Source organism: Kocuria sp. UBA5001 (assembly GCF_002398425.1).
Lineage (GTDB): Bacteria > Actinomycetota > Actinomycetes > Actinomycetales > Micrococcaceae > Kocuria > Kocuria salsicia.
On sequence record NZ_DGYR01000008.1, the window covers coordinates 1 to 50651 of the forward strand.

The 50651-nt window shown below is 70.4% G+C and carries 42 protein-coding genes, 2 pseudogenes and 1 other annotated feature; of the genes and pseudogenes, 16 read left to right on the forward strand and 28 right to left on the reverse strand.

Annotated elements, in window-relative coordinates:
• Positions 1 to 203 precede the first annotated feature (203 nt).
• Positions 204 to 334: a sequence feature (AL1L pseudoknot), on the forward strand.
• A 61-nt stretch (positions 335 to 395) separates the two neighbouring features.
• Positions 396 to 602: an IS3 family transposase gene (locus B3G12_RS12445; RefSeq protein WP_363785251.1), complete on the forward strand. Its 207-nt coding sequence runs from the start codon at positions 396 to 398 to the stop codon at positions 600 to 602.
• 97 nt (positions 603 to 699) lie between these two features.
• Positions 700 to 1551: a methyltransferase domain-containing protein gene (locus B3G12_RS03715; protein ID WP_290499177.1), complete on the forward strand. Its 852-nt coding sequence runs from the start codon at positions 700 to 702 to the stop codon at positions 1549 to 1551.
• Positions 1552 to 1665: 114 nt separating this feature from the next.
• Here B3G12_RS03715 and B3G12_RS03720 read toward each other — a convergent pair whose 3' ends face one another.
• Both B3G12_RS03720 and B3G12_RS03725 read right to left on the reverse strand, forming a co-directional pair.
• Positions 1666 to 1953, reverse strand: coding sequence for a hypothetical protein (locus tag B3G12_RS03720; RefSeq protein WP_244944836.1), 288 nt, complete (start codon positions 1951 to 1953; stop codon positions 1666 to 1668).
• A 479-nt stretch (positions 1954 to 2432) separates the two neighbouring features.
• Positions 2433 to 3520: pseudogene (locus tag B3G12_RS03725) on the reverse strand (hypothetical protein); the annotation flags it as partial.
• Between the two features lie 13 nt (positions 3521 to 3533).
• Between B3G12_RS03725 and B3G12_RS03730 the strand changes: the two are divergent.
• From B3G12_RS03730 to B3G12_RS03745, 4 genes are all read left to right on the forward strand, one after another.
• Positions 3534 to 4313, forward strand: coding sequence for a hypothetical protein (locus tag B3G12_RS03730; protein WP_144943262.1), 780 nt, complete (start codon positions 3534 to 3536; stop codon positions 4311 to 4313).
• A 567-nt stretch (positions 4314 to 4880) separates the two neighbouring features.
• A complete protein-coding gene (locus B3G12_RS03735; RefSeq protein WP_290499180.1) occupies positions 4881 to 5807 on the forward strand; it encodes a VOC family protein in 927 nt (308 codons plus the stop codon).
• A gap of 84 nt (positions 5808 to 5891) precedes the next feature.
• Entirely contained in the window at positions 5892 to 6854 is a 963-nt protein-coding gene (locus B3G12_RS03740) for an aldo/keto reductase (protein ID WP_290499186.1), read from the forward strand.
• Positions 6855 to 6998: 144 nt separating this feature from the next.
• Positions 6999 to 7553, forward strand: coding sequence for a type 1 glutamine amidotransferase domain-containing protein (locus B3G12_RS03745; RefSeq protein WP_012399062.1), 555 nt, complete (start codon positions 6999 to 7001; stop codon positions 7551 to 7553).
• 161 nt (positions 7554 to 7714) lie between these two features.
• Here B3G12_RS03745 and B3G12_RS03750 read toward each other — a convergent pair whose 3' ends face one another.
• The 6 genes from B3G12_RS03750 to B3G12_RS03775 all read right to left on the reverse strand — a co-directional run bounded on the left by B3G12_RS03750 (position 7715) and on the right by B3G12_RS03775 (position 14517).
• On the reverse strand, positions 7715 to 8809 hold the full coding sequence (locus B3G12_RS03750) for a pyridoxal-phosphate-dependent aminotransferase family protein (protein ID WP_144943264.1): 1095 nt from the start codon (positions 8807 to 8809) through the stop codon (positions 7715 to 7717).
• Between the two features lie 250 nt (positions 8810 to 9059).
• Positions 9060 to 10283, reverse strand: a complete 1224-nt coding sequence (locus tag B3G12_RS03755; protein ID WP_290499187.1) for an MFS transporter — start codon at positions 10281 to 10283, stop codon at positions 9060 to 9062.
• Between the two features lie 268 nt (positions 10284 to 10551).
• Positions 10552 to 11016 carry an SRPBCC domain-containing protein gene (locus B3G12_RS03760; protein ID WP_290499189.1) on the reverse strand — a complete coding sequence of 155 codons (465 nt, stop codon included), beginning with the start codon at positions 11014 to 11016 and terminating at the stop codon, positions 10552 to 10554.
• A 68-nt stretch (positions 11017 to 11084) separates the two neighbouring features.
• Positions 11085 to 12038 carry a glycosyltransferase gene (locus B3G12_RS03765; RefSeq protein WP_290499190.1) on the reverse strand — a complete coding sequence of 318 codons (954 nt, stop codon included), beginning with the start codon at positions 12036 to 12038 and terminating at the stop codon, positions 11085 to 11087.
• Entirely contained in the window at positions 12035 to 13369 is a 1335-nt protein-coding gene (locus B3G12_RS03770; RefSeq protein ID WP_145011157.1) for a PIG-L family deacetylase, read from the reverse strand. Before B3G12_RS03770 ends, B3G12_RS03765 begins: the two co-directional genes overlap by 4 nt.
• Positions 13366 to 14517 carry an acyl-CoA dehydrogenase family protein gene (locus tag B3G12_RS03775; RefSeq protein ID WP_290499191.1) on the reverse strand — a complete coding sequence of 384 codons (1152 nt, stop codon included), beginning with the start codon at positions 14515 to 14517 and terminating at the stop codon, positions 13366 to 13368. Before B3G12_RS03775 ends, B3G12_RS03770 begins: the two co-directional genes overlap by 4 nt.
• A gap of 103 nt (positions 14518 to 14620) precedes the next feature.
• Here B3G12_RS03775 and B3G12_RS03780 point away from each other — a divergent pair, with 103 nt between their 5' ends.
• Complete coding sequence (locus B3G12_RS03780; RefSeq protein WP_144943268.1) at positions 14621 to 14989, forward strand: GntR family transcriptional regulator; 369 nt, start codon at positions 14621 to 14623, stop codon at positions 14987 to 14989.
• 189 nt (positions 14990 to 15178) lie between these two features.
• Here the strand turns inward: B3G12_RS03780 and B3G12_RS03785 are convergent, their stop codons facing one another.
• The 5 genes from B3G12_RS03785 to B3G12_RS03805 are packed head-to-tail and all read right to left on the reverse strand — an operon-like array spanning position 15179 to position 23452.
• Positions 15179 to 16402: an MFS transporter gene (locus tag B3G12_RS03785; RefSeq protein ID WP_055083596.1), complete on the reverse strand. Its 1224-nt coding sequence runs from the start codon at positions 16400 to 16402 to the stop codon at positions 15179 to 15181.
• Positions 16403 to 16444: 42 nt separating this feature from the next.
• Positions 16445 to 17266, reverse strand: a complete 822-nt coding sequence (narI, locus tag B3G12_RS03790) for a respiratory nitrate reductase subunit gamma (RefSeq protein WP_144943269.1) — start codon at positions 17264 to 17266, stop codon at positions 16445 to 16447.
• A complete protein-coding gene (gene narJ / locus B3G12_RS03795; protein ID WP_144943270.1) occupies positions 17263 to 17958 on the reverse strand; it encodes a nitrate reductase molybdenum cofactor assembly chaperone in 696 nt (231 codons plus the stop codon). The genes narI and narJ overlap by 4 nt, the downstream gene beginning before the upstream one ends.
• A complete protein-coding gene (narH, locus tag B3G12_RS03800) occupies positions 17958 to 19718 on the reverse strand; it encodes a nitrate reductase subunit beta (RefSeq protein ID WP_290499193.1) in 1761 nt (586 codons plus the stop codon). Before narH ends, narJ begins: the two co-directional genes overlap by 1 nt.
• Positions 19718 to 23452, reverse strand: a complete 3735-nt coding sequence (locus tag B3G12_RS03805; protein WP_290499194.1) for a nitrate reductase subunit alpha — start codon at positions 23450 to 23452, stop codon at positions 19718 to 19720. Before B3G12_RS03805 ends, narH begins: the two co-directional genes overlap by 1 nt.
• Positions 23453 to 23683: 231 nt before the next feature.
• Between B3G12_RS03805 and B3G12_RS03810 the strand changes: the two genes are divergently transcribed.
• From B3G12_RS03810 to B3G12_RS03820, 3 genes are read left to right on the forward strand one after another with little or no spacing between them, the layout of a single operon-like run.
• Positions 23684 to 24079 carry a hypothetical protein gene (locus B3G12_RS03810; RefSeq protein WP_094393455.1) on the forward strand — a complete coding sequence of 132 codons (396 nt, stop codon included), beginning with the start codon at positions 23684 to 23686 and terminating at the stop codon, positions 24077 to 24079.
• Between the two features lie 3 nt (positions 24080 to 24082).
• Entirely contained in the window at positions 24083 to 24805 is a 723-nt protein-coding gene (gene mobA / locus B3G12_RS03815) for a molybdenum cofactor guanylyltransferase (protein WP_244944835.1), read from the forward strand.
• A 19-nt stretch (positions 24806 to 24824) separates the two neighbouring features.
• Entirely contained in the window at positions 24825 to 26219 is a 1395-nt protein-coding gene (locus B3G12_RS03820) for a molybdopterin molybdotransferase MoeA (protein WP_290499195.1), read from the forward strand.
• A 349-nt stretch (positions 26220 to 26568) separates the two neighbouring features.
• Here B3G12_RS03820 and B3G12_RS03825 read toward each other — a convergent pair whose 3' ends face one another.
• Positions 26569 to 27150: a TIGR00730 family Rossman fold protein gene (locus B3G12_RS03825; RefSeq protein ID WP_144943273.1), complete on the reverse strand. Its 582-nt coding sequence runs from the start codon at positions 27148 to 27150 to the stop codon at positions 26569 to 26571.
• Positions 27151 to 27342: 192 nt separating this feature from the next.
• Positions 27343 to 27846 (reverse strand): DUF456 domain-containing protein, encoded by a 504-nt coding sequence (locus tag B3G12_RS03830; protein ID WP_145011145.1) that lies wholly within the window; start codon positions 27844 to 27846, stop codon positions 27343 to 27345.
• Between the two features lie 193 nt (positions 27847 to 28039).
• Here B3G12_RS03830 and B3G12_RS03835 point away from each other — a divergent pair, with 193 nt between their 5' ends.
• Positions 28040 to 30964 carry a multicopper oxidase domain-containing protein gene (locus B3G12_RS03835; protein ID WP_290499196.1) on the forward strand — a complete coding sequence of 975 codons (2925 nt, stop codon included), beginning with the start codon at positions 28040 to 28042 and terminating at the stop codon, positions 30962 to 30964.
• Positions 30965 to 31043: 79 nt separating this feature from the next.
• On the opposite strand, the gene B3G12_RS03840 is transcribed toward B3G12_RS03835, so the two are convergent.
• The 4 genes from B3G12_RS03840 to B3G12_RS03855 all read right to left on the reverse strand — a co-directional run bounded on the left by B3G12_RS03840 (position 31044) and on the right by B3G12_RS03855 (position 38869).
• On the reverse strand, positions 31044 to 31787 hold the full coding sequence (locus B3G12_RS03840) for a LysM peptidoglycan-binding domain-containing protein (protein WP_145011142.1): 744 nt from the start codon (positions 31785 to 31787) through the stop codon (positions 31044 to 31046).
• A gap of 179 nt (positions 31788 to 31966) precedes the next feature.
• The gene (locus tag B3G12_RS03845; RefSeq protein WP_290499197.1) at positions 31967 to 37048 is read right to left on the reverse strand and encodes an NAD-glutamate dehydrogenase; all 5082 of its coding nucleotides are present in this window, start codon (positions 37046 to 37048) and stop codon (positions 31967 to 31969) included.
• 680 nt (positions 37049 to 37728) lie between these two features.
• Positions 37729 to 38292 (reverse strand): histidine phosphatase family protein, encoded by a 564-nt coding sequence (locus B3G12_RS03850; RefSeq protein WP_055084075.1) that lies wholly within the window; start codon positions 38290 to 38292, stop codon positions 37729 to 37731.
• Between the two features lie 130 nt (positions 38293 to 38422).
• Positions 38423 to 38869 (reverse strand): YsnF/AvaK domain-containing protein, encoded by a 447-nt coding sequence (locus B3G12_RS03855; protein ID WP_144943278.1) that lies wholly within the window; start codon positions 38867 to 38869, stop codon positions 38423 to 38425.
• Between the two features lie 113 nt (positions 38870 to 38982).
• On the opposite strand from B3G12_RS03855, the gene B3G12_RS03860 reads away from it, so the two are divergent.
• The 3 genes from B3G12_RS03860 (at position 38983) to B3G12_RS03870 (ending at position 41566) form a co-directional block, all read left to right on the forward strand.
• On the forward strand, positions 38983 to 39618 hold the full coding sequence (locus tag B3G12_RS03860; RefSeq protein ID WP_144943279.1) for a tetratricopeptide repeat protein: 636 nt from the start codon (positions 38983 to 38985) through the stop codon (positions 39616 to 39618).
• Positions 39615 to 40649: an aldo/keto reductase gene (locus B3G12_RS03865; RefSeq protein ID WP_144943280.1), complete on the forward strand. Its 1035-nt coding sequence runs from the start codon at positions 39615 to 39617 to the stop codon at positions 40647 to 40649. Before B3G12_RS03860 ends, B3G12_RS03865 begins: the two co-directional genes overlap by 4 nt.
• Before the next feature lie 206 nt (positions 40650 to 40855).
• Positions 40856 to 41566: an AAA family ATPase gene (locus B3G12_RS03870; RefSeq protein ID WP_144943281.1), complete on the forward strand. Its 711-nt coding sequence runs from the start codon at positions 40856 to 40858 to the stop codon at positions 41564 to 41566.
• Positions 41567 to 41629: 63 nt separating this feature from the next.
• Here B3G12_RS03870 and B3G12_RS03875 read toward each other — a convergent pair whose 3' ends face one another.
• Both B3G12_RS03875 and B3G12_RS03880 read right to left on the reverse strand, forming a co-directional pair.
• Positions 41630 to 42178: a GrpB family protein gene (locus tag B3G12_RS03875; RefSeq protein ID WP_144943282.1), complete on the reverse strand. Its 549-nt coding sequence runs from the start codon at positions 42176 to 42178 to the stop codon at positions 41630 to 41632.
• A 134-nt stretch (positions 42179 to 42312) separates the two neighbouring features.
• Positions 42313 to 42921, reverse strand: coding sequence for a TetR/AcrR family transcriptional regulator (locus tag B3G12_RS03880; RefSeq protein WP_144943283.1), 609 nt, complete (start codon positions 42919 to 42921; stop codon positions 42313 to 42315).
• 90 nt (positions 42922 to 43011) lie between these two features.
• Here B3G12_RS03880 and B3G12_RS03885 point away from each other — a divergent pair, with 90 nt between their 5' ends.
• Together B3G12_RS03885 and B3G12_RS03890 are read left to right on the forward strand one after the other, a co-directional pair.
• Positions 43012 to 43449 carry a DUF1772 domain-containing protein gene (locus tag B3G12_RS03885; protein WP_144943284.1) on the forward strand — a complete coding sequence of 146 codons (438 nt, stop codon included), beginning with the start codon at positions 43012 to 43014 and terminating at the stop codon, positions 43447 to 43449.
• Between the two features lie 71 nt (positions 43450 to 43520).
• Positions 43521 to 43967 carry a hypothetical protein gene (locus tag B3G12_RS03890; RefSeq protein WP_144943285.1) on the forward strand — a complete coding sequence of 149 codons (447 nt, stop codon included), beginning with the start codon at positions 43521 to 43523 and terminating at the stop codon, positions 43965 to 43967.
• Between the two features lie 343 nt (positions 43968 to 44310).
• Here the strand turns inward: B3G12_RS03890 and B3G12_RS03895 are convergent, their stop codons facing one another.
• The 7 genes and pseudogenes from B3G12_RS03895 to B3G12_RS03925 all read right to left on the reverse strand — a co-directional run bounded on the left by B3G12_RS03895 (position 44311) and on the right by B3G12_RS03925 (position 50634).
• Positions 44311 to 44913, reverse strand: a complete 603-nt coding sequence (locus tag B3G12_RS03895) for a cadmium resistance transporter (protein WP_144943286.1) — start codon at positions 44911 to 44913, stop codon at positions 44311 to 44313.
• Complete coding sequence (cmtR, locus tag B3G12_RS03900) at positions 44910 to 45269, reverse strand: Cd(II)/Pb(II)-sensing metalloregulatory transcriptional regulator CmtR (RefSeq protein ID WP_144943287.1); 360 nt, start codon at positions 45267 to 45269, stop codon at positions 44910 to 44912. Before cmtR ends, B3G12_RS03895 begins: the two co-directional genes overlap by 4 nt.
• A 186-nt stretch (positions 45270 to 45455) precedes the next feature.
• The gene (locus tag B3G12_RS03905; protein WP_290499198.1) at positions 45456 to 45830 is read right to left on the reverse strand and encodes a heavy metal-responsive transcriptional regulator; all 375 of its coding nucleotides are present in this window, start codon (positions 45828 to 45830) and stop codon (positions 45456 to 45458) included.
• Positions 45831 to 45921: 91 nt separating this feature from the next.
• Positions 45922 to 47310, reverse strand: coding sequence for an FAD-dependent oxidoreductase (locus B3G12_RS03910; protein WP_058857607.1), 1389 nt, complete (start codon positions 47308 to 47310; stop codon positions 45922 to 45924).
• A gap of 112 nt (positions 47311 to 47422) precedes the next feature.
• Positions 47423 to 48869 (reverse strand): annotated as a pseudogene (gene merA / locus B3G12_RS03915) (mercury(II) reductase).
• A 225-nt stretch (positions 48870 to 49094) separates the two neighbouring features.
• Positions 49095 to 50015: an AAA family ATPase gene (locus B3G12_RS03920; protein ID WP_083529208.1), complete on the reverse strand. Its 921-nt coding sequence runs from the start codon at positions 50013 to 50015 to the stop codon at positions 49095 to 49097.
• Positions 50002 to 50634 carry a Mu transposase C-terminal domain-containing protein gene (locus tag B3G12_RS03925; RefSeq protein ID WP_290499203.1) on the reverse strand — a complete coding sequence of 211 codons (633 nt, stop codon included), beginning with the start codon at positions 50632 to 50634 and terminating at the stop codon, positions 50002 to 50004. Before B3G12_RS03925 ends, B3G12_RS03920 begins: the two co-directional genes overlap by 14 nt.
• Positions 50635 to 50651 lie beyond the last annotated feature (17 nt).

Here is a 50651-nt window from a genome sequence, read left to right on the forward strand (position 1 = left end):
CACGATTCGGGGTCAAGGCCCAAGTTTGCTTCCCGGGCACCGAGCTTCATGGCAGCACCGAGGAAGTATCCCCGATGAACTTCGGGACAGTGCCACGAGGATGGCCATGGGCGCGCGACGGGATCCGGCGACGCCGATCGGCTGGCTGAGTTGGAGAAGGAAGTGCGTGAGCTTCGCCGGGCGAACGCGATCCTGCGATCGGCCGCGGTTTTTTCGCAGCGGAGCTCGACCGCCCACAGAGATGATCGTGACGTTCATCGACCAGCACAAGCACGAGTTCGGCGCCGAACCGGTCTGCCGCACGCTCACCGCAGCGGGCACCCAGATCGCGCCGAGCACCTACCCACGCGTTCACGTCCCGCCCGCCCTCGAAGCGGGCACTGCGCGACGAGGAACTGCTGGTCGATATCCGGCGCGTGCACGCGAAAAATTTTGGGGTCTACGGCGCGAAGAAGCTCCACGCCCAACTGCGCCGGGAAGGGGTCGGGGTGGCGCGTTGCACGGTCGATTCACGCCACACCTGTTACAGCGACGACGGCGTCTCGACCCATCAACGTCGCCGGTCAGTACATCTCGTGAGGCTCGTCCCACGCGCCAGGTGACACGCCCGGGTCTCTGAGGCGCCAGTGGTTGCGTCAGCTCGTCTCACCATGCGACCTCGCCTTTTTGCCACTCACGCATACGCCCTACCGTTCCCTCATGACCACCCCGCCCGATTCCGCCCCGCCTCTCCGCTACAGCCACGGCCACCAGCCAGCGGTCCTCGCCTCCCACGGAACGCGGACGGCCGCGACCAGCTGCGCCTACTTCCTCGACCGCCTGCGCCCCGGAATGCGAATTCTGGACCTGGGGTGCGGCCCCGGTTCAATCACCCTGGACCTGGCGGAGCTCGTGGGCCCCACCGGGCAGGTGGTCGGCGTCGACTTCTCCGAGGACGCCGTCACCGCGGCACGTGAGAACGCGCGGAGGCGGGCGGACACGACCACCACGTTCCTCGCCTCCGACCTTTTCACCGTGGACGTCGAGACCGGTTCCTTCGACGTGGTCCACGCCCACCAGGTGCTCCAGCACGTTCCCGACCCCGTGGCGGCGCTGCGCGCGATGGCTATGCACTGCGCCGAGGACGGAATCATCGCGTGCCGCGACGCCGACTACGGCGCCATGGTCTGGCACCCCGAGAGCGCGGGTCTCGACCGTTGGCGGGAGACGTACTGCGCGAGCGCCCGGGCTCTGGGCGGCGAACCGGATGCCGGGCGGCGGCTGCGGGCCTGGGCGCACGAGGCCGGGCTCGACGTCGAGACCGCCCAGTCCTCCACATGGACCTACGCGACCCCCGAGTCGACGCGCTGGTGGGGCGATTCCCAGGCCGAGCGCGTCCGCACCTCGGGTTTCGCCGACCGAGCGCGGGAAGAGGGCCTCTCCCCCGACGAGGTCGAGCAGATCGCCTTCGCCTGGCACGACTGGGGCCACTCCCCCGACGCCTGGTTCTGCATGCCCCACGGGGAGGTCATCGCCCGCCCCGACTTCGCAGCACGATGCACAAGGGTCTGACCACCCTCAGCGAGCCGCGGACAGCGGGGTTCTCATGGCTCCAGTCGTGGTGGGCACGTTGCGTGAGCGAAACACACTCTCGCGGCGGGGCCTGTCCAGGCGATTCAGGACCTGTCATTCGAGCTGCCGAACGATGGGCACGAGACAGTCGATCTCGCCCTCACGTCGGTAACTCTCAGTCGAGGGCCGGGTGGGGTCGTGCTCCGCCTGCCCAAAGAGGACGTCGAATGCTTCGCCGATCTGTCCGTAGACCTCTGGCACGTCGCCCCGCAGACGGAGCCTCAGGTAGGCACCACCCGGAATGGTTGTCTCGTCCAGGTCTAGAGGGTTGTCGACGTCACGCTCCACACGGACTGAGCACATTCGGTAGACATGCCGTCCGCCGTAGAGGAGTCCCAGCATGCGCCGCCCCTTGAGGGAGTCGAAACCGTGCTCAAATTCGGGTCATCCAGCCCGGATGTTTGAAAGGTTTAAGGGGACATCCCGACTCAGCGCCGGAAGATCTTCAAGGGTAACCACATCGATCCGGCCCAGGGCATGGCGAGGTAGACAGTTGCTCATGTGAGAGGTCTAGCCGAGATTTTGGCAAGTTTCCAAGCACTCCCGGCAGACGAGTGGCGTCAAGGGCAGTTTTTCCGAGCGGAACTGTCGGGGTGTCCCGCGGCCCGTTTCGATGGTGGCGATGCGAAGGGTGGCCACCGGGGTGTGGAGAGCGCCCCGGAGGCAATGGGATCGGCCAGCCGTTCTTCAACGAACCGCCCGGCATGACACCACTCCGCGCCTCACACAGGCCGGGCACGGCGCCGTCGGGAGACGCACACCCCCCGCCAAGGGTGGGCGCCTCGATCACGCACTGCCGGCACAGACCGGCGCGGGTGGTCCTACGACTCGCAGCCGCAGGACTGCTCCTGCTCCCCCGCGCAGCAGTTGCCCTTGGCGGGAGCGGGGACGCCCAGGACCGGCGAGCGGTCGAAGAAGCTCTCGGGGCGCAGCCTGTGCGCGACCGGGTGGCCCAGGCGATTGGTGTGCTCGACGCTGGAGACGACCCAGGTGCGGCCCACGGCCGCGTCGGCGTCCCGCACGGCCTCCCTCTCGGTGGCCAGCACGGTGCACTTGCGCGTGAACGCGTTGCCGCGCGGGCTCACGTCCGAGGACAGGGACACGCGCACGGCGTCTTCCTCCTCTTCCAGGCGGCAGGGGCCGCCGTCGAGCGCGACGTCCAGGCGCGCCGAGAACACGTGCTGGCGGAACGGCCCACCCAACCTCGGTGCGATCTCGCGCGGCTCACCGCGTCCCGTGACCACCACGGGCGAGAGGTGGGTGATCTCGCCGGCAGTCGCAGCCAAGCTCCAGCGAGTTGGCCCACTGGCCCACCAGGTACTCCCCGGTGTCGAAGTAGTTCTGCCAGGAGCGCACCTGGGATGGATCACCGTAGGGCACCATCATCTCCGCGATGGCCGCGCGGTCCAGGATGCGGCGCTTCTGCCCCTTGTCCTCGAACGCGATGCTGTGCAGCACCAGCCCCTCGCGCATGTCGAAGCCCACGTCCAGGCTCCACTTCTCCCACTCCATGTGGTTGCGGCCGGTCACCGTGAAGGACGGGCCCTCCGGCTGGATGATCTCGATGGGCTTCTGGGTGGTGCACGGGGCCCGATCAGCTCCGGGTCCGAGTATTCGCCGTGCTCCTCCGGGACGGGCACCAGCTCGGGGTCCAGCACCTGGTCCACCATGTGGCTGGTGACGTCCACGCGGGCTTGTGATCCTCCTTCTGCAGGAACGGGAGGCCGCGCAGCATGCGCCGCCCCTTCTCCTCCGGGTACTCGAACACGCCCGCGGACAGTGGTGCCACCCGGACCTTCTCCACAGGCAGGCCGCAGCGCTCCAGCGCGGCGAGCCAGCGCTTGTCGGTCGAGTGGGTCTGCTCGACCATCTCGAACTCCTCCTCCAGCACCGGTGGCGGGCCGGTCACGTAGCCTGCTGGGATGCGCTCGCTCCGCCCGCTTCCCGCCCGCCCCGACGACCACGACGACGGGCCACCGCCCGAGAGCCGCTACCAGCACCTGGACGACAAGGCCGTGCGCGCGTCCGCGGCCGCCCTGCAGCGCAGGATCTACTCCCGCTTCCCCCAGCGCAGCCTGTGGGAGGTCTGCGGTGAGCTGATCGCCCTGGTGGACGAGGTCACCGAGGGTGGCGGCATCAGCCGGCACCGGATCCGCACCGCCCGCGCCCTGTCCCGGCTGGGCGTCCTGGCGGTGCTGCTCGTCTTCGGCACCGCCATCACCCTGGCGGCGCTGAGCATCTGGGCGGACCCGGATGCCCTCGGCCCGGTGGACTGGCTACCCCTGCTGGAGACGGTGGTCAACGACCTCGTCTTCGCGGGCATCGCCATCTTCTTCCTGCTCGCGGTGCCGCAACGCCTGGAGCGCGCCCGCGTGCTGCGCGTGGTGCACCGGTTGCGCTCGCTCGCCCACGTGATCGACATGCACCAGCTCGTGAAGGTCCCGGAGCGCCTGCCCGCCGCCAGGGTCTACACCGAGGACGCGCGGGAGGACGAACCGGCACTGACGCGCGCACAGATGACCCAGTACCTGGACTACTGCACGGAGATGCTCTCGCTCGTGGGCAAGACCGCCGCACTGTTCGCAGAGGACACCACGGACGCAGACGTGCTGGACGCCGTGGAGGGCATCGAGGCCCTCACGTCGGACATGGCGCGGAAGGTGTGGCAGAAGATCGCGATCATCCAGGAGCAGGGCGGCTGACCACCCACCGCGCGGGGGTGCCCGCCCCGCCGTGAAGACCCGCAGAGCGGGGAGCACCGCACAGGCCACGAGGCCCGCGACCGAGGAGCGGACCCCGAAGCCCGGGACGCACGCCAGCAGCACCATCAGACCGATGGTGGGTGCCCCCTCTCCGATGCCCGCGGCCTCGAGCACGGGACGCCCGAATCGAGGCAGCGGGCCGCGGGTCAGTGCAAGGCCCAGGGAAAGGACGAGCACGAGGGCTCACCGTGGCCACCGCCGTGAGGCCCAGGTGCCGCCAGCAGGCGGCGAGGAACTGCTCGGGGCGCCGGTACAGAAACTCCTCCACGGGCCTGTCCCCTCTCTGCTCGACACATCCAGACCCGTGGACCAGGGCTCGGACGAGTGGTCAGGTTCGGTTGGCCGCCCGAGGGGCGACGTGGTGATTGCCCATCACAAGGTGGCTGCTTGTTGACGGTGCGTCCACATTTCTACCCGGATGTACTTGCGGCAGTAACTATTTCCCAGGTAATGTGTTGAGTATTCCGGCGGCCTCCCGGGCCGTCCCCCGACAAGGAAGCGGTTCCCGTGTCCCTGCTCATCCAGCGCCCCGATCCCCGCAGCCTGCGCCGCCGTCCGGCGGACGACCTGCTCTCCGACGGCACCACCATGGGTGCCGTGGAGCTGCTCGTGAAGGACCTGGACGGGATGATCGCCTACTACTCCACCGGCGTGACCCTGGACGTCCTGCAGCACTCCGGGGACACCGCCGTACTGGGCCACGACGGCCGCGTGGTCCTGCGCCTGCGCCGCGTCACGGACCTGCCATCCTGGCGCCCGAACCAGGCGGGCCTGTTCCACACCGCCGTGCTCTTCGACGACGACGCCGCCCTGGCCCGCGCGCTCGCCTCGACGGCCCGTTTCGCACCGGGCACCTTCACGGGCTCCGCGGACCACCTCTACAGCCAGGCGTTCTACTTCACGGACCCCGAGGGCAACGGCGTGGAGCTCTACGCGGACCGCCCCCGGGAGACCTGGCAGCGCGAGGCGAACGGCCTGCTCAGCCTGGCCTCCAACTATCTGGACCCGAACGAGTTCCTGCGCACGAATCTGTCCCGGGAGGCGCCACAGCCAACCACGGCACCGGCCTCCACGCTGGGTCACGTCCACCTGCAGGTGGGCGACATTCCCACCGGGCGCGAGTTCTACGTGGACACGCTCGGCTTCGAGGTGATGAGCGACGCCGGGTCCGCCCTGTTCATCTCCGCGGGCGGCTACCACCACCACATCGCTCTGAACACGTGGAACAGCGCGGGCGCCGGTCCGCGCGCCGCGTCCCTGGGCCTGGGCCAGGTCAACATCGACCTCCCCACCGGCGAGGACATCGCCGCGCTGGAGGAGCGCCTCACGGACCACCGGGTGACCACCCGCCACGATGGCGCCATGCTGCGCTTCGAGGACCCATGGGGCACTCTCATCCAGGTCGCGCAGGCCCCCGCGCCGGGCGTCGCCTGACACTGCCCGCCCCGTCATGTCGGCTTGCTACAGTCGCCAGGGAAGAGGCCGCGACCGGCCACCACACCACCGCAGGAGGTTCCCATGAGCCAGCACGCGCCCACCACCGCACGGATCGCCGGGATCGAGCAGGAGATCTTCCGGCTGAACCTGGGCGGGAATACGTTCGGGTGGACGAGCGACGAGCAGCAGTCCTTCGACGTCCTGGACACCTTCGTGGCCGCGGACGGAAACTTCGTGGACACCGCCGACATGTACTCCGTGTGGGCCGAGGGCCACGAGGGCGGGGAGTCCGAGACGGTCCTGGGGCGCTGGTTCGCGGCGCGCGGCAACCGTGACTCCGTGGTGCTCGCGACCAAGACCGGGGCGCACCCGCAGTTTCGCGGCCTGGCCCACGACACCGTGGTGGCTTCTCTCGAGGCGTCCCTCGATCGGTTGCAGACCGGCTACGTGGACCTCTACTACGCACACTATGACGACGCGGACACGCCCATCGAGCAGCAAGTGGAAACCTTTCACGAGCTCGTGGACTCCGGGCGCGTGCACGCAGTAGGGCTGTCCAACTACTCGCCGCAGCGCATGCGCGAGTTCTTCACGGTGGCCCGCGAGCGCGGCTTGGCGGTGCCCGCGGCCATCCAGCCGCAGTACAACTTGGTGCACCGCCGCGATTTCGAGCGGGACTACGCCGCGATCGCCCAGGAGTACGACGCTGCCGTGTTCCCCTACTTCGCCCTGGCCTCCGGCTTCCTCACGGGCAAGTACCGCACCACCGATGACCTCGAAGGAGCGGCCCGCGAGCAGATGGCCCGGGAGTACGTCTCCCCCGAGGGTTTCGCGGTTGTGGAGGAACTGGTCTCCGTGGCGGACAGGCACCGCGCCGAGCCGGCCACCGTGGCCCTCGCATGGCTGCTCGCCAAGGGCGTCACCGCACCCATTGCTTCCGCATCCTCCGCCGCGCAGCTGTCCTCGCTGGTGGCGGCGCCCGCACTGCACCTGGGCGCGGACGACATCGCCGCGCTGGACCGGGTGTCGCAGCCCTTCGCGTGAGGGGACGCTGGGTGCACGCAGCAGACGCTGCGCGGCGGCGTCATGATCGTGTCGCTGACAGCGGAACCGGCGGGGACACCCTTGCCAGGGAAAGTGCCGCGGTGCCACAGTGGAACCACCAACCGAGAGAAAGGATTCTCGACAATGGCTGAACTATCCGGCAAGAAGATTCTCGTTCTGGTGACCAACCAGGGCGTGGAGCAGGACGAGTTGAAGGTGCCCCTGGAGAAGTTGCGGGCTGACGGGGCGGAGGTTACGGTGGCCGCCCCCGAGACCGGCGAGGTGAAGTCCCTCGTGGGCGACTGGGACCGGGGGGAGACTTTCCCCGTGGACCAGACCATCTCCAGCGTCAACGAGTCCGAGTACGACCTGCTGCTGCTGCCCGGCGGGACCCTCAACGCAGACGCCCTGCGCTTGGACCAGGACGCACAGAAGACCGCCAAGGCCTTCGCGTCCTCCGGCCGCCCAGTGGCCGCCTTGTGCCACGGCCCGTGGCTGCTCGTGGAGACCGGCCTGGTGGACGGAAAGACCCTGACGTCCTACCCGTCGGTGAAGACGGACATCGTCAACGCCGGCGGCAACTGGGTGGACCAGGAGGTCAAGGTGTGCCCCGCGAAGGAGTGGACCCTGATCACCTCCCGCAACCCCGGTGACCTGGACGCGTTCGTGGGCGCCATCGAGGACCAGCTCACGGCCTGATCCCCACGCTCACACCGCACCACGTCGGCGGGCCCCACCACCCTGGTGGGGCCCGCCGTTCTCGTGTGTCAGCCTGCTGGTTCCTGCCGCCCGGCGTCGCCCAGCGGGGTGGCCGGCCGAGGGGCGCGCGACCGGCGCGGCCGCTCAGCAACCGTGGGCGGTCAGCGGCCCAGCACGTTCCTCAGCGCGCCGAGAATGAGCGTCACCGACTCGGGGCACGCGTTCGGACCCATGAGTCCGATGCGCCACACGGTGTTCGCGTACTCCTTCACCCCGGGGCCGATCTCGATGTTGTAGGTCTCCAGCAGCTCCCTGCGGACGGCTGCGGAGTCCACTGCCTCGGGAACCTTCACGGTGGTCAGCTCCGGCAGACGGTACCCCTCCCGGGCGAACAGCTCCAGGCCCATCTCCTGCAGACCGTCCTGCAGCGCACGGCCAGCGGCATCGTGACGGGCGCGGACGGCGTCGAGTCCCTCCGCCAGGACGCGGCGCAGACCAGCCTCCAGGGAGGCGACCATCGCCACCGGCGCGGTGTGGTGGTACGTGCGGGTGGCCCCGGAGGCCTCCCCCACGTAGCCGCCGAGCATACCCAGGTCCAGGTACCACGAGCGGGGCTTCTCCACACGGCGCTCCCAGGCGCGGTCCGACACGGTGAACGGAGCCAGACCGGGAGCCACGCCCAGGCACTTCTGGGTGCCGGCGTAGCCGATGTCGATCCCCCACTCGTCCGCCTTCAGCTCGATGCCGCCGATGGAGGTCACGGCATCCACGAGCAGCAGCGCATCCCCCTTGAGCGCGCCGAGAGCGGCGATGTCCGAGCGCACACCCGTGGAGGTCTCCGCGTGCACGGCGGCGATGATCTTGGGTGAGGGGTGCGCGGCGGCCACCTTCTGGGCGTCCACGGGCTCACCGAAGGGAAAGTCCACGCGGGTGACCTCGGCGCCGCAACGGGCAGCGACGTCGCACATGCGCTCCCCGAACAGGCCGTTGACCGCGATCACCACGGGATCCCCCGGGTTCACGAAGTTCACGAACGCCGCCTCCATACCAGCGGAACCGGTGGCCGAGAGCGGGAGCGTGCGGCGGTTCTCGGTGCCCCACACCGTCCGGAGACCGTCGCAGGCGCTGTCCATGACGGCGAGGAACTGGGGGTCCAGGTGGCCGAGCAGCGGACGGGCCAGCGCCTCGGTGGCCTCCGGGTACGGGTTGGTGGGGCCTGGGCCGAACAGGTGTCGGACGGTGAGGATGTCGCTCATGGAAGGGTCTCCTGACTGCGCCAGCCGAACTCGCGTCCTCGCGGGGCGGTGTCCGCGGGAGCACCGGCGGACGGCGGCGCGCTGTGGTGTGCGGGGCCGCCTCCAGCGTAGAGCCAGATCACACCCGGCGCGATCCCCGCGCGCGCAGATGCAGGCACTGCACGTCTGCCGTCATTCCAGGCTCACCCGCAGACCGGCAAGATGTTGCCTTTCTGGGCTCCGCGGCGTCGTCAAACGCGCCCGAGGTGGCCTATCGGCAGGATGCTGCCGCTCTGGGCAGGAAGGTCAGTGCGAGCACCACGGCCGCCACGATCAACCCCGCGATGCACAGCACCGCCCCGTTCCACCCCGCGGCGGTGAAAGGGACGCCCACCGCGTAGCCGAGCACCGACGATCCCCCGTAGTAGAGCAGCGTGTACAGCGATGAGGCCTGCGCCCGGCCCTCCGTGGCGAGGGCGGGAACCCACCCGTTGGCCACGGAGTGCGCCGCGAAGAACCCGGCCGTGAACACGAGCAGCCCCGCCACAATCACGGGCAGCCACGGCACGGCGGTGAGCAGCAGACCCGTGAGCATGACCAGTGCGGAGCCGAGCAGCACGGGGCGGCGTCCGAACCGCCCCGCGAGGCCGCCGGCCCGTGCAGAGGACCACGTGCCGGAGAGGTACGCCAGGAACAGCACGGACACCACACTCTGGGGCACGCCGAACGGCGCCTCGCCCAGGTGGAAGCCGATGTAGTTGTAGACGGCCACGAACCCGCCCATGAGCAGGAAGCCCTGCAGGTAGAGCGTGAGCAGCCGCCGGTCCCGGAGGTTGAGCCACAGGTGGGAGAGCAGTCCCTGCTCACCCGTGAGCCGCACCGGTTGGGGCGTGAACCCGCGCTGCCGTGGCGCGAGCACGATGAACACCACCGCAGCCGCAGCGGCGAGCAGGGCAACGACGGACGTGCCCACCCGCCAACCGAAGAAGTCCGCGAGGGGTGCGGCGACGATCCGCCCGAACAGTCCGCCCAGGCTGGTCCCGGAGATGTAGGTCCCGGCGGCCACTGCGCCGTAGCGGGGGCTGACTTCCTCCGCGAGATAGGCCATGGCCACCGCCGGGATGCCGCCCAGGGCCATGCCCTCCACAAACCGCAGGGCCACCAACGCCTCGAACGTGGGCATGAACCCCATGAGCACGCCCAGGCACGTGGCCGCCACGACGGCGATCACCATGGCCCGCAGCCGCCCCCACCGGTCCGAGACGAGCGACCACGGGATCACTCCCACCGCGAGCCCCAGCGTGGCCGCAGAGACGGCGAGCGCGGACTGGGCGGCGTCCACGTGCAGGTCCTCGGCCATGATGGGAAGCACGCCCTGCACCGAGTACAGCTGCGCGAACGTGGCCACGCCCGCGCACAGCAGCGCCACAAGGATGCGCCGATAGCCCGAGCTCCCCCTGTCGTAGCCCTCCCACGCCCTGCGTGACGATCCCATACCCGGATGCACCTCCTGCTGCGACTGCCCTGCCCGGGCAGCTGCGTCTTCCCGGGCCCGGCCGTACCATTCGTGCACGACCTCGGCCAGGGTACGCCCGGTGCGCGCCCGGGCCCGGGCCACTCCCACGCGAGGTTTCCGTGCGGCGCCGTGCAGGAGTCACGCGGAAGCGGCGGCACCGCCCCGGACACGACGACGCCCGCGTCCTCCCTGGGGAGGACGCGGGCGAACGGTCATTCTGGCGCGGGGCACACCGCTCCGCGCAGTGTCAGGAGCCGGCGACGGTGGAGGAAAGCCGCTCGAGGGACTCCTCCAGAACCTTCTCGCCGAAGAGCGGGAAGCTGATCTTCTTCGTCACCTTGGGGTTGGCGTGCTCCCACGAGTAGGTGAGGGTCACGGTGGTGGAGTCCGAGCCCTCGGGCTGCAGCTCGTACATCCACTCCCAGCCGTTGTCCTCCACGGTGGTGCCCTCGGGGCAGGGCTTCCACGCGATGAGCTTGTTGGGGTCAAGACCGGTGACGTGGTTCTCCGTCTTGTAGTCCCCACCCATCATCTCGGCGTGCATGTTCATCACGAAGACGTCGCCGACGTTCTGGATGCGCTGGTCCGTGCCGGAGACGACGGTTCCGGAGGCGTCCAGGCTGGGGTGCTTGGCGGGCAGTGTCAAGACCTCGAAGATCTCCTCCGCCGGGGCGTCGATGACACGGCTGACGGTAATGCTCTTCTCGCTCACGAGGTACCTCCTGTGGTGGTGACGTGTCTCTGTTCCGTTTCAGAGTAGCCAGGACCGGGGCTGGGTGTTCAAGTGTTTTTGCGGTGGGCGAAGAACCTCGCGCCGTTCGGGCGGCCTGCTGGCTCGGGCCGCGGTGGCTGCGCGGGCCCCGGCCGCGGCGCCTTCTCCGGCTGACCGGCCAGCTGTGCGAGGCCCAGCAGGTGGTGGGCGAACCCGAGCTCGGCGCGACCCTCGAACCGCGCGGAGGTGATGGCCCGGATCCGGTCCGTGGCCTCGATACGCGCTCCCGTCCGGTGCAGCGCGGCCACGAGTGCCTCATCCTCGCTGCACTCCAGTGGCGGAAAGCCCCCGGCGCGTTCGTAGCACGCCGCACGAACCCCCATGCTGGCGGCATGGATGTGCGGGTGGCCCTCCGCAAGCGTGTGCTCCCGCTGCCACAGGCGGTACACGGCCACCGGGCACTCCGAGGGGTCCGGTTCCACGGTGCCGAGGACCACGTCCACCCCGTGCGCCGCACGCTCCAGCTGGTGCGTCAGCCAGTGCGCGGGCACGGCGGTGTCCGCGTCCGTGGACGCGATCCACTCCGGCCGACTGTTCGCCAGGGCCCACGACGCCGCGGCCGCCCGGGCCCCGCCCGCGCTGCGCCACGTCCCCGTCACCACCTTTAGCCGCGCTACCTCTGCAGCCAGTCCCGACGCCGCCCACGCGGTCCTCGCGCGTTCCACCGTGCGATCGGTGCACGCGTCCGCGGCGAGCACCACCGTCACGTGGAGCGGCGTGGACACGACGGGTGCGGCGGGAGGCGACGGCTGGGCGCCGGCGAGCGGCGCGGCGGCGGCGTTGCCCGGTCCCGCAGGCTCCGGTGTCGCAGAGCTGGGCAGGGGTGTGGATCGCGACGGCGTCCCCGTCATGCCGGTCACGGCGCAGGCCGACGCGATGGCCGCGGCCACCGACGTGATGCACCGCCCCACGCGCTGCTCCTCGTTGCAGGCCGGGACGACCACGGCCACCCGGTGGATCACGGCTCGTCCCGAGGCACGAGGTCGAAGATCTCCAGTTCGAAGTCCCGCTCGCGATGGCTGACCACGCGCCTCAGCTCCGGGCGGCGGCGGGCCTCACGGTGCACGTCCGCACCGTCCAGCGGCCAGTCCGCGATGGGGTGGCGCCAGTGGCACAGCACCAGGTGCCCGTCCGGTCGCAGAGCGGCCACGCAACGCCCGAGCAGCTCGTGCCACTGCGCGGGAGAGCAGAAGTAGCCCATCTCGCTCACGACCACCAGATCCCGGCCGGTCCAGTCCTCACGCCAGTCCGCGGGCAGCACGGCGTGGACGAGCTCGACGTTCTCGAGGTCCTCCTCCGCGAGCCGGGCGCGGGCAGCGCGCAGGGCGACGTCGCTCGCGTCCACCGCGGTCACGGCACCCGCCCGCTGGGCGAGCTCCGCCGTGAGCGCGCCCGTGGAGCAGCCGATGTCGAGCACGCGGTCGTAGTGCTGCCAGGGCAGGCTCGCGAGCAGCACATCTCGCTTGCGCCGCTCGTACCAGGAGGTGTCCACGCCCCAGGGGTCCGCGGTGGCCGTGTGCACGCGGTCGAAGACCGCGCTCTGGTCCGGGGTCGCCACCACGAAGAACTCGGCCGGGCGCTCGAAGTGCGCCAGCACGTGCTCGCCCAGCAGCACTTCGTCCCCGGGACGGTCCGAGAGGGGGCGCACCTGGGTCACGTGGTGGTCGAGGGCGGCGCGCTTGGCGGCACGGTCGACGTCGCCGAGCGGCACCCGCACGAGGCCGCGCGGCAGACGCGTGGGCGAGCCCCAGTGCCACAGCCACACCGGGAACTGGACGCAGCGCACACCTCGCGCTCCGGCGGCGAGCGCCACGGTGCGGCCCAGGGTGTCGTGGTCCGTGTGGCCGTCCTGCTCCCACGTGGAGAGCACCAGGGGCTTCCGGCCCTGCTCCGCCCACGCGACGTGCTCCGCCACCGGGACGCGCAGCTGCTCCTCCGTGAGCGAGCCGTCCGAGAGGTCCAGGAAGTGGGGGGCGGCGTCCGGGCCCACGAGCGTGCGCAGGGCGGCCACCATCTCCTCGCGCCGGACCTCGGCCAGCTCGTGCGAGGCGTACGTGGTGGAGTCCGGGTGCGAGTTCTCCCCGAGCGTGGCCACCACCACGCGGACGTCCGCCCCGGCCCGCGCCAGCCGGTGGACGGTACCGCCCGCTCCGAGGGTCTCGTCGTCCGGGTGGGCGGCGAAGACGACGACGCGGTCCACCCCGGCCAGGTCCAGTTCCGGGGCGCGGTACAGGGCGCCGCAGCGGGCCCACTGCGCCTCCGGAGTGCCGGGATCCCGGTGGTCGAAGCTCACCACGGGGTGTCCTCCTCCCCCAGCTCGAGCAGTGTACGGCCGAGGGCGGCGGTGTCCCTCTCCGCGTGGTCCTGGCGGATGTAGACCTGCAGGGACTCCACACGCCGAATGTGCGCCGGGTCCCCGGTGAGCGGGCCCGGTCCCGTGGCGCGGGAGACCACGCGGATCACCGTCTCGGCGGCGTCGGCCACGGTGCGGCGCACGCGCAGGGCCCAGGCGGCACCGTTGTCCCCGGCGGCGTCGCCTGCGTCCACGGCCGCCGCGGCCTCCTCCAGGACCGCGCGAGCCGCCCCGAGCGTGAGGTCCAGCTGCCCGAGGGCGGTGTGGGCGGCGGCGTCCACGGGGCGGCGGGGGTGGCGCATCTGGCACCACAGCAGGTCCGCAACCGACTGCGCGCCCCCCAGCCAGATGGCGGCCACGCCCATGCCACCCCACGCGAAACCGGGGCGCGTGAGGTACCACTCGTCCACCCCGAGGGGCTCGGCGGGGACCTGCTCGAAGGTCACGGGAACGGTCACGACCTCCGCAAGGCCGTGCGAGGTCCACTGCGTCACCGGCGCGGGCCGGAAGCCCAGGTGGTCGGTGGCGACGACGTACGCGCGGCGGTGCCCGGTGGGCTCACCGTGCTCGTCGGTCACGTGGGCCGTGACGACGGCGCGGGTAACGGAGTCCGCGAGCGAGCACCATGGTTTCGAGCCGGTGAGGGTCCAGGTGGTGCCCGGCTCGTCGGTCGCGCCGGGTGACGACGTCCGCGCCGTTCCCCCACTCCCGTCGCCCCCCAGGACCGGCGCGCTGCTCTGCCCCGGGGCACTGCCGGAACCGGGCGGCGTCGGCGTGGCCAGCAGGGGTTCCCCCGGGCCCTCGGCAGCCCACACGGCCCAGGCGTCGTGGTCGCTGACGAGGTCCACGCGGCCAGCCTGCCGCAGGATCGCAACGGCGTCCAGGTGGGGCTCGATGATGCGCGCGCACGCCAGATCGGTGCGTCCGAGACCGCTCAGTGAGCGCCACAGCTCGGCCGTGCGCCCCTCCCCCGGGGCGGGCAGCCGACACCCGAGCTCGCGGGCCCGGTCCAGGGCGTGGTCGACGAAGGCACGCACGGCCTGCGGATCGGGGACCGCGGCGGGCGGAAATGGGAGTTCTGCATGCACGGACACAAACATCAGCCTACGTGCAGTGATGGGCGTCTCCACCGCACCCCGCCGGGGGTGGGACGGGTCCTACGATGAAGACACACGACGGAAAGGCGCACCCATGTTCACGCTCGACCCCCACACCACCACCCCGGTGTACGAGCAGCTCGTGGAGTGCGTGCTGCGGGACGTCTCCGCGGGAGAGCTCGCGGTGGGCGACAGGATCCCGCCGGTGCGCGCGCTCGCCGCTGAGCTGGGTCTCGCCGCGGGCACCGTGGCCAAGGCCTACCGCGAGATGGAGACGCGCGGGATCATCGAGACGCGCGGGCGCAAGGGCACCTTCATCGCGCAGGGCCGTGACGAGCGGAACGACGCCGCGGCGCGCGCCGTCGTCGACTACCTCACGGTGGTCGCGGACCGCCTGCACTACTCCCCGCAGGAGTGCGTGGCGCTCGTGGAGCGCGCGCTGGACCGCCGCGCCCAGGGCTGACCGCCCCTGTGGCCGCCCGGAGTACCCGGGGCCCGATGCCCCGAGCTGCCCCTGTGCGGGGCTGACTGCGCCAGGGACTGCACCGCGGCAGGTGCCCCGTGCCGCCCGTGGCCGGAACGACGTCGCCCTGCCATCCACCGGTCACGGTGTCCAGCAGGGCGAGGCGCGGTCTGCAGTCGTGCGGGTGGCTCAGTCCTCCCGGTCCCGCCCGCCGTGGCGCACCACGAGCGAGAGCAGCAGCGCCGCGAGGCAGAACACGGCCAGGAGCATGAGGCCTACGAAGTAGGAGTTGTTCTCCGGGTCGTAGGTGGCGCCCATGACCAGCGGCGGGAAGTAGCCGCCCAGACCACCGGCCGCGGCGATCACGCCGCCCACGGTGCCCACGTTCGCCGCCGGCGTCGCCCGGCCCACCCACGCGAACACGCCGCCGGTGCCGAGGCCCAGGAACAGTGCCATGAGCAGGAACAGCGGACCGTACACGTGCTCGCCGCTGGGCTGGAACGCCACGAGCACCGCGCACACGATGGTCCCGGCCAGGGACAGCAGCGTGATGACCTTGGGCCCGAGCTTGTCCGCGAGGGTGCCGCCCACGGGGCGGGCGATCACGGCCGCGACCGCGAAGCCCGCGGTGCGGGTGCCGGCGGCGGTGGGGTCGTACGAGTAGACGTTGGCGAGGTACGTGGGCAGGTAGTTGGAGAACGCCACGAACGCGCCGAAGACCACGGCGTAGAGGAAGCACAGCTGCCACGTGACCTTGAGCTTGAACGCCGCCTTCAGCTTCGGCACCACCGGCTCCACGGGGACGCCCGCGCGCGCCGGGGAGTCACGCAGCATGAGCCAGCACAGCACCGCGCTGACGGCCACGATCGCGGCGATGATCACGTGCGTCGTGAAGTACCCGGTGGCCGCCACGAGCCGCGGGGTGAAGAACGCGGAGACCGCGGTGCCCACCATGCCGGCACCGAACACGCCCGTGGCGAAGCCCTTGCGGTGGGACTCGTACCACGCGGAGCAGAACGGGATGCCGATCGCGAAGACCGTGCCCGCGATGCCCAGGAAGAACGCGACCACCACCAGCAGCGGGAAGTTGTGCATTCCCCCCACCACGCCGGTGAGCAGCACGAGCGGCGCGGTGACCCCCAGGATCACCGTGAACATCAGCCGCCCGCCGAACTTGTCCGTGAGCGCCCCCACGGGCACGCGGGCGATCGAGCCCACGAAGATGGGCATGGCCACCAGGATGGCCGTCTGCCCCGGGCTCAGGTGCATCTCCGTGGCGTAGCGCTTGGACAGCGGCCCGATCACGGTCCACGCCCAGAACCCCACGGTGGAGGCCAGGGTGGCCAGCACGAGGTTCCTGAGCTGGCCCTGCTTCAGGTTCGGTGTCGCCGCGGCGACGGGGGCGGTGGACATGGTTCTCCTCGGTGGGTGCGGTGGGACAGGGCGGGTGTGGTGCTACTTGGCGCGCGTGGAACCGGAGCCTGTGGAACCGGAGTGCTCGCGCGGAGGGCGCGTGCGGCGTCGTGTGCCCGCGCGGTCCTGGGTGCCGATGGGCTCCCAGCCGCGCCGGATGTCCACCGAGCCCGCGCGGGGCGAGTCCCCCCGGGAGCGGTAGACGATGTACGGGCGGAAGAGGTAGTGCAGGGGCGCGGTGAACGCGTGCACCAGGCGGGTGAAGGGCCACACGGCGAACAGCGCCATGCCCCACAGCACGTGCACGTGGAAGCTCGTGGACGCGGCGGCCATGGCGCCCACGTCCGGCTGCAGGATCCACAGCGAGCGGAACCACGGGGAGACCGTCTCGCGGTAGTCCACGGTGGAGGGGTCGAACACGGAGAGCACCGTGGTGGCGAGCCCTGCCAGCAGGGCGCCCACGAGCATCACGTACATGAACTTGTCGTTGTTGGTGGTGGCCATGAACACGGGACCGGTCAGACGGCGGCGCACGATCAGCAGCACCAGGCCCACCAGGGTGCCCACACCGGCCACCGAGCCGATGGACAGCGCCAGGAAGTGGTACGCGTGCTCGGACATGCCCACGGCCTCGGTCCAGGACTTGGGGATCACCAGGCCCATGATGTGTCCCGCCAGCACGGCCAGGATGCCGAAGTGGAACAGCGGGGACGCGATGCGCAGCAGACGGGACTCGTAGAGCTGCGAGGAGCGGGTGGTCCACCCGAACTGGTCGTACTTGTAGCGCCAGATCAGCCCGCCCACCAGGGTCAGCATGACCACGTACGGCAGGACTCCCCAGAGCAGGATGTCGATCACGTTCACGGGTTTCCTCCGGTCATGGGCAGCAGGCGGGGGTCGTAGGCGTCCAGGCCCACTTCCTCGGTGGGCGGGCCGTAGCCGGCCATCCGGGCCACGGCGGACTCGTCCTCGGGCGAGGGCCCGGGCAGGGTGGAGCAGATCAGCTCCACCGCGCAGGCCTGGGGCAGCTCGTCCCGGACCAGCGCCAGGCGCAGCAGCTCCAGGGACGGGCGGTAGCGCTGCAGCAGCTCGAAGCCGTCCTCCGCGGAGACGCGCGCGGCGAACTCGAGCACCACGGGGAGGTGGTCCGGCAGCTCCTCGTCGCCGAACTCGCAGCCGTGGGAGCGGTAGACCTGCTTGAACGCGGACAGCGCCTCGCCGCGGCGTCGGGTGTCCCCGTCCGTCCAGTAGGTCAGGTGCAGGCTGTGGCGGCGGGAGAGGTCGAACTCCTGGACGTACTCGCCCTGGATCTCCCGCAGGTCCGGCCCGCGCAGCCATGCGGTCAGCGGCGCGATCCGCTGCGGGTCCACGCCCACCTCTTCGAGCGCACTCTCCAGCAGCGGCAGCTGCGCCACGAGCTCCGGGCTCGGGTAGCTCAGCAGTAACCCGGCGCACTGGCGCACCACCGCGGAGCGCTGCGGCGTGCGGTCACGGTAGCCGGGGACCTCCACGGTGCCCTTGCCAGGCTTGCCCAGCAGGTTCGCGAGCAGGCCCATCACCGGCCCCCGTCCGCGCCGGCGGTCCCCTGGTCCGGGCGGGAGCCGGGGTTCGACGACGTCGCCGCGAGGCTCGCCGCGGCCTCCTCGGCTTCCGAACCCTGGCCGATCCGGGCGGGGAACAGTCCGGACGGTGTGCCGTTGCCGTCCCAGTTCAGCAGGTTCACGCGCCCGGACAGCTGGTCGTTGCCCGTGGGGTCCTCCCCGCGCTGACGCGCCTTGAGCGCCGCGAAGTTCTCCACCGCCACGGGGGCGGGGCGCCCGGAGGCCTCCCCGAACACACCGGTCTGACCCATTCCGGGCCCGCCGTCCACGTCCAGGGAGCAGCCGATCTCCTCCAGGTTGTGGGCGTCCTCCACGTGCGCGGCGGGGATCACGTAGCGCTCGTCGTACTTGGCGATCGCCATCAGCCGGTACATCTGCTTGATCTGCGCACCGGTCATGCCCACCGCCTCCGCGATGCTCTCGTCCGGCTCGTCCCCGAGCGTGATGTCCCGCATGTACGCCCGCATGGCCGCGAGCTTGCGCAGCACGTCCGTGATCAGCTCGGTGTCCCCCGCGGTGAACAGCTCCGCGAGGTACTCCACCGGGATCCGCAGGGACTCGATCGCCCCGAAGAGGTTCTCCGGGTCCTCGCCGTCGTGGCCCTGTTCCTTGAGGAGGTCCACGATGGGCGAGAGCGGCGGCACGTACCAAACCATGGGCATGGTGCGGTACTCCGGATGCAGCGGCAGCGCCACCCGCAGGGTCTTGGCGAGCGCGTACACCGGCGACTTGCGGGCGGCGTCCAGCCAGTCCTCGGGGATCCCGTCACGCCGGGCGGCCTCGATGACCTCGGGGTCGTTCGGGTCCAGCATGAGGTCCAGCTGCGCCTCGTACAGGTCCTGCTCGTTCGGGGTCGCGGCCGCCTGGGTGACCTTGTCGGCGTCGTACAGGAAGATGCCGATGTAGCGCATGCGGCCCACGCACGTCTCCGCGCACACGGTGGGGATGCCCACCTCGATGCGGGGGTAGCAGAACGTGCACTTCTCGGCCTTGCCGGACTTGTGGTTGTAGTAGATCTTCTTGTACGGGCAGCCGGTGATGCACTGGCGCCAGCCGCGGCAGCGGTCCTGGTCCACCAGCACGATCCCGTCCTCGGTGCGCTTGTAGATGGCACCGGAGGGGCACGAGGCCATGCAGGAGGGGTTGAGGCAGTGCTCGCACAGCCGCGGCAGGTAGAACATGAACGTCTGCTCGAACTCGAACTTGATGCGGTCGTTCGCGTCCTTGCGCAGCTTCTCCACCACGGGGTCCAGGTGACCCATCTCGGTGGCGCCGCCGAGGTCGTCGTCCCAGTTCGCGGACCACTCGATCTTGGTGTCCTTGCCCGTGATCAGGGACTTGGGGCGCGCCACGGGGAAGTCGTCGCTCGCCGGAGCGTTGACCAGGTTCTCGTAGTCGTACGTCCACGGCTCGTAGTAGTCCTTCAGCTCCGGCTGCACCGGGGACGCGAAGAGCTGGGCCAGCTTCTTGAGCCGCCCGCCGGACTTGAGCTTGAGATTGCCCCGCTTGTTGAGCTCCCAGCCGCCCTTCCATCGGTCCTGGTCCTCGTAGCGGCGCGGGTAGCCCTGCCCGGGGCGGGTCTCCACGTTGTTGAACCACACGTACTCGGTGCCCGCCCGGTTGGTCCACGCCTGCTTGCACGTGACGGAGCACGTGTGGCAGCCGATGCACTTGTCCAGGGTCATCACCATGGCAACTTGCGACATCACACGCATCAGTACTGAACCTCCTGGGAACGTTTGCGGACCACGGAGACGATGTCCCGCTGGTTTCCGGTGGGCCCCATGTAGTTGAAGGCCCAGGACAGGTGGGCGTAGCCACCGATCATGTGGGTGGGTTTCACGAGGATGCGCGTCACGGAGTTGTGGATGCCGCCGCGCTTGCCCGTGGTCTCGGACTTGGGGACGTCGATCGTGCGCTCCTGCGCGTGGTGGACGTAGACGACGCCGGGCGGCATGCGGTGGGAGACCACGGCGCGTCCCACGAACACACCGTTGGTGTTCACGCACTCCACCCACTCGTTGTCCGAGACCTCGATGGCCTGGGCGTCCTGCGGCGCCATCCACACCGTGGTGCCGCCGCGCGAGAGCGAGAGCATGAACAGGTTGTCCTGGTACTCGGAGTGGATGGACCACTTGTTGTGCGGGGTCAGGTACCGCACGGCGATGGATAGCTCCCCCTTGTCGCCGAGCTGCGGCTCGCCGAAGAGCCGGTGCATGTCCAGCGGCGGGCGGTAGACGGGGAGCATCTCTCCCATGTCCTTGAGCCAGTCGTGGTCCAGGAAGAAGTGCATCCGCCCGGTCAGGGTGTGGAACGGCTTGAGGCGCTCGATGTTCACGGTGAACGGCGCGTACCGGCGCCCACCGGTCTCGGAGCCGGACCACTCCGGGGAGGTGATCACGGGCACCGGTGCCTGCTGGGTCTCCTTGAAGGTGATGAGCTTCTCCTCGGAGCCGCGGGCGAGGTCCGCCAGCGGCTTGCCCACCCGCTTCTCGAGGGTCTCGAAGCCCTGCGTGGCCAGCGCGCCGTTGGTGGTGCCGGACAGGCTCAGGATGGCCTCGGCCATGCGGGCGTCCGAGTCCAGGGCGGGCCTGCCCTCCGCCGCACCGGAGTCGAAGACGCCGTGCTGGCGGCCCAGCCGGTCCACCGTGGCGGAGACGTCGAACGTCACGTTCTTGGTGGTCAGCCCGAGCTTGTCCGCGAGCGGGCCGAGGGCCACGAACTTGTCCCCGATCGCCGTGTAGTCCCGCTCCACGATCTTCATGGGCGGCAGGTTCTTGCCCGGCACCGCGGGGATGTCCGTGCCCTTCCAGTCAGGGACGTGACCGCCCGGCTGGGCGATCTCCCCGGGGGTGTCGTGCTGCAGCGCGGTGGCCACCACGTCCTTGCGGGTGTCCAGGTGGCCCACCGAGAGCCGGCTGACCTCGTCCGAGAGCAGCTGGAACAGCTTCCAGTCCGTCTTGGCCTCCCACGGCGGGGTGATCGCCGGGGTGAACGCGTGCACGTACGGGTGCATGTCCGTGGAGGAGAGGTCGTACTTCTCGTACCACGTGGCCGCGGGGAAGACGACGTCGCTGAGCAGCGTGGAGGACGTCATGCGGAAGTCCGCGGAGACCAGCAGGTCCAGCTTCCCCTCGGGGGCCTCCTCCCGCCAGCGCACGTCCTGCGGCTTGGCCTGCGCGTGGTCCTCGCCGCGCACGCTGTGGTGCGTGCCCAGCAGGTGCTTGAGGAAGTACTCCTCACCCTTCGCGGAGGAGCCGAAGAGGTTGGAGCGCCACAGCACGAGCGTGCGCGGCCAGTTCTCCGGGGCGTCCGGGTCCTCGACGGCGAAGTTCAGCTCCCCGCTCTTGAGCTTCTGTGCGATCCACTCGGGTTCCGACGCCGCCTCGCCGCGTTCCACACCGGCGATCGCCGCGTCCGCGACGTCCAGCGAGTTCTCGTGGAACTGCGGGTAGAACGGCATCCACCCCAGGCGGGTGGACTGTGCCACGACGTCCGCCGTGTGCATGTTCTTCAGGTGTCCCTCGGCCAGCGGGGACTGCAGCGAATCCGAGGAGTAGCCGTCCGAGCGCCACTGGTCCGTGTGCATGTACCAGAACGCGGTGCCGATCATGAACCGCGGCGGGCGCACCCAGTCGTTCGCAGAGGCCATCGCGGCCCAGCCCGTGATGGGGCGGGCCTTCTCCTGGCCCACGTAGTGCGCCCAGCCGCCGCCGTTGCGGCCCTGGCAGCCGCACAGCATGAGCATCGCGAGGATCGCCCGGTAGGTGGTGTCACCGTGGTACCACTGGCAGATGCCCGCGCCCAGGATGATCATGGACCGGCCGTGGGACTTCTCCGCGTTGGCAGCGAACTCCCGTGCCGTGCGGATCACGGCCTCCGCAGGGACGGAGGTGACCTCCTCCTGCCACGCGGGGGTGTAGGGGGTGGCGGCGTCGTCGAGGCCCGCGGACCACTCACCGGGCAGGCCGTCGCGGCCCACGCCGTACTGCGCGAGCATGATGTCGAAGACCGTGGTGACCGTGCGCCCGGCCACCGTGGTGGTGGGAACGCCGCGGTGGATCACGGAGCCCACACCCGTGGGGTCCGTGAACGCGGGCAGCTCCACGGTGCTGACCCCGCCCTCGTAGCCCGCGGAGTCCGCCACGGACAGCGCCGGCAGGGTGTCCCCCAGGTCCAGGTTCCAGCGGCCCTCGTCCTGCTCGTTGTAGCGGAAGCCCATCGAGCCGTTGGGCACCACCGGGCGGTGGGTGTGCCGGTCCAGCAGCACCGTCTTGAACGCGGGGTCGGCCTGCCCCGCGGCGTCGTCGTCCCCCGCGGCCGCGAGGTCCTCGGCCGTCACGAACTTGTCCGGGACCACCGTGCCGTCCGCCCGCTGGTCCAGCGAGACCAGGAACGGGAGGTCCGTGTACTGCAGGACGTACTCCTCGAAGAACCGCACCCGGCGGTCCACGAAGTTCTCCTTGAGGATCACGTGGCCCATGGCCATCGCGAGCGCGGCGTCCGTGCCGGCCTGCGCGGGCAGCCACTCGTCCGCGAACTTGGTGTTGTCCGCGTAGTCCGGGCTCACCGAGACCACCTTGGTGCCGCGGTAGCGGACCTCCGCGAGCCAGTGGGCGTCCGGGGTGCGGGTCACCGGGATGTTCGAGCCCCACATCATGAGGTAGGTGGCATCCCACCAGTCCCCGGACTCCGGGACGTCCGTCTGGTCCCCGAGGACCTGCGGGGAGGCCACGGGCAGGTCCGCGTACCAGTCGTAGAAGCTGTTCATCACCCCGCCGATGAGGTTGATGAACCGCGCACCCGCCGCGTGGGACACCATGGACATCGCGGGGATCGGCGAGAACCCCGTGCACCGGTCCGGGCCGTAGGTCTTGATGGTGTGCACGTGCGCGGCCGCGGTCATCTCCACGGCCTCCTGCCAGCTCGCGCGCACCAACCCGCCCTTGCCGCGGGCCTCCTGGAACTCACGACGCTTGACGGGGTCGTTGACGATCGACTCCCACGCGAGCACCGGATCGTGGTGGAGCTGCTTGGCCTCGCGGTACATCTGCAACAGCACGCCCCGGATGTACGGGTAGCGCACGCGGGTGGGCGAGTAGGTGTACCACGAGAACGCCGCACCGCGCGGGCACCCGCGGGGCTCGTACTCGGGGCGGTCCGGACCCACGGAGGGGTAGTCCGTCTCCTGCGCCTCCCACGTGATGATGCCGTCCTTGACGTACACCTTCCACGAGCACGACCCCGTGCAGTTCACACCGTGGGTGGAGCGCACCACCTTGTCGTGACTCCAGCGGTTGCGGTAGAAGGCGTCACCCGCGCGACCACCCTCACGGAAGACGGCGCGGCCGTCCGGCGTCTCCTCCCACCGGGAGAAGAAACGTCCCATTTTCAAGAGCGCGTCGGATGCCGGTCCGTCGATCCCGGCCGGGGTCTGGGTGGTAGCCATACCCGAATGCTAAGCCCTTTTGGCATCGCGGCTGCGGATTAAATCGGGCGTGGCGATGTTCCCTAATTAGCGCTCTGACCTGCGGAAATACCACACACCTAGGTGACCTAATCGTCCGCCCGAACCGTGTTCGACCTGGTCCGGGCGGCATCTCGGGCCCGGCCGCGCGCCCGCTCAACCCGCGCGGACGCCGTCGGACCGCTCCCGCCGCCGCCCCTAGACTGGTGTCTCATGAAGTCGATCGTCGCGCCCCTCCTGCTCGTGGTCACCGCGGCCGTCCAGGCCATGGGGGTCTACCCGTACGTCCAGGACGGCATCACGCTCGCCGGGCAGCTGCTGTTCCCCATCCTCTTCGCGCTGGGCGCCGCCTACCTCGCGCGCAAGGGCCGCCCCGGCGTCTTCGGCACGGCCCACCTGCTGGTGACGATCCTCGCCGCGGTCCTGCTGGTGCTCTCCCTGGTGGGCATGAGCCAGCGGATCCCATCGCTGTACCCCACGATGATCCTGTACTACATCGCGTTCGTCCTGCTGGCCGTCGAGTGCGGGCTGCGGATCGCGGGCCTGCCCAAGAAGCCGCGCCCCGCGGACGAGGACCTCGAGCTCGACGACGCCGAGTCCACCCTCTGAGCCGTGGTCACCCCCGGCTCCGGTTCCGTTCCCGGTTCCCTGCCAGACCCCGCGTCAGAACGGGCCTGGCACGACGCCGCTGACGCCGGCACAGGGGACGACGGAGCAGCAGACAGTGCCCCCGGCGTCGAGATCCTCACGCGCTTCGACAGCATCGTGGTGGCCGGCGGCCGCTCCTCCCGGCTGGGCGGGACGCCCAAGGCCGGACTCCCGCTGCGGGGCTCCACGCTGCTGGCGCACACCGTCGAGTCTGTGCGCCCGTTCGGCACCGTGGTGGTCGTGGGGCCGGAGGACCAGCCGCTGCCCGAGGACGTGCTGCGCACCCGTGAGGACCCGCCCTTCTCCGGCCCGGCGGCGGCGATCGCGGCCGGAGCCGCAAGTCTCTCCCCCGTGGCCGCACGCGCTGCCTGGACCGCGGTGCTGGCGTGCGACATGCCCTTCGTGGACCGCGCCCTGCCGGCGCTGCGCGCGGAGGCGGCCAGGGCGGCGTCGTCGACGTCCTCCTCGGACGGAATGATCGCCGTCTCCGCCGAGGGGCGCCGCGAGAACCTGGCCGTACTGGTGCGCACGGAAGCCCTGGACCGCGCGCTCGACGCCGCGCCCACGACCGACGCGCCAGTGCGCTCCGTCTGGCGGCACCTGGACCTGACCGAGACGCCGGTGCCGGAGGACAGCACCGCGGACGTGGACACGTGGGATGATGTTCACAGGCTCGATCTGCACTGAATCAGCACGCTGAGGAGACATGATGCCCGGCCTTCCGCACCCGCACGACCCCGCCGCCCGCGAGGAGCACGAGCAGCACGGGGCCCACCAGGACACCGCCGCCCCCACCGTGAACTGGGCGCAGTGGGACGAGGCCCGGCGCATCGCCTACGGGCTCCCCCAGACGCTGCCCGAGATCCTGCTGCCGCTCGCGCAGTGCCAGGACGAGATCCTCGCCGAGTCCGTGACCGCCGAGATGCCCGTGCCGCACTACGCCTCCGCCGCCGCGGACGGCTGGGCCGTGGCCGGGGACGGCCCGTGGCGCATCCGCACCCCGCAGCCCGCAGAGACCGACGAGCGCCTGCTGCTGACCCTGCCCCCGGAGAAGCGGATGCTGCCCGTGGTGGAGATCGCGGCGGGCGAGGCCACCCACGTGAACACCGGCGACGCCGTCCCCTTCGGCACCACCGCGCTGCTGGAGGCCCACCGGGGGCACGTGGTCCCCGCGGACCCCTCCGTGGAGGTGCCGGCCGGCACCGAGCACGGCCGCAAGGCGGAGGAGGGAGACACCCTCGAGGACGCCACCCCCGCCGCTCCCCTGGTGAAGAACCAGGACGTGCGCGCCGTGGGCGAGGAGATCGAGCAGGGGGACCTACTGCTGCGCGCCGGGCGCAAGCTCAACCCCGTGCACCTGGGACTCGCCGCGAGCGCCGGGCACGACATGCTCCCGGTACGACGCCGCCCGCGCGTCACCGTGCTGCTCGGCTTCGCCAACGTGGTGGAGGACGGCATCCCCGGCCCGGGCGAGGTGCGCGACTCCCTCGGCCTGCAGCTGCCCGCCGTGCTGCACGAGCTGGGGGCGAACGTGGACCAGGTCCGTCGCGTGGCCGACGGCGCGCAGGGCACGGTCAACGCGCTGACGGAGTCCCCCATGGGAGCGAACTCGCTCCTGGACGCCCGCGCGGAGATCGTGGTCACCACGGGCGGCACCGGCCACGGCGAGGACGACCACGTCCGCCAGGCGCTCGAGGAGCTGGGCGCACACCTCGTCCTCGACGGTGTGGCCCAGGAGCCCGCGCACGGCGTGATCCTCGCCAAGCTGCCCGACGACGGGCCCGTGGTGCTCGCCCTGCCCGGTTCACCGCTGTCCGCGATGACGGGTCTGCTCACCGTGGGCCACGCCCTGATCTGCGGCGCCACCGGGGACGCCCTGCCCACCACCCGGCGCGTCACCGCCGGTGCGGCGCTCGGACCCACCGGCAGCACCCGCGTGATCCCCGCCTACCTGCAGGACGGGCGGGTCATCCCCGAGCCCGCGGTGGGCCCGGCGATGCTCTCTGGACTCGCCCACGCGGATGTCCTCCTGGTAGTCCCGGAGGACGGCATGCACGCCGGCCAGGACATGGAGGTCATCCCGCTGCCCTGGCGGGTGTGACCGGCGCGGCGACGTCGTCGCCTCGCCCTGCCGCCGCAGCCGCAGCCGCTGCAAAAACTCAGCAAGTGCCATTTCGGGCTCCCCGGACGGCACTTGCTGAGTTTTTGCACCTGTGGCGGTTCTCGGTCAGGACGGGGTTGCGCGCTTCGCACAGGCGGCGACCGGCGCGGGAGCACGAGCGAGGCAGGGAACCCGGCGCAGCGGCGTCGTCGCCCCTCTCTGCTGCCGGCGCTGCTGCCGTCACTCGTGCTGCAAAAACTCAGCACGTGCCATTTCAGGCGCCCCGAACGGCACTTGCTGAGTTTTTGCAGGGGTGGTTCTCAGGGGTGGGGGTGCCCGGGGTGGTTGCTCAGCGCCACTTCGGGGCGGGCGGCTGCCACCCGCTCAAGCGGGGCAGGACGTCGTCGGGGCCGTCGGCGACCACCAGCGTCTCCCGGTCCTCGGGGCGCACGAAGCCCTCGGTGACCATGTGGTCGAGCATGTCCAGCAGCGGCTGCCAGAACCGGCGCCCGCACAGGCCCACCGGCTTCGCATGTACGCCGAGCTGCTGCCAGGTCCACGCCTCGAAGAACTCGTCCAGGGTCCCTCCGCCGCCGGGCAGGGCGATGAACGCGTCCGCCAGGTCCGCCATGCGCTGCTTGCGCTCGTGCATGGTACGCACCACCTCCAGCTCGCTCAGGCCCGGGTGCGCGATCTCCCCGGAGACCAGGTGCTCGGGCATCACGCCCACCACGCGGCCGCCCGCGTCGAGAGCACCGTCCGCCACGGCACCCATGAGCCCCACCTTGCCGCCGCCGTAGACCACGGTGACTCCGGCGTGGGCGAGCGTGGCTCCGAGGGTCCGGGCCAGCTGCGCGTACTCGGGCGAGGCACCATCCTTCGCTCCGGTGAACACGGCCACGGAACGGATGACGGGTGAGGTTGCAGTCATGCGGGCCACCCTACCGAGGGGCTCGCACCACCACGGAAGCGCACGTCACTGCCCACTCCGTCGAAAGAGCGCCACCCACCGCCGCCCACTCCATCAAAAGTGCAGCTCTTGACGTCTGGGGCCCGCGAAACGTCAAAAGCTGCACGAGAAATGCGCGGGACGGTGGCGCAGCGGCAGGCGGGGAGCGCCGGACTACGCGTGCGTGGCGAAGAAGATGATCGCCCCGACGATGAACGTGAGCGAGGCCAGCAGCGCGCAGGAGAGCTCCACCAGCATGCCCAGCCCCATGGCCTTCGCAGCGATCCACGAGGTCTCCAGCGCGGTGGTCAGGTTCCTGTTGCGCACGGTCTCCGAGAGCAGCAGACCCAGCACGAAGCCGATGAGCAGCCCCACCACGGGGATCACGAACATGCCGACCACCGCACCGACCACCCCGAAGAGCAGCGTGCGGTTGGGGATGGCCCGGCGTTTCAGGGTGCTGCCGGTCATCACGAGGCTCGCGGACATCCCCGCCACGAGCAGGGTGCCGCCCAGTGCGAGCACCACCCACCCCTCCGGGGCACGCACCACGAACGCCCAGATGAGCAGCCCCACCAGGGCGGTGATGGAGCCGGGCAGCACCGGGACCACGATTCCCACGCAGCCCACGACAATCAGGAGGACGGCCACCACGGTGGCGATGATCTCTGCGGTCACGCAGTCATCGTACGGGCCCGCCCCGGTGAGTCCCGGCCACTCTGCCCGACAACACCGTCGGCGCCCACCAGCCGTGGCCGACGACGGGGCTGGTCCTCTTCCCCCCAACGGCGTCGTCGCCGCCGTCACCGTCCCGGCGCCGCGCCCCGGCCTAAAATGGCATGGAAGAAGCCACTTAAGGATCGGATGCACCGTGCCCTCCCCCGCAGCCACTGAGCACCCCGCCGCCGCGAAGCCCCGTCGCGGGAGGTCCTGGCACCGCACCGCGGGAAAGCCGGTGCGGTGGTGGCTGGTGGCGCTGGTGGTGGTGATCGGGGTGCACCGGTGGATCCCCGAGACCCGCTGGCTCATGGTGCACATGGTCACGCTGGGGCTGATCACCACGTCCATTATGGTGTGGTCCCAGCACTTCACCGAGGCGCTGCTGCACCACAAGCTCCCGGACACGGACCGACCGCGGCAGATCGTGCGCATCTACGGGGTCACGGCGGGCACGGTGCTGCTGATCGCGGGCATGCTGGGCGGCTGGTGGTGGCTGACGGTCGTGGCGGCCACGGTGATCGGTGCGATGCTCACGTGGCACGGTCTCGCCCTGCTGCGTCAGCTGCGCGAGGCCCTGCCCGCGCGCTTCGGAATCACGGTGCGGTGGTACGCCACGGCGTCCTTCTTCCTCCCCGTGGGTGCCGTCTTCGGCGCGATTCTGGCCCGTGACCTGCCCGCCGAGTGGCACGCGCGGCTGCTGCTGGCCCACCAGGCCGTCAACGTCCTGGGCTTCGTGGGCCTCACGGTCTCCGCCACGCTCCTCACGCTGTGGCCCACCATCCTGCGCACCCGCATGCGCGACGACGCCGTGCGGCTCTCCCGGATCGCCCTGCCCCTGATGGCCGCGGGCAGCCTGCTCAGCGCCCTCTTCGCGCTGACCGGCCACCCCGCGCTGACCGCCGCCGGGCTCGCCCTCTACACCGTGGGTGCCGCGCTGATCGGTGTCCTCATGCTGCGCACCGCCCAACGACGCCGCCCCGAGGGATACATGGGCTGGTCCCTGGCCTCGGGCGTCGCGTGGCTCGTCGTCACCTCCGCCCTCGCAGCCTGGCTCGTGGCGACCCGCGGCCTGGAGACCTCGGTCGCGCAGACCCTGACCGTCCCGTTCGTGGCCGGGTTCCTGGTGCAGACGCTGTTCGGGGCCATGAGCTACATCCTGCCGTCCACCATGGGCGGCGGACCCGCCGCCGTGCGCGCCTCGCTGGCGGCGATGAACCGGGCGGGCGTCTACCGCGCCACGGTCGCCAACCTCTGCATCGCCCTGTTCGCACTGCCCGCGGGCGTCCTGCCTTCGTGGGTCCGCGCGCTGGTCTCCATCGTGGGCGCGGTGGTGCTCGCGGCCTTCATCCCCCTTATGATCTCCTCCGCCAAGGTCTCGGTGGCCGCACGACGCCGCATGGTCGCCGAACGCGCCGCTCGGGCCTCCTCGGCCGAGGACGACGCCGCACCGCACGCGGCTGCCTCACCGTCCCGTCCCGGGCGGGCCAGGTCAGTACCGACGCCCGGCTCCTCGGGCGAGGCGGAGCCAGCGAACGCGGGGCACGGCGGGAGCTCGTCCCGGGGCGCCCCGACCCAGCGGGAGGGTGACGGCTCCGCGAGACGACAGAGCGCCGCGTCGTCGTCGGCGGGCGGGGCCTCCCCCCTCACGCAGCTGCTGGCCGGCGTGCTCACCGTGGTGCTCGCCGTGGCGGCGGGGATCGCGATTGCTCCGCAGTCCGCAGGGTTCTCGCTCTCGGGCGGCGGCGGGTCCGCCGCGGAGGGCACCGGGGAGACCACCGAGGTGACGATGCATGCCCGCGAGGACATGCGTTTCGACCCCTCCGAGATCCGTGTGCCCCGGGGCAACCGGCTGGTCATCACCCTGGTCAACGAGGACCCCTCGATGGTGCACGACCTCGTCTTCGCCAACGGCGCGACCTCCGGACGGCTCGATCCCGGAGCCACCGCCACGGTGGACGTGGGAGTCGTGACCGATCCCCTGGACGGGTGGTGCTCGGTGATCGGGCACCGCTCCATGGGCATGACCGTGAACGTGGTCCCCGTGGACGAGAACGGCCAGGCGGTGTCCGGCGACGGAACGCACGACCACTCGTCGGCTGCGGGCGGCGCGGCAGGCTCGGGCACCGCTGCCGGTTCGGAGGCGGATCCCGCGCAGTCGGCAGACCTGAATGCCGCCCCGGGGAAGGGTTTCACCACCCGCTCCCCGGTGCTGGAACCGGCTTCCGAGGAGACCGTGCACCGCGTGACGCTGGACGTCCAGGAGGTGGCCCGCGAGGTGGCGCCCGGCGTCACGATGGACGCGTGGACCTACAACGGCCAGTACATGGGACCCACGCTGCGGGGAAAGGTGGGTGACACGTTCGAGGTCACCCTGGAGAACCACGGATCCATGGGCCACTCGGTGGACTTCCACGCCGGGGACGTCTCCCCGGACGAGCCCATGCGCACGATCGCCCCGGGCGAGTCGCTGGTCTACCGCTTCAAGGCCCAGCGCTCCGGGATCTGGCTCTACCACTGCTCGTCCATGCCCATGAGCACGCATGTCGCCGCGGGCATGTTCGGTGCGGTGGTCATCGACCCGCCGGACCTGCCGGCCGTGGACCGCGAGTACCTGCTCGTGCAGAACGAGACCTACCTCTCCGCCCCGGACGAGAACCAGCCGGACGTGCCGGAGGGCGCGGGCGCCGTCGTCGACCCGGAGAAGATCAAGACCGGGCAGCCCACGTTCACGATGTTCAACGGCCACGCCACCCAGTACATGCACGCGCCGTTGACCGCCCGCCCGGACGAACGCGTGCGGATCTGGGTGCTCGCGGCCGGGCCGTCCAAGGGGCTGAGCTTCCACGTGGTGGGCGGCCAGTTCGACACCGTCTACAAGGAGGGCGCCTACCAGCTCACCCCGTCCGCCACGAACAACCCCGGTGGAACGGGCGGCGCCCAGGCCCTGGACCTCGCCTCGGCGCAGGGCGGGTTCGTGGAGCTGAGCTTCCCCGAGGCGGGCACCTACACGTTCGTGAACCACTCCTTCGCGGAAGCGGAACGGGGTGCGAAGGGCCTCATCCGCGTGGCGGACTGAGCGACGGCGCGGCACACGGCCCCGCGGCCCCGCACCACTCGGTGCAGACGCCGCGGGGCCGCTGATTCCTGTCAGGCGGTCACACCTGCGGGATGGTGATGACCTGTCCCGCGCGGATGGTGTGCAGCGAGATCCGGTCCCGGTTCGCCTGGTACAGCTGCGCCACGGTCACGCCAGAGCGCTGCGCGATGGAGCCGAGGGTGTCCCCGGGCTGCACGGTGTACTGCCCCGCACCGATCGTCCCGGTGCCGTTGTCGACGGGCGCGAAGCCGGATCCTCCCGCACCGTTGGCTGCACCGGAGCCGCCCGCACCAGCCGCGTCGGAACCACCGGCCGCGCTACCGCCCGTACCGTTCGTTCCGCCGGACGCACCAGAGCCGCCCGCAGCCCCGCTCGATCCGTCGGACCCCGCGGCACCGCCAGCAGCACCGCCCGCGGCGGCACCTCCCTGACCGGATCCGTCACCGGAGGCACCCGAGCCGTCCTGCGAACCGCTGCCCGCGGCTCCGTCGGCCTGGCCGGAGCCGTCGGAGGATGCCCCACCGGCTGCGCCGTCGCCCGCCGCGCCCGAGGCCCCGTCAGAGGCGCCGTCCGACGCCCCGTCGGACGCCCCCGCCGAGGCACCGTCGGAAGCGCCGCCCGATGCCCCGTCCGAAGCCCCCGTCGATGCCTGTCCGCTCGCCGCCCCGGAGGCCGCGGAAGACGAGGCGGACGCCGAGCCCGAGGCGGCGTCGTCGGCGTCCCCGCCCTGGCTGCACCCGGTGAGCACGAGCGCACCCGCCACGGCGAGCGGTGCAAGTCCCTTGAGGATCCTCTGGTTCATGTTCTCTCCCAACGCCGAGGGCAACCCGAGCGGCCACCCGGTATGATACCCGTCACGCTACCGCACGGGCGTGACGAAGCCCGGGCGGCGGCTCCATGAACCACCACCCGGGCTTCCACCGGTACGCGCCCCGCGACGTCACGCCACGACGACGTCACGCGCGGGTCACACCGCCGCGATCAGTCCGTCAGCGCACCGCGCAGGGTCCGCAGCGCCACGGACAGTGCCGCGAGCTCGGAGCCGAAGTCGTCGGTGTCGGACATGGACTCGATCTCGTCGAGCACCTCGCGCAGCCGCTCGAGCCGGTCCGCGTTCTCGTGCTCCCACGCACGGACCTTCTCGGAGGCGTCCGCGCCCGGCGTCTCGAGCACCTGCGCGGCGATCGAGACGAGGGTCGCGTAGAGGTCCTCGCGCATCGCGATCCGCGCCATGTTCTCCCACCGCGTGGTCTGCGGCAGCGCGCTGATGCGGTTGAGCAGGTTCTCGAGCCCGTAGCGGTCGTAGAGCGTGAAGTACACGCGCGCGACCATCTGCACGCTCACGCCGTCCTCGTTCGTGGCGGCGAGCGCCTCCCGGGACGACGACGCCGCGCCGTCGGGCCCCACGCCCACCTCGCCCTCGGGGCCGGTGAGGCCCTGGGACTCCGCGAGCCGGGCGACGTCGAGCAGGGCGTAGGCGTCGAGCAGCTCGGCCCACTCCACGGCGAGGTCCCGGGGCACGCCCTGCCGCTCGGCCAGCTCGGCCTCCGCGCGGGTGCGCTCCTGCGACTCGGTGCTCATCAGCTGCTCGGTCCCGAAGCGCATGCGCACCACGGGCCGGTAGGTGTTCACGAGCTCCTGGATGTCCGAGTCCGCGACTTGACGGTGCAGGAACCACCGGACCACGCGGTCCAGCAGACGGCGCATCCTCAGGGACATCCGGTTCCACAGTTCCAGGGGCACGTCCGCGCCCAGGTGGGCGTGCTGGTGCGCGTAGTCCCGCAGCTCGAAGATCTCCATGGCCGCCACGAACGCGCGCGCCATGTCCGCGAGGTCCGCGCCGGAGTCGTCCACCACGCGGTACGCGAAGGCGATGCCGCCGTAGTTGACGATCTGGTTGGCCACGACCGTGGAGATGATCTCCTTGCGCAGCGGGTGGGTCTCCAGCTCGTCTCCGAAGCGCTCCCGGATCTGCGCCGGGAAGTACTGCGAGAGCGTGCCGTGGAACCACGGGTCCTCGGCGAGGTCGCTGTCCACGAGCGCCTTGGTGAGCTGGATCTTCGAGTACGCCGTCAGCACGGAGAGCTCCGGGCCCGTGAGGGGCTCGTTCTGCGTGGCGCGCTCCCGCAGCTGCTCGTCCGAGGGCAGGAACTCCAGCTCTCGGTTGAGGTCCGCGGTCTCCTCGAGCCAGTGCATGAGGCGGATGAACGTCTCGGTGAACTCGACGCCGCGGGCGCGCTCGGTGGTCAGCAGCACGTTCTGCGCCACGTTGGTGCGCAGCACGAGCTCGGCCACCTCATCCGTCATGGACTCGATGAACTCGGCGCGCTCCTCCGGGGAGAGCAGCCCGGCCTGGACCATGCCGTCCACGAGGATCTTGATGTTCACCTCGCGGTCGGAGGACTCCACGCCGCCGGAGTTGTCGATCGCGTCCGTGTTGACCAGCACCCCGTTCAGCGCGGCCTCGATGCGGCCCAGCTGGGTGAGCCCCAGGTTGCCGCCCTCGCCCACGACCTTCACGCGCAGGTCCTCGCCGTTGACGCGGATGGCGTCGTTGGCCTTGTCACCGACCTCCTGGTTGGTCTCCGAGGAGGCCTTCACGTAGGTGCCGATGCCGCCGTTGTAGAGCAGGTCAGCCGGGGCCAGCAGCACGCGGCGCACGAGCTCCTGCGGGCTCAGGGACTCCACGCCGTCCTCGATGCCCAGCGCCTCGCGCACCTGCGGGGTCATGGGCACGGACTTGTCCCGGCGCGAGTACACGCCGCCGCCCTCGGAGATCACGTCCCGGTCGAAGTCCTGCCACGAGGTGCGCCCGGCGGTGAACAGCCGTTCGCGCTCCTGGTAGGAGGCCGCGGCGTCCGGGGTGGGGTCCAGGAACACGTCCCGGTGGTCGAAGGCGGCAATCAGGTGGATGTGCTCGGAGAGCAGCATGCCGTTGCCGAACACGTCCCCGGACATGTCGCCCACGCCCACCACGGTGAACGCCTCGGACTGGGTATCCACGCCCAGCTCGAAGAAGTGGCGCTTGACGGACTCCCACGCGCCGCGGGCGGTGATGCCCATGGCCTTGTGGTCGTAGCCCACGGACCCGCCGGACGCGAACGCGTCACCGAGCCAGAAGCCGCGCTCCAGGGAGATCGCGTTGGCGGTGTCGGAGAACGCCGCGGTGCCCTTGTCCGCGGCGACCACCAGGTAGGAGTCGTCTCCGTCGCGGCGCACCACGTTCTCGGGGTGCACCACGGTGTCCCCGGCCACACCGGAGGTCTCGGCCGACCCGCTCGCGCCGCCCTCGGAGCCCGGGGTGGCGTCCCCGCGGGACGACGACGCCGTGTCCTGCGCGGCGCCGGTCTCAGCCTCGCGCTCGATGTTGTCGGTGACGTCCAACAGGGAGGCGATGAACAGCTTGTAGGACTCCCGACCCTCGGTCAGCCAGCCCTCGCGGTCGGTCGCGGGGTCCGGCAGCTGCTTGGGGAAGAAGCCGCCCTTGGCCCCCGTGGGCACGATGACGGCGTTCTTGACCATCTGCGCCTTCACGAGCCCGAGCACCTCCGTGCGGAAGTCCTCGCGGCGGTCGGACCACCGCAGCCCGCCGCGGGCCACCTGGCCGAAGCGCAGGTGCGTTCCCTCCACGCGCGGGGACCAGACCCAGATCTCGTAGGCCGGGCGGGGCTGGGGTGCGGCCGGGATGGCCCCGGGGTCCAGCTTGAACGCCATGGTGGGCCGCTGCTGGAACACGTTCGTGCGCAGGGTCGCGGAGACCACGTCCGCGAGCGCACGGAACAGGCGGTCCGCGTCCAGGCTCGGGACGCCGTCCAGCACGGCGCCCAGTCGCTCGAGTGCCGCGTCCCGGGCGGCCTCGCGAGCAGCGTCGTCGTCCCCGAAGCGCTGCGGGTCGAAGCTCGCCGAGAACAGCTCGGAGATCTCCGCGGTGGCCTCCGGGTAGGCCACGAGGGTGTCCGCGATGTACTCGAAGGAGTTGGAGTAGCCGAGCTGCAGCAGGTAGCGCACGTATGCGCGCAGCACCGCCACGGAGCGCCAGTCCATGCGCTCCGTGAGCACCAGACGGTCCAGGCTGTCCGACTCCGAGCGCCCGGAGAGCACCGCGCACAGCGTGTCCTCGATCAGATCCTCGGTCTTCGCGTCCTCGGGACCCGCCGGGTCCACGCCCGCAGGCAGCTCCACGCCGAAGTCGTAGAGCTGGAACTCGCGCCCGTCCGCCGGGGTCACCGTGTAGGGGCGCTGGTCCAGCACCCGCAGGCCCAGGTTGTGCAGCAGTGGCAGCAGCTCCGTCAGGGACAGGGCCTGCGTGAGATAGATGTTCAGCCGCACCTGGCCGCCGGTCTCGGCCACCCGGACCTCCGCGGGCAGGTCACTGTCACGGCCCCACAGTTCCTCGCAGCGGCGCAGGTCCTGGATGGCCTCCTCGATCTCGTAGTCCTCGCGGTAGGAGCCGGGGAACGCCTCCGCCCACATGGTGCTCAGGGAGAGCGCGTGCTCGGCGTCGAACTCCAGGCCGATGGCCCGGTCCAGGGACTCCGGCCAGGAGCGCACCGCCGCGCGCAGCCGGGACTCGAGCTCCTCGTGGTCGAACTCGCGCACCTCGCCCGTGTAGGGCAGGCGGATCCGGAAGAACACGCGGGCCAGAGAGGAGGACGTCAGGCGCACCTCGAAGTCGATGGCCTCGGCGTCGAAGGCCTCGAAGAGCTGGGCCTCGATGCGCTGGCGTACGGACGTGTTGTACCGGTCACGGGGCAGGTAGACCACCGCGGACATGAAGCGCCCGAAAGTGTCCTGGCGCAGGAACAGCCGGGTCTGGCGGCGCTCGTTGAGCCCGAGCACCCCGCTGGCCGTCTCACAGAGCTCCTCCGCGGACATGTGGAAGAGCTCGTCCCGCGGGTAGTCCTCGATGATGCCCATGAGGTCACGGGCGGAGTGCGAGTCCGGCAGGAAACCGAAGTCCCGGACCACCCGCTCCACCTTCTCCTTCACCAGCGGCGTGAGCTGGGCGGGCACCGAGTACGCGTGGCGGGAGAACAGCCCCAGGATCAGGTACTCGCCGTTCACTTCACCGTCCTGGCCGAACGTGCGCACCCCGATGTAGTCCAGGTACTCCCGGCGGTGGATCGAGGAACGCCGGTTCGCCTTGGTCACGAAGACCACCTGGTGGTCCCGCGCGTGGAGGCTGCCCAGGCCCGTGAGCCGCTGGGCGTGGCCCTCCTGGCCGCGCTCGCGCAGCAGGCCGAGGCCGGTGTCCGGGCGGGAGTGCAGCACGGCGTCGTCGCCGTCCGACTCGAGGTCGTAGCGCTTGATGCCCATGAAGACGAAATTGCCGTCCCGCAGCCACTCGAGGAAGTCCTTGGCGGCCTGGACGTCCGGCAGCTGCGAGCCGTCCGGGAAAGTGAGCTCCTCGAGGGGGTCCAGCGACGCCGCAATCACCCCGGCCTCTTGCAGCATGGCCACCTGGTCCTCGGACACCCGAGTCACGTCCACCACGAGCTTCTCGATGTGGCGCTGCAGCTCTCCACGCGCGGACTCGTCCAGCGAGCGGTGCAGCTCCATGCGGATCCAGGACTCCACGGCAATCTGGGTGTCCCCGCTCGCCGCGGCTTCCCCCACCAGGTCCCGGGTCAACGGGATGGCCGTGGTGTCGCCGGAGGAGACTGCGGAGATGTTGGGCACGCGCTCCAGTGCGGTGAGCTCGTGCGAGGCGGCGTCCCGCGAGGCCAGCAGCAAGGGGTGCAGCACGAGCTCCGCGCCGCCCCAGTTCGCCGCGATCTCCGTGGTCAGCGTGGAGACCAGGAACGGCATGTCCGTGGTGACCATGTACAGCACCGTCTGGCCGTGGTCCTCCCGGACCTGGATGCACAGGCGGTCCGAACCACGGACCCGCCCCACCTCGCGGTGGGTCTCCGCTCGCTCGGTGAGCACCTGCACGTTCGCGCCCGCCACGTCCGCGTCCGGCACGGAGCGGTAGTACTCGTTGATCCACGACTGCGCGCCTCTCCACTGCGGTCGCGTCCACACTGTGGGGATGACCTGTGTGGTGTCTGGAGGAGGGGTCACTGCTGCATCACGCCTTTTGACTCGTCGAGTTGGTGGTAACTCCACGGCGTGGCACGTGACGCCCGGTCGGGCACCACGGACGGCGCACACGGGACCGCTGCCGGGCCCCGTCCGTCCGTCTCGCTCACGGCCACACTGCCGCATACGCCCCTAACCCTAGGGCCCCGGGAGCACGCGGGCCAGGAAGCGGGTCCGGCGGGCACCTGCATTGCAGAGACCTACACTCTTCCGGGCGCCGATTTGCGCCTTCCCCTCTTGCGGATCCCCGGCACACCGGTTCCACCGCGCACCAGCCGTGCCCGTGGCCGCGAGAGAGCTGAGCACCCATGAGCAACGAGACACCCGCGGAGGTGGTGACGGCGGCCGTCGCCTCCGGCACGGCCAAGGCCACCGAACCCTCCGCAGCTCTCGTGCTGTTCCCGGCCGGGATCACCATCGTGATCCTCATGGTCATTGGGCTGCTCACCGGCGGTTTCGCCCTGACGCCCCTGGCCGCAATGCGCGGTCGCGTGCCCTGGTCCGCTGTGGGCCGCCGCATTCTCCTGGTCGCCATCGGCAAGATCGCCGCCATCTGGCTGCCCGTCATGGCGTTCTACGGCCTGGGCTTCAAGCGCGCCGTGGTCGACTTCTTCGTGGTTCCCGTGGGCATACTCCACCGGGAATCACCGCGGTGCGATGGTTCAGCCGCGGGACTCCTCGGCGCTGGCCGCGGCCACCTCGGCGGAGGTGACGTCCAGGACCTCACCGTTGGCCAGGCTGTGCAGCTGGGTGCCGCGGATCCGGTCCACCGTGAGACGGATGATCGTCCCATGCGCCACCACCATCACGTTCTTGCCCGGGTGGTCCCGGATGATCTGCTGCAGCACCGCGATGCCACGCCGGATCACGTCCTCGGCGGTCTCGCCGTGGTGCTCCATGAAGGCGTGGCGCTCGTCATCGGACATGCCCGTGCAGTCGTAGCCCTCGGCGTCCCCGAAGGCACGCTCCACGAGGTCCTCGTACGTGCCGGACAGCGTCAGCCCGAGCTGCTCGCCGATCAGCTGCGCGGTCTCCCGTGCCCGTGCCAGCGGGGACGAGACGAGCACGTCCCAGTGCCGTCCGGAGGCGGCGAGTTCACGGCCGACCTCGCGCGCCTGCTCCCGGCCGGTCTCGTTGAGGGGGATGTCGGAACGGCCCTGCAGCCGCCCCTGCAGGTTCCAGTCGGTCTGGCCGTGGCGGATCAGTGTCAGGGTCGTTTCAGTCACCCGCCCAACCTACCCCCGTGCGCAGACAGGCCCGGCGGCGTCGTCGTGCCGTACCGACGTAATGCATCGTCAGGCCGTGCAGCGACGCCGCCTCAAGCACCGGCACCGCCCCCGAACCGGCGACCCGCCCTCAGACGCGCGGGTCCTCCTGCGTCTCGATGTCCACGCGCTCCTTGCGCAGAGTGTCCTCCACGACCTCCGTGTGCTCCACGCGCCGGGCGACGAGCCGCACCCGCTGGTAGGGCACCCGCACGGTCTGCACCACGGGCTCGGTGCGGTAGAGGATGACCTCGTCCTCCCCGACCGCCAGCTCCCGTCCGTCCAGGAACGCCTGGCGCTCCTCGGCCGTGACGGCGGTGCGCACCACGTCCGGCTCCTCGGTGGCCACGGTGACCTCCTGGCGCACGGGCTCGCTCACCACGTACTTGCGCAGCCGGGCGCGGCCCGCCTGCTCCTGCTCGCGGTGGATCACGAGCCGCTCCTCGTGGCGGACCACCGAGGCGGCGTCGCGCTCCGTGGCGTCCGAGTGGTGCGGCCCATGCGGGGTCTGTCCCGGCGTGGTGTTCTGTGCTGCCATCGTGTCCTCCAGAGGGCCAGAGAGAGTGTACGACCGAGACTATCAGCAGGGTTCCTGCGGGCCCCGCGCATGTAGCATTCTTAAACCCTGACGGGCCACGGGAGGATGCTGGGATGAGTTACTCGGACGACGGCAACGGATACTTCACACGAGCCCTGGACGCGGAGGACCGCGGTGACCACGCCCTCGCGGAGACCGCGTACCGCCAGGCCATCGAGCTGTTCCGCGAGGGTGAGGGCACCGAGCGGGAGCTCGCCGCGTGCCACTACAACCTGGGCCACGTCTACGTGGTCACGGAGCAGACCAGCAGGGCGGTCGTGGAGTACGGCAAGGCACTGGAGCACTTCGCCGGGCTGGAGGACAGCGGCAGGCACAAGGCGCGCGCCCACCTGATTCTGGGCTCACTGCTCGTGGAGACCGGGGACCTGCGCGCCGCGGAGGACCATCTCCTGGACGCCCTCGGCCAGTACCTGGACGCGCCCCACGACCCGAGGGACCAGGCGGACTGCTACGTCAACCTGGCCCGCGTCTACCGCGCGACCCGCCGCCCCACCCAGGCCGTCACCGCCTACAACCGGGCCGTGGACTTCTACCAGGAGGACCCGGAGACCTTCAGGGACCGCTCTGACTGCTTCACCGAGCTCGGCTCCCTCTACGAGAGCACCGGCAAGCTGGACGAGTCCGCGGCGGCCTTCGCGGAGGCCGCCCGGCTGCGACGCGCCGCCGAGCAGCAGGGGGGCCGCGCGTGAGCTCCCCGCTGGTCTACGGCTGCATGAACCTGGGCGGTTCGTGGGGCCAGGCGGAAATTCCTGCGACCCAGTACGACGTCGCCCGCGACGCCGTCCACGCCGCCCACCGCGCCGGGATCACCCTGTTCGACCACGCGGACATCTACGTGGGCGGGGACTCCGAGACCGTGTTCGGGCGGATCCTCGCGGAGGACGAGTCCCTGCGGCGCTCGGTGCGGATCCAGACCAAGTGCGGGATCAAGCTCCCCGGGAACACCGGCCCGGCGGGTTCGCCGGTGCACTACCGGCTGGACCGGGACTCGATCCGCTCCTCCCTGGAGGGATCCCTGCGGCGGCTGGGCGCAGACCGCGTGGAGCGACTGTTCCTGCACCGCCCGGACCCCCTCACCCCGCTGGGCGAGACCGCCCGTGCGCTGGACGAGCTGCACCGGGAGGGGCTGATCGGCTCGGTGGGGCTCTCCAACATGACGTCCCACCACGTCGCCGCTCTGCAGCAGCTGATGTGCGTACCGCTGAGCGCGGTGCAGATCCAGATGAGCCTCGAGCACCGGGACTTCGTGGAGTCCCAGGTGCTCGCCAACCACCCGGACGGTGCAACGGTCTCCTTCCCCCAGGGGCTGCTCGCGCAGTGCGTTGCGGACGGCATCGAGATCCAGGCGTGGGGTGCCCTGGCCGGTGGGGCGTACTCCGGTGCGCCCGCGCCGTCGTCCGGGGACGGGTCCGCGACGTCGACGGTGGACCGTGACGCCGCGCGTGACGTGGTCGACAGCGCTGGCTGCACGACGGCGACGTCACCGGGGGAGCGCACGAGCGCGCTCGTCGCCGACCTCGCCGCGCGCATGGACCTCTCCCCCGAGGCCGTGGTGGTGGGGTGGTTGCTGCGCCACCCGTACGGCATCCGGCCCGTGGTCGGAACGCTGAATCCGCAACGGATCGCGGCGTGCGCGCAGGCGCCCCGAGCCGCTGAGCTGATGAGCCACGAGGACTGGTACGCGCTGTGGACCGCCGCGCGCGGCCGCCCGCTGCCCTGAGGGGCTCCCCACGTCTGCGCCCTGCGTCGGTCGGCGACGGCGCTGCGCCCGTCTCCGGTGCGCACCCGGCGGTGTGACTTCGTCCGCAATATGGCGGGGTTCTTCAGATGCTCCGTGGCGGCACATTGCCGCGAGTGACGGAACCGGATGAGCTTCGCAGGACCACAAGGGGATCGGCGACTGGGGCAGTCTGAGAGACTGGGCGTATGGAGGTCATGAGTATGTTGCCGGTCAGGCGGCTCGAAGAGCACGCAGCGGCTCCCATGGATCGGCACCGTTGGCCAGCTACGCTCGCGCCGATACGCCAGATCCTGGACTCCGGTTTGGATCTCGGCCCCATAACCGTTCTCGTCGGGGACAACGGGGTGGGGAAATCAACGGTGGTTGAAGCACTGGCCGCTGCCTTCGGCCTCAACCCTGAGGGCGGAACCCACAACGCCATGCATGCTGCCCGTCCTACGGAATCCGACCTCGCTGATCACCTTCAGCTGGTACGCGGCCCGGGCTCCTCCAAGCGGGGGGTCTTCCTGCGGGCGGAGACCATGCACGGCCACTTCAGCTACCTAGAAACAATCGGCCCCAGCAGCCTGCATGAACACAGTCACGGCGAGGCGTTCCTCGACTTCCTGAGTACACGGTCGGGCATTCGCGGGCTATGGATTCTGGACGAGCCCGAATCGGCGCTGTCCTTTTCGGGATGCCTCACCCTGATCGCCCTGCTGTGCCAGCTCCAAGCAGAAGGCTCCCAGATTGTCCTCTCAACACACTCCCCGATCCTGGCGGCACTTCCCGAGGCTCACCTGTTCGAGGTAGGGCCCTGGGGCATCCGAGAGTCTTCCTACGATGACCTCGACCTCGTCGAAAACTGGCGCTTGTTTCTCCAGGCACCCGAACGCTATCTCCGCCACCTCGACTGACATCAACGCAGGAATATCCACACCCGACTTCGCCCGTAAGGGGATCCGGTTTCGGGACGGCTCTCACTCCTGGTCTGGACGCGGCTGCTCTTCGAGGACACGACGGACGAAGTCTGCCTTCCCCTCCGTGTACGCTTCACGGTCGGCGGTGTGTTGCGTGGCCAATGTCCGCTTCAGGTCCGCGTAACGATGCATGAGCGGCGGGTCAGCGCACAACGCATCGCGGAATGCCACCTGCTCTTCCCAGCGCGGGCTGCCGGCAGGCAGCAAGTGCAGGTGCGCTGCGCGATGCTCGTCGACCACTTGAACCAGGAAGCGACGCCACGGCCTGGCGTCGAGGTCGGCAGGGACGAGGTGCCAGCCGGCAGCGGACAAGACCTGTGCTACGGAGTCCGCACAGTCAAGATCAACGACGGCGGCTTGCACGTCGATGATCGGCTTGGCCGCCAAGCCTGGCACAGCAGTCGATCCAACGTGCTCGGTTGGGGCAACCAACCAGCGGGCGAGCACTGCATTCAGCTCCCGGCACAGTTGCGCCCCGCGACGCTGCCACTTCTCGTCGGGCGGTTGAACATGCACCTGCTCTGTCGCCCACGCCGGCCACTGGCTCATGAGCACATTGTCCCATTCACCGATCCCCAACCGGGACATCGTGAGGTCATCGCGGTGCAATTGAAGCCCACTGCCGTGAGCACCGCCTGACGGGGCGCAGCGCCCGGGCGTTGGCCCGAGTGAGCGACTGATCATCAGAATCGAAGACCGCGCACGGCGGTGGCCAGGGTAACCTCGAGCAGCTCGCGCTTGCGTGGCTGCGGCACGTCCCGCAGCGCGCCGGAGGTGCACAGCACCGAGATCCCGTGCACCGCGGACCACAGGGCGACGGCCGCGTCGAACCGTGCAGCATGGTCGTCGACGACTGCGGAAGCTTCCCGTTTGAGACCGCCGACGAGTTCCAGCAGCCGGGCGAACGGGCTGTCTCGGGAGTCTTCCTCGGGCAGCTCGAAGCCGCTGGCGAGGCACCGGAACAGCATCTGCCGGTTCAACGCGAACTCGAAGTACCCGCGGCCTGCGGCGATCACCTGCTCCGTCGCCGGGGCATCGGCAGCCACTTCCGATACCGCGTGCTGCATCGATTGTCCGAGGGCGTCCGCTGCGGTGTGGCGGACTGCCTCCAGCAGAGAGTCCTGGCCCGGGAAATGCCGGTAGGCAGCCGAGGGCGAGACGCCGGCGCGGCGTGCGGTCTCCCTCAGTCCGACCGCCTCGGGCCCGCCTTCTGCGGCGAGCTCCACGCCGATGCGCACCATCTCCTCGCGCAGGTTGCCGTGATGGTAAGGCTTGGTGTTGACAGTGTTCACACACTCACGATACCGTCACCACGATGTGGACACCGTTCACATAGTTGTTGTGCGTCCCGTTCCCTGCCCTCATTCGATCGAGGAGATCCCGTGGATCTGCTGCTCCTGTCCCTACTGCTCGTCACCGGCTTCGTGGGCTGCGCGGAATTCGCATCGGTCGCCCTCGTCCACCCCGTGATCCGTCGCCTGCCCGTCGAGGACCAAGTGGTGATGGAGAAAGGGCTGCTGCGCACCTTCGGCCGGGTGATGCCCGTGGGGATGACGGCGGCGGCGATCCTTGCCGGCCTCGGCGTCGCGCGCTACGGCACCGTCTGGTTGGCGATCGCGGCCGGCGTGCTCACCATCGCCCTGGTGGTGACGATCCTCGGCAACGTCCCGCTCAACCTGTGGACGGGTCGCATCCCGGGCGGCGAGGTGCCCCTGGACTTCCAGGCCAAGCGCCGCCGGTGGGACGTGTTCCAGGCCGTGCGCGGCTCATTGCAGCTGATCGGCTTCGTCCTGGTGAGCATCAGCACCGCCGCGTCCTGAGAACGCGGGCGGTTTCACCACCATCACCGGCCCGTACCCCCTGTCCTCCCACTCGACACCTGGAGCCATTCATGTTCACGCTGACCCGCCCCTCCCGCATCGCCGCCGGTTCCCTCCTCCTCGCCATGCTCGGCATCGAGGTCGGGGGCAACTACATCCTTCAGCTCGTCCAGGGCAGTGCACCCGCCACCGAGTTCCAACTGACCTTCTCTCGCGCCGGGCACGGCCACGCGGGGTCGCTGGCCACGCTCGGGCTGGCGACGATTGTGCTGACCGATGCCGCCGGGCTGTCCGGGATCCGCGGGCAGGTGGCGCGCTGGGCAGTCCCGGCCTCGGCGCTGCTCATGCCAGCAGGGTTCTTCCTCTCCTCGGCCGGGGAAGGGGCCACCGAACCGAACACACTGTATCCGCTGATCTACGTGGGGGCGGGCACCCTCGCCGCCGGGCTCGTGACCCTCGGAGGCAGCCTGCTGTCCCAGGGCATCCGGCCCGCCGGCTCGGCGGCCGAAACGCCGTGAGAGCCGTGGCGGGCGAGGACCTCAAGCGCCCCGATGCGGTCACGAGCAGTTCCGCACCTGCCGGGGCCACCCGAGGCCGGCCACGCTCGACGAGCTCCCATGCCCCCATCTGGATGCTCGGGCGGACGATGACCCGTAGTCCCGTAAGCCGAACCCTCACCGGACACCACCGCTGCTCATCGAGAGGAACGACTGTGGCTTCGTTCGCTTGGTGGCGGGGTTTTTGCAGCGCTCCGTGGCGGTCTTGTTGCCGCGATCACGCAGGACTGGCTGCAGGTAGGTGTCGCGGTCTGAACCGAGAGGGGTGCGCCCGGTCGGGGCCGTTTGGATCGCTGCCGCTACGTCAGAGTCCGAAGGCTCCGCCGCTGACGAGGATCACGATGCCGAGGCCGATGAGAACGATGGGGAAGAGGATGTGCTCCCAGCGTTCGAGCACTTCGGCGATCGGGGGGCGGGTGGCGACGAACTTTGCCAGGGCCACCAGGACCGCGACGAGCGCGAGGAAGACGATGCAGTAGGCGACTACTGCGAGAGGTTCCACGCTGAAGAAGACAGGGGTGTAGACGCCGATGTTGTCGCCGCCGTTGGCAAGGGTGACGCCTGCGACTGTCCACACGCCGACCTTCTTGCCGGCAACCTTGGCCTCGTCGTCATCGTCGTCATCGTCTCCGCGCCAGGCCTGCCATGCGGCCCAGAGGCCGAGGCCCAGAGGGATGAGACCGAAGTACGGGATGGCTGCCGAGGGCAGGAATGCTCCGGCGCCGATGGTCACCAGGACCGCGGCACCGAGGATGCCGGCGAAGCCGAGGTACTGGCCGGCCAGAATGCGGGCGGTAGTGTCGCGCTGGCCTACCCCTCGCGCGAAGAAGAGGGAGAGCACGATGATGTCGTCGATGTTGGTCGCTGCGAACAGGCCCATCGCCTGCAAGACCGAGGTGAGGATCATGCGCCCTCCCCAGCTGCGTCGCATCCGGGAAGCGAGCAGGCGGGATCGATGCACGGGGCGTCTTCGTCCACTGCCAGGGTGGCATCGACCAGTGCCGTCAGCGCCTGCGCCAGGTGCGAATCGGCGATCTCATATCGTGTCCGACGACCCTCGGGCTCGGAGACGACGATCCCGCAATCGCGCAGGCATGCCAGGTGGTTGGACACGTTCGGGCGTGTCAGGTCCAGATCTCGGGCCAGTTCCGCCGGGTAAGCGGGATGGTCGAGCAGGGTCAAGATGATCCGGGATCGAGTGGGGTCGGCCAGTGCACGACCCAGGCGGTTCATCACGTCGAGACGCGAAGCAACAGTCAGCATGCACTGAACTATACAGCGCACACTGAACACTCGGTCACAGGCGTCAGCCCAGATCGCATGCCCGTAAGGGGATCCGTCACCGTACGTCGAGCGAGCTCAGTCCTCGACGACTTCTTGCTGTGACTGTCGACGGTAAATGGCGGTGTTCTGGCAGAGGTAATTGGCGGCTGTGGTACTCCTGTGGCCTCAGATGTAGCTGCAGATCTGGGTGGGGTCGCCTTGGGAGGCGGCCTGGTAGTGCTCGGCCACGGAGGCCCTTAGAGCGGTGAGTTCAGCGATTTGCTGGTCGAGGTCGGTGAGTTGCTGGTCCAGCTGGGCGGCTACGTGGGCGCAGGGGGCCTGCCCGGCGTCGCGTACCTGCAGGATCTTCCGGATCTCGGTCAGGGTGAGTCCGGCGAGTTTGCTGCGGCGGATGAACTGCAGGCGGGCGACGGTCTCTGGTGGGTAGTCGCGGTACCCGTTGGGACCGCGGTGCACCGGGGCGAGAAGTCCTTGCTGTTCGTAGAACCGTAGGGCTTTGGTGGTCATCTCGGCCGCTGCGGCGGCTTCACCGATCCGCACGGTGTACCTCGATCCTGGACTGTCTTGTGGCCTTCCACGGTAGAGGAAGGTTTCGGCGCAGAGTTCTGCCTGACCCGGAGGGGGTCGGTGGTCATCCGGGTTCGGTGCGGGAGCGGTCGGTTTCGACGGCCTGCCAGGTCTTGCGGGCGGCGATGAGCACCGGGTCCCACGCCGGGGAGAAGGGTGGGGCGTAGGAGAGGTCGATGTTGAGCAGCTCCTCCACCGGGGTCTCGTGCCACAGCGCCACGGAGAGCACGTCGATGCGTTTGGCCGCGCCTTCTTCCCCGACGATCTGGGCGCCGAGCAGTCGTCCGGTGCCGCGTTCGGCGATGAGCTTGGTGCGGATGGGTTTGGCCCCGGGGTAGTAGCCGGCCCGGGTGGTGGAGTCGACCACCGCGGTGATGGGGTCGAACCCGGCTGCCTGCGCTTCGAGTTCCCCGAGGCCGGTGCGTCCGACTTCGACGTCGCAGATCTTGGTCACGGCGGTGCCGAGCACTCCGGGGAAGGTGGCGTAGCCGCCGCCGATGTTGATTCCGGCGGTGCGGCCTTCCTTGTTGGCGTGGGTGCCCAGCGGGAGGGCCACGTGGCGGCGGGAGACGCGGTGGAACTTCTCCACGCAGTCCCCGGCTGCCCACACCCCCTCGATGCCGGTGCGCAGCCGGCGGTCCACCGTGATCGCACCCGTCGCCCCCAGGGGGATCCCGGCGCGGGCGGCCAGGGCGGTGTTCGGGGTCACACCCAGGCCCAGGATCACCAGATCGGTGGGGATGGTGGCCTGGTCGGTGACCACGGCGGTGACCTGCCCGTTGTGGGTGTCGAAGCCGGTGACGGTCTCCTCCATCCGCACCTCCATCCCGAAGCCTTCCATCGCGGAGGCGATGAGCGCGCCCATGTCGGGGTCCAGGCCCGGCAGCGGGGCCGGGGGGCGTCCGATCACGGTGATGTCCACGCCCCAGGCGCACAGGGCCTCGGCCAGCTCCAGGCCGATGTAGCCGGCCCCGACGACCACCGCCCGGCCCGGCCGGTCCTGCTCCAGCACTGCGCGCAGGGCGAGGCCGTCGTCGAGGGTCTGGACCCCGTGGATGCCGTGTGCCCCGATCCCGGGCAGGGGCGGGCGTGCCGGGGTGGCGCCGGTGGCGACCATGAGCTGGTCGAAGCCCTCCCACCTCTCCCGGCCGGCGGCCAGGTCGCGGACCAGTACGGCGCGGCGGTGGAGGTCGATCTCCAGGACCTCATGGCCGGTGCGGGCGTCGATGGCGTGGTGGTCGCGGAACTGCTGCGGGGTGCGGGCGATCAGCTCCGTGGTGTCGGCGACGTCCTTGCCGATGAAGTAGGGAATGCCGCAGGCCGAATACGAGGTGTAGTGACCGCGTTCGAAGGCCACGATCTCCAACTGCTCCCGGGGTAGCTGGCGGCGGGCGGCGGAGGCCGCGCTCATCCCCGCGGCATCCCCGCCGATGACGACCAATCGCTGGACCATGACTACCCCTTTCGTGCAGTGGCTCGTGAAGCGTGGGCCTGAGGCCGTGCTCGATGTTCAAGGCCTCTGGCTCCACCCGTGGGTGGAGGGCCGGCCCGCTCGAGGCCGGTCCTCAGGCGGCGCAGCAGGAGAGTTTGGAGACGTCGGTGCGGAAGGACTGGGCGGCGATCTTGAGTCCTTCGGCCATCGTCAGATACGGGCACCACAGGGTGGCGACCTGATCCACCGTCATCGAGGCGGAGAGCATGTAGACGCCCGCCGCGGCAAGCTCCCCGGCGTCCTTGGCCACCGCGGTGATGCCCACGACGCGTCCGGTCTCTGCCTCGGCGACGATCTTGACGAACCCGCGGGTGTCACGGTTGACCAGCGCCCTCGGCACGTACTCCAGGGGCAGCACCCGGCATTCGCAGGCCAGACCGGCCTGCCGGGCCTGCTGGTCGGTCATGCCCACCGCCGCGATGGCCGGGGTGGTGAAAGTGACCCGCGGCAGGTGGGTGTAGTCGATCTCCTGGCCGGTGTGGTGAAAGGCGTTCTCCACTGCGGTGACCCCGTGGGCCGAGGCCACGTAGACGTACTGGGGGTGCCCGGTCACGTCCCCGGCCGCCCACACCCTGGGGTGGGAGGTGGCCATCCGGGCGTCGACCACGATCTCGCCGTGCTCACCGGTGTCCACCCCGACCGAGCCGAGGTCCAGGTTCTCGGTGACCGGACGGCGCCCGACCGCGACCATGAGCCGGGTCGCCCGCAGGGTTTCCTGCCCGCCCGGGCCCGTGACGGTGGCCACCACCTCCCCGGTATCCCGGTCGGGAGCCACGGAGGAGACGGTGGCCCGGCGGAGCACCCGGATGCCCTCCTCGGCGAACACGCCCATCAAGGTGCGGGAGACCTCCGGTTCCTCATGGGAGGCCAGCCGGGACCGCACGACCATGGTGACCTTCGAGCCCCTGGCGGGCGAAGAGCTGAGCCTGCTCCATGCCCACGTACCCGCCGCCGATGATCAGCAACGACTCCGGCACCTCGTCCAGGTCCATGGCCGTGGTGGACGTCAGGTAGTCCACCTCCGCCAAGCCCTCGACGTCCGGGACGATCGGGGTGGAGCCGGTGGCCACCAGATAATGGGCCGCCCGCACCTGCTGACGGGTACCGTCGGCTCCGGTGACCTCCAGCGCCGGGTCCTCGGCGGTTCCGGTGAACACGGCTTCGCCGGTGGCCAGTTCCCAGCCGTAGTCGGCGATCAGATCGAGGTACTTGTCCGAGCGCATCCCCTCCACCAGCGCGTCCTTACCGGTGATCAGCCCGGGCATGTCCACTCCGGCGGCCGACGTGCTCAGGCCGGGGAACCGTCCTGTGGCGTCCAGCGCCATGTGGCGGGCCTCGGCGGCGGCCAGCAGCGCCTTCGACGGCACGCACCCGGTGTTCACACAGGTACCCCCGACCATGGCACGCTCGACCATCACCACTGATTTGCCGAGATTGGTGGCCCGGATCGCGGCGGCGAAAGCACCACCGCCGGAACCGATGATCGCCAGGTCCACTTCGTGCGTTCCAGTCTCAGGCATGGCCGGCCTCCGTAAATCCGTGATGAAGGCCCCGAGTGGCCTTCTGTGTGCTGCGCTCTGCGCCCAGCCTGCACCTTCCCCTAGAGAGGAAGGTCAAGACGTCGTCGCGGCAACGTCGTGTGCACGACCGTATTCGCCGCAGACCCGGCGGCCTTCTCGAGGAGTCGCTGCCAAAGGCCACTGTCTGGCTGGTGGATCTCAGGAGCCGGTGGCCGGCCTGTGTGGTCAGTGACCGATGAGGAGTGCGTCGCGGGCGGCTTCGACGACTTCGGGGGTGACGGTGGCCAGGTGATTGATCTCCAGGATGCGTCTGATCTGGGTGAGGAGGCGGTCGACGAGGCGGAAGTTGCCGCCGGTGATCCGGGCGATGGTGGCGACTGCGACCGTCTGGGTGAACTCGTCGTCACCGGCCAGTCCGTCGGTGTGCCAGCGGCGGACCAGGACGGCGGTGAGCTCTTCAGGGGTGAGCTGGCGGTATTCGTGGGCGAAACCGACCCGGCTGTAGAGCTGGGGGTAGCGCCCCAGGCGCTTGTCGATGCCGGGCATCCCGATGAGGATCATCCCGATGGTGTGGCGGTCGTAGTAGTCGCGAACCTGTTCCAGTCCGGTCGTCTTGAGCCGGTCGGCCTCGTCGATGATGAGCAGCTCGGTGAGCCCGGAGGACCGCGATTCGGGGTGCACGAACGGGTCGACCCGGCCGTGGCGGTGGTAGTCGATGGCGTAGGAGATCTGCTGGCAGGACCGCGGCAGGGCTTGGTCGACCTGGCGGGGGCTGGCGTTGACGGTCGGGGTCCACAGCGCGGTGCGGGCCTGCAGGACCCGCTCGGGAATGGGGCCGGGCCCGCGGTCCTCGCCCAGGTCTCGTTGCCACTGCTCCCATTCCGGGGCCCCGGCGTAGTGCCGGGCCGAGAGCGTCTTGCCGACCCCGGGTGGGCCCCAGCAAACGCCGATGTAGCGGTGGGCGCGGACGGTGTCGGCGAACTCGGTGAAGCGGCGGTGCTCCCGCGTGGGCAAGAACGCCGGTGCGCCCGGATACGGGGGTGAGGTGAGCCCGTTGATCTCTCCGAACGTGCCGGAGAGGAACCGCCGGCCGTCGTCGTCCTTGCCCAGCAAGCTCCGCGTGGAGTCGGGCTCAGTCGGTGGCATAGGTCCGCAACCGGTGTCGGGGCGCCCGATCCGCCGGCATGTGCTCCGCTGGGTCCAGCGCCGGGGCGGGTGGTGGTGCCCAGCGGTCGTCGGTGGGCAGGGCGTCGGCGAGACTGCGCCGGGCGCGCAGCTGCTGCTTGAGCGCGGCGCGCCGGGCGCCCCGGGCCTGCTGCAGCTGCTGGAGGGTGACCGTCTCGGCGGCCAGTTCGGGGGCGATCGCCCGACACAGGTAGGTGTCCTGGTGGTAGACGCGCACCTCGCCGGCGTCGCGGGGGTCGTAGCGGATGGTCACGGTCTCAGAGACATAGGCGGCCAGCACCGGGGAGATGTAGCGGGTGCCCTGGAAGCGGATGCCGTCGCGCTGGACGATGCGGGTGGTCGCGGCGGTGAGCAACAACAGGTCGAGGTCCTCGCCCCGGGCCGGGGCCCGGGGAATCCACCCGGCCCCGATCCAGCGGGCGGCCGGGGCCTGGCCGGTCTCGGAGTGCACCCGACAGTGGTAGTCCTCGATGAGGTAGCGCCCCAGCACCGCGTCGAGCTGCTCCAGGCTCAGGGCGGGTGGTGAGGTGGGCCTGCCGCCGGTGCCGTGCGGGATGTACCCGGGCAGGTGCGGGAGCACCTAGTGTCACGCGTCTG

Coding starts and splice junctions, on each gene's coding strand:
- B3G12_RS03895 (WP_144943286.1), bottom strand. CDS start 44,913: ATGATCCTCACCTCGGTCTTGCAGGCGATGGGCCTGTTCGCAGCGACC.
- B3G12_RS03870 (WP_144943281.1), top strand. CDS start 40,856: ATGGAGGTCATGAGTATGTTGCCGGTCAGGCGGCTCGAAGAGCACGCA.
- B3G12_RS03755 (WP_290499187.1), bottom strand. CDS start 10,283: ATGGGATCGTCACGCAGGGCGTGGGAGGGCTACGACAGGGGGAGCTCG.
- B3G12_RS03825 (WP_144943273.1), bottom strand. CDS start 27,150: ATGACTGCAACCTCACCCGTCATCCGTTCCGTGGCCGTGTTCACCGGA.
- B3G12_RS03720 (WP_244944836.1), bottom strand. CDS start 1,953: ATGCTGGGACTCCTCTACGGCGGACGGCATGTCTACCGAATGTGCTCA.
- B3G12_RS03745 (WP_012399062.1), top strand. CDS start 6,999: ATGGCTGAACTATCCGGCAAGAAGATTCTCGTTCTGGTGACCAACCAG.
- B3G12_RS03855 (WP_144943278.1), bottom strand. CDS start 38,869: ATGGCAGCACAGAACACCACGCCGGGACAGACCCCGCATGGGCCGCAC.
- B3G12_RS03715 (WP_290499177.1), top strand. CDS start 700: ATGACCACCCCGCCCGATTCCGCCCCGCCTCTCCGCTACAGCCACGGC.
- B3G12_RS03875 (WP_144943282.1), bottom strand. CDS start 42,178: ATGAGCCAGTGGCCGGCGTGGGCGACAGAGCAGGTGCATGTTCAACCG.
- B3G12_RS03805 (WP_290499194.1), bottom strand. CDS start 23,452: ATGGCTACCACCCAGACCCCGGCCGGGATCGACGGACCGGCATCCGAC.
- B3G12_RS03750 (WP_144943264.1), bottom strand. CDS start 8,809: ATGAGCGACATCCTCACCGTCCGACACCTGTTCGGCCCAGGCCCCACC.
- B3G12_RS03785 (WP_055083596.1), bottom strand. CDS start 16,402: ATGTCCACCGCCCCCGTCGCCGCGGCGACACCGAACCTGAAGCAGGGC.
- B3G12_RS03910 (WP_058857607.1), bottom strand. CDS start 47,310: ATGGTCCAGCGATTGGTCGTCATCGGCGGGGATGCCGCGGGGATGAGC.
- cmtR (WP_144943287.1), bottom strand. CDS start 45,269: ATGCTGACTGTTGCTTCGCGTCTCGACGTGATGAACCGCCTGGGTCGT.
- B3G12_RS03740 (WP_290499186.1), top strand. CDS start 5,892: ATGAGCCAGCACGCGCCCACCACCGCACGGATCGCCGGGATCGAGCAG.
- B3G12_RS03920 (WP_083529208.1), bottom strand. CDS start 50,015: ATGCCACCGACTGAGCCCGACTCCACGCGGAGCTTGCTGGGCAAGGAC.
- B3G12_RS03780 (WP_144943268.1), top strand. CDS start 14,621: ATGTTCACGCTCGACCCCCACACCACCACCCCGGTGTACGAGCAGCTC.
- B3G12_RS03810 (WP_094393455.1), top strand. CDS start 23,684: ATGAAGTCGATCGTCGCGCCCCTCCTGCTCGTGGTCACCGCGGCCGTC.
- B3G12_RS03840 (WP_145011142.1), bottom strand. CDS start 31,787: ATGAACCAGAGGATCCTCAAGGGACTTGCACCGCTCGCCGTGGCGGGT.
- B3G12_RS03730 (WP_144943262.1), top strand. CDS start 3,534: ATGCGCTCGCTCCGCCCGCTTCCCGCCCGCCCCGACGACCACGACGAC.
- B3G12_RS03860 (WP_144943279.1), top strand. CDS start 38,983: ATGAGTTACTCGGACGACGGCAACGGATACTTCACACGAGCCCTGGAC.
- B3G12_RS03820 (WP_290499195.1), top strand. CDS start 24,825: ATGATGCCCGGCCTTCCGCACCCGCACGACCCCGCCGCCCGCGAGGAG.
- narH (WP_290499193.1), bottom strand. CDS start 19,718: ATGCGTGTGATGTCGCAAGTTGCCATGGTGATGACCCTGGACAAGTGC.
- B3G12_RS03890 (WP_144943285.1), top strand. CDS start 43,521: ATGTTCACGCTGACCCGCCCCTCCCGCATCGCCGCCGGTTCCCTCCTC.
- narJ (WP_144943270.1), bottom strand. CDS start 17,958: ATGGGCCTGCTCGCGAACCTGCTGGGCAAGCCTGGCAAGGGCACCGTG.